Origin of the sequence: Pseudomonas sp. B21-021 (assembly GCF_024749205.1) — a bacterium.
In the GTDB taxonomy this organism is placed as follows: Bacteria; Pseudomonadota; Gammaproteobacteria; order Pseudomonadales; family Pseudomonadaceae; genus Aquipseudomonas; species Aquipseudomonas paraglycinae.
The window spans coordinates 2,645,893-2,703,563 of record NZ_CP087192.1; the positions used below are offsets into that span (position 1 = coordinate 2,645,893).

A 57,671-nucleotide genomic window follows, 5' to 3' on the forward strand; every position below is an offset into this window, starting at 1 on the left:
TCGTTGAGGTCGGCCCAGAAGGAACTGTCGATCAGCTCTCCGCCAAGGCGATCATGGGCGGCCGCCACTGAACCTTCACCACCCTCCAGACGCAAGCGCAATTGCCGGCCATCGTGACACGCGGCGCTGATCGGCAACGGCTGCTGGCCCCATTCGGCCAGACGCAGCAGGGCTTGTTCGCCGGTCATTTCCAGACTGAGGCTCAGGCACGCGCGCGATTTGGGCAGCACCTTGAGCGAAACTTCCGTGGTGACCCCCAGCGAGCCGTAACTGCCGGTCATCAGGCGCGACAGGTCGTAGCCGGCGACGTTTTTCATGACTTCGCCGCCGAAGCGCAGATGCTTGCCATGCCCCGTGATGATCCGTGTGCCCAGCACGAAATCGCGCACCGATCCCGACCACGGTCGACGCGGCCCGGACAGGCCCGTGGCGATCATGCCGCCGACCGTGGCGTCGTCGGCGAAGGCGGGCGGTTCGCACGCCAGCATCTGTTGCGAGCCGTCCAGCACAGCCAGCAGTTCTGCCAGCGGGGTACCGCAGCGTGCGGTGATCACCAGTTCGGTCGGGTCGTAGCTGACGATGCCGCGATGGGCGCGGGTGTCGAGAATCTCGCCACCGATGATGCGTCCGAGAAACGCCTTGCTGTTCGCCCCCTGGATACGCAGCGGCGTAGCAGTTTCCAGTGCCCGGTTGACCTGTTCGAGCAGCGCGGCGCTGTCATCGAAATCCTTGGTATCACCCATCAGAACCGCTCCAGTTCGGGGAAGGGCAATTGCCCGTGGTGCACGTGCAGGGCACCGAATTCGGCGCAGCGATGCAGGGTCGGAATGTTTTTGCCGGGATTGAGCAGGCCGCCGGGGTCGAAGGCTGCTTTTACGGCGTGGAACAGGGTCAGCTCATCACGGTTGAACTGCGCGCACATCTGGTTGATTTTTTCCCGGCCCACGCCGTGTTCACCGGTGATGCTGCCGCCAACCTTCACGCACAATTCGAGGATCTTGCCGCCCAGCGCTTCGGCACGTTCCAGTTCGCCGGGCTGATTGGCGTCGAACAGAATCAGTGGATGCATGTTGCCGTCGCCGGCATGGAAGACGTTGGCAACCCGCAAGCCATATTCGGCTGAAAGCTGCGCAATCGCGTGCAGTACGCCGGGTAGCTTGCGGCGTGGAATGGTGCCGTCCATGCAGTAATAGTCCGGCGACAACCGGCCCACGGCGGGGAAGGCATTCTTGCGTCCGGCCCAGAATCGCACGCGCTCGGCCTCGTCCCGGGCCTGGCGCAACTCGGTGGCGCCGGCGTGTTCGAGCACTTGCCGGACCCGCGCGCAGTCATCGTGGACATCAGCCTCAACGCCATCGAGTTCGCAAAGCAGAATGGCTTCGGCATCCACCGGATAACCGGCGTGGATGAAGTCTTCGGCGGCGCGGATCGCCAGGTTGTCCATCATCTCCAGGCCACCGGGAATGATGCCGGCGGCGATGATGTCGGCCACGGCGCGGCCGGCCTTTTCCACGGAGTTGAATGCTGCCAGCAGCACTTTGGCAGTCTGGGGTTTGGGCAAGAGTTTGACCGTGACTTCGGTGATGACGCCGAGCAGCCCCTCGGAGCCGGTGAACAGTGCCAACAGGTCGAAGCCGGGAGAGTCCAGTGCCTCCGAACCCAGCGTAAGGCGTTCACCATCGACGGTGAGGATCTCGATCTTGAGCAGGTTGTGCACGGTCAGGCCGTACTTGAGGCAATGCACGCCGCCGGCGTTTTCCGCCACATTGCCGCCGATGGAGCAGGCGATTTGCGAGGAAGGATCAGGCGCGTAATACAGCCCGAAAGGCGCAGCGGCCTGGGAAATCGCCAGGTTGCGCACCCCGGGTTGAACCCGCGCGGTGCGGGCTTCAGGGTCGATGTGCAGGATGTTGTTGAAACGCGCCATTACCAGCAACACGCCTTTTTCCAGCGGCAGGGCACCGCCGGACAAACCGGTCCCGGCGCCTCTGGCCACCACCGGAACCCGCCGCTCATGGCAGATCCGTAACACGCCCTGAACTTCATCGATGTGCCGTGGCAGTACCACCAGCAAGGGCGTGGTGCGATAGGCGGAGAGGCCATCGCACTCATACGGCTTGAGTTCTTCAAGCTGATGCAGGACTTCAAGATCCGGCCACTGGCGCTGCAGGGCTTGCAACAGTGCAGCTTTGTCGACGTCGGGCAAAACGCCGTCGACCTGTTCGTCGTAAAGAATGTTCATGATCGGTGGACGACCCTCCGTTGTCGTTATTCGAGGCCGGTGCCGTTTTCCATCATTGGGCCGCTGACACCGAGAAGTAAAGCGTAGCGGCCGGAGGTCCGTTGTCCCGCGTGCTCCTGTAATATGCGGCCACCTCACCCCAACGAGCATGGAAAATGGATTCTCACTCGATTCTGGCCTTTACCCTGGTTGCCGCGATTGCCATCGCAAGCCCGGGGCCTGCGACCCTGATGGCGATCAACAACAGCCTGGCCCACGGTCAGCGTAGCGCGATCTGGTCATCTCTCGGCAATGCCAGCGGTCTGTTCTGTCTGTCTGTCGGCTGCGGCGATGCTCGGCCTGGGGGCGTTGCTGGCCAGTTCCGAAATGCTGTTCAACGCGGTGAAAATCATCGGTGCCGGTTATCTGTTCTACCTCGGGATCCGGCAGATGTTCAGAAAGGATTCGATGCTCCCCGAGAGCGTGGAAGATGAGTCGAAGAAAGTCCGGCCCACTCGCAGCAAACTGTACAAGTCAGCGTTCCTGACGGCCGTGACCAATCCCAAGGCGACAATGTTCTTCACTGCACTGTTTCCGCAGTTCATCGATCAGGGCGCGACATTGCTGCCGCAGTTTCTGATCCTCACCTCGATTTTTATGGCGTTGTCGGTGACATCCCTGACGCTCTACGCCGCGCTCGCCTCCCGCGCCAAGGGCGTGCTGACCCGGCCTGCACTGTCCCGATGGGTCAGTCGCGTAGTGGGGACTACGTTTATTGGTTTCGGGGCTGCGATTCTGACGATGCGTCGGCAGGCCGCGTAAGTAAAAGCCGTCCGACTGAAATCAGTCATCCATTCAAGGAAGCATTGCGTGACACTCAGGGTTTTAGTGGTCGGCGGTTATGGGAGTTTCGGCAGCATTGTCAGCCGGCATTTGATCGGCATTTGATTGAGATGCCTGACATCGAGCTGCCGAAAATGGTTCTGGATGGATGTTGCCGGTTTTCTGGGGATGTTCGTGATCGTGCTGCTGATGGTGACGAAGATGACGCCGGGGCAGTGGGTCGACCTGTTGGTGTAGCGAACGCAACGCCCGATACACCCGCACCGGACGTCGCGTCGTATCAGGCGAAGCTCAATCCAGATCGCTTGCTTGATGTCGCTCTGGAACCTGGCTCGCTTCATCGCCCCACGTCCGGTTGACGCGCTGGCCACGAATCACCGCAGGCCGTTCGGCAATCTCTTGCGCCCAGCGCTGCACGTGGACGTATTCATGGGCAGAAAGAAACTCGGCGGCGGAGTACACGTTGTTGCGCACCAATTGCCCGTACCAAGGCCAGACCGCGATGTCGGCGATGGTGTATTCGTTGCCGGCAAGGTAGGGGCTTTCGCTCAGGCGGCGATCGAGCACATCCAGCTGCCGCTTGGTTTCCATGGTGAAGCGGTTGATCGGGTATTCGAGCTTTTCCGGCGCATACGCATAGAAATGCCCGAAGCCACCGCCCAGATACGGCGCCGAGCCCATCTGCCAGAACAGCCAGTTCAGGGTTTCGGTGCGTCCCGCCAGGTCGGTGGGCAGGAAGGCGCCAAATTTTTCCGCCAGATAGAGCAGGATCGAGCCGGATTCGAAGACGCGAATGGCCGGTTCTACACTGCGATCCAGCAGCGCCGGAATTTTCGAATTGGGGTTGATCTCGACAAAGCCGCTGGAGAACTGGTCGCCCTCGTTGATGCGGATCAGCCAGGCGTCGTACTCGGCGTCGGTGCGCCCAAGCGCCAGCAACTCCTCAAGCAGGATGGTCACTTTCACGCCGTTGGGCGTGGCTAGTGAGTACAGCTGCAACGGGTGTTTGCCGGTCGGCAGCGTCTTGTCGTGCGTCGGCCCGGCAATCGGGCGATTGATGCTGGCGAACTGGCCGCCGGACGGAGCGATGTGTTTCCAGACCTTGGGTGGAGCGTAGGGCGCCTTGCTCATGAAACGGACCTCATCGGTTGCGAGGAATATCATGTGGCCACATCGTCGCCGGCCACTCCCTCTATATAGAAGAATACTGTTCGTCAGCGGCAGAGCGTGGGCGCGAACCTGTGCGCAATTGCGCCGGACTCACGCCGAGGCGCTGTTTGAAGACTGTGGTCATATGCGCCTGCGAGTTGAAACCGCAGGCGAGGGCGATCTGCGAAAGACTGTCCGTTGTATCGCGCATTGACGCTCGGGCTTTGGCCAATCGTCTGTCGATCAGGTAACTGTGGGGGCTTTTGCCGGTTGCCTGCTTGAAGGCACGCATGAAGTAACCCTCGGACAACTCCAGCAATTGCGCCATCGCCGGGACGGCGAGCGGATTGCCGAGACCGGCGTCGATGAATTCATCCAGCAGGCGCATGCGGCTGCTGGTGATCGAGCCTGGAGGCGACACCGCTTCATGACCTTCGACCCGTTCCGCCAGACCGAGCGCCCAGCTTTCCCAGTCATCCTCCAGAGAGGCATGCAGCAACGCACTGCGCATTCGCGACGCGAGGTGAATGGCCTGCGGGTCGATGCGATTGTTGAACGCCCGGTCACCCGCCAGTGCTGTGCCGTCGGTGCGTATCACTCGCAGGTACTCGCCGCCCATGGGCGACTCGGACAGCACGTCACATCCAGCCGGAACAAACGCCAGGCCATTGGGCATCGCATCGAAGGGGCGTATCCGGTCAGTACCAATGGCGTGCACGCCGTGCTGGCTGTCGAAGGCAAAGCCGATCGCTGACTGGGTCGCCACGTACCGCGCCGAGTAGGCTGCGCCCGGCAGCAGCTCGATCGCCCACGGACCGGCCTCGATACGACGTATCGGTTCAGCGACGGTTATGGGGTGGCGCCGGTTTCGATGGTTCATGAGCACCATAGTAGAGAAGAGGTCGGATAAAAGTCAGGTCGGTTTTTTGAAAGCCGACGTGGTGCGTCCGTGCCTAGACTGGGCCAAAGTCCAGGGAGCCATCTAAATGCACACATTCACTCGCGACGACATCGAAAACGCTGCCCGCCAGGTTTACCAGGTGATGCCGCCTACCGCCCAATACCGTTGGCCGTTGCTGGCCGAGCGGTTGGGCTGCACCGTTTGGGTCAAGCATGAAAATCACACACCGACCGGCGCCTTCAAGGTGCGTGGTGGTATCACCTTCATGCACTGGCTGCGTCGTGAGCATCCGGCTGTCAAAGGCATCGTCTCCGCGACGCGCGGCAATCACGGTCAGAGTCTGGCGCTGGCAGCGCGGGCGGTGGGCCTGAAAGCGTTGATCGTAGTACCGCAGGGCAACTCGGTGGAAAAGAACAATGCCATGCGCGGCTTTGGTGGTGAGGTGGTCGAGTACGGGCGTGATTTTGACGAGGCCCGTGAAGAGGCGGCGCGCCTGGCGCAGGAGCATGACCTTTTTCTGGTGCCGCCGTTTCACGTTGAACTGGTCAAGGGCGTGGCGACCTATGCGCTGGAGCTGTTCGTTACGGCGCCGGATCTGGATACGGTTTACGTGCCCATCGGCTGCGGATCGGGGATCTGTGGTGTCATCGCTGCTCGCGACGCGCTAGGACTGAATACTGAAGTGGTGGGGGTGGTGTCGACGGAGGCCGCAGCTGCCAAGCTGTCGTTCGAAGCGAATGTGATCTGCGAAACGGCGTCGGCGAATACCTTTGCCGATGGCCTGGCTGTGCGCAAGCCGATTGCGCAGGCGTTCGACATCTATAAGGAAGGGGCGGCGAGGATCATCTCGGTCAGCGAAGGCGAGATTGCCGAAGCCATGCGTGTGTATTACACCGATACCCATAACCTTGCAGAGGGTGCAGGCGCCTCAGCGTTGGCTGCGTTGATGCAGGAGCGTGGGAGGATGGAGGGGAAGAAGGTCGGGGTGATTCTGTCCGGGGGGAATATCGACCGGTCGGTGTATGCGATGGTGATTGGTTGATTACGGATGTGTAGGCGGGGTCGGCATTCAGTGGTAGCGATACGTTCGCGTCTATATAGAAGCGGCCTTTTTCCCTCTCTTGATAGAAAACGCAAATTAAGGGTTGACGGCAGATTTTGAGTCTCTATAATTCGCCCCACTTCCGGCGCAGTAGAAACGGAAAACTCCTTGAGATTCAATGAGTTAAGTAGGTTTCGAGAGCGGGTCGCTTCAGTTCATCGAAGCCTGGAAGGAGTTGGAAATGCCGGTTTGTTGGGTGCTTTCAACGGTTCGATCTTCTCGGTCGAAAGCGGAGAAAAAGAGGTGTTGACAGCAGCGTGTAACGCTGTAGAATTCGCCTCCCGCTAACGAGAGATCGGAAGCGCAAGTGGTTGAAGTTGTTGAAGAAATCTTCGAAAACTTCTGAAAATAATCACTTGACAGCAAATGAGGCTGCTGTAGAATGCGCGCCTCGGTTGAGGCGAAAGATCTTAACCAACCGCTCTTTAACAACTGAATCAAGCAATTCGTGTGGGTGCTTGTGGAGTCAGACTGATAGTCAACAAGATTATCAGCATCACAAGTTACTCCGCGAGAAATCAAAGATGTAACCAACGATTGCTGAGCCAAGTTTAGGGTTTCTTAAAAACCCAAAGATGTTTGAACTGAAGAGTTTGATCATGGCTCAGATTGAACGCTGGCGGCAGGCCTAACACATGCAAGTCGAGCGGATGAAGGGAGCTTGCTCCTGGATTCAGCGGCGGACGGGTGAGTAATGCCTAGGAATCTGCCTGGTAGTGGGGGACAACGTTTCGAAAGGAACGCTAATACCGCATACGTCCTACGGGAGAAAGCAGGGGACCTTCGGGCCTTGCGCTATCAGATGAGCCTAGGTCGGATTAGCTAGTTGGTGAGGTAATGGCTCACCAAGGCGACGATCCGTAACTGGTCTGAGAGGATGATCAGTCACACTGGAACTGAGACACGGTCCAGACTCCTACGGGAGGCAGCAGTGGGGAATATTGGACAATGGGCGAAAGCCTGATCCAGCCATGCCGCGTGTGTGAAGAAGGTCTTCGGATTGTAAAGCACTTTAAGTTGGGAGGAAGGGCAGTAAATTAATACTTTGCTGTTTTGACGTTACCGACAGAATAAGCACCGGCTAACTCTGTGCCAGCAGCCGCGGTAATACAGAGGGTGCAAGCGTTAATCGGAATTACTGGGCGTAAAGCGCGCGTAGGTGGTTCGTTAAGTTGGATGTGAAATCCCCGGGCTCAACCTGGGAACTGCATCCAAAACTGGCGAGCTAGAGTATGGTAGAGGGTGGTGGAATTTCCTGTGTAGCGGTGAAATGCGTAGATATAGGAAGGAACACCAGTGGCGAAGGCGACCACCTGGACTGATACTGACACTGAGGTGCGAAAGCGTGGGGAGCAAACAGGATTAGATACCCTGGTAGTCCACGCCGTAAACGATGTCAACTAGCCGTTGGGAGCCTTGAGCTCTTAGTGGCGCAGCTAACGCATTAAGTTGACCGCCTGGGGAGTACGGCCGCAAGGTTAAAACTCAAATGAATTGACGGGGGCCCGCACAAGCGGTGGAGCATGTGGTTTAATTCGAAGCAACGCGAAGAACCTTACCAGGCCTTGACATCCAATGAACTTTCCAGAGATGGATTGGTGCCTTCGGGAACATTGAGACAGGTGCTGCATGGCTGTCGTCAGCTCGTGTCGTGAGATGTTGGGTTAAGTCCCGTAACGAGCGCAACCCTTGTCCTTAGTTACCAGCACGTTATGGTGGGCACTCTAAGGAGACTGCCGGTGACAAACCGGAGGAAGGTGGGGATGACGTCAAGTCATCATGGCCCTTACGGCCTGGGCTACACACGTGCTACAATGGTCGGTACAAAGGGTTGCCAAGCCGCGAGGTGGAGCTAATCCCATAAAACCGATCGTAGTCCGGATCGCAGTCTGCAACTCGACTGCGTGAAGTCGGAATCGCTAGTAATCGCGAATCAGAATGTCGCGGTGAATACGTTCCCGGGCCTTGTACACACCGCCCGTCACACCATGGGAGTGGGTTGCACCAGAAGTAGCTAGTCTAACCTTCGGGGGGACGGTTACCACGGTGTGATTCATGACTGGGGTGAAGTCGTAACAAGGTAGCCGTAGGGGAACCTGCGGCTGGATCACCTCCTTAATCGACGACATCAGCTGCTCCATAAGTTCCCACACGAATTGCTTGATTCATTGAAGAAGACGAAAGAAGCAGCCCGAAATTGGGTCTGTAGCTCAGTTGGTTAGAGCGCACCCCTGATAAGGGTGAGGTCGGCAGTTCGAATCTGCCCAGACCCACCAATTTTGTGTGGGAAACGCCTGTAGAAATACGGGGCCATAGCTCAGCTGGGAGAGCGCCTGCCTTGCACGCAGGAGGTCAGCGGTTCGATCCCGCTTGGCTCCACCACTACTGCTTCTGAAGTAAGAGCTTAGAAATGAGCATTCCATCGTTGTGATGGTGAATGTTGATTTCTAGTCTTTGACTAGTTCGTTCTTTAAAAATTTGGGTATGTGATAGAAAGATAGACTGAGATCCACTTTCACTGGTGGTGATCAGGCTAAGGTAAAATTTGTGAGTTCTCTTAGTTGAGAAATTCGAATTTTCGGCGAATGTCGTCTTCACAGTATAACCAGATTGCTTGGGGTTATATGGTCAAGTGAAGAAGCGCATACGGTGGATGCCTTGGCAGTCAGAGGCGATGAAAGACGTGGTAGCCTGCGAAAAGCTTCGGGGAGTCGGCAAACAGACTTTGATCCGGAGATGTCTGAATGGGGGAACCCAGCCATCACAAGATGGTTATCTTGTACTGAATACATAGGTGCAAGAGGCGAACCAGGGGAACTGAAACATCTAAGTACCCTGAGGAAAAGAAATCAACCGAGATTCCCTTAGTAGTGGCGAGCGAACGGGGACTAGCCCTTAAGTGGCTTTGAGATTAGCGGAACGCTCTGGAAAGTGCGGCCATAGTGGGTGATAGCCCTGTACGCGAAAATCTCTTAGTCATGAAATCGAGTAGGACGGAGCACGAGAAACTTTGTCTGAATATGGGGGGACCATCCTCCAAGGCTAAATACTACTGACTGACCGATAGTGAACTAGTACCGTGAGGGAAAGGCGAAAAGAACCCCGGAGAGGGGAGTGAAATAGATCCTGAAACCGTATGCGTACAAGCAGTGGGAGCAGACTTTGTTCTGTGACTGCGTACCTTTTGTATAATGGGTCAGCGACTTATTTTCAGTGGCGAGCTTAACCGAATAGGGGAGGCGTAGCGAAAGCGAGTCTTAATAGGGCGTCTAGTCGCTGGGAATAGACCCGAAACCGGGCGATCTATCCATGGGCAGGTTGAAGGTTAGGTAACACTGACTGGAGGACCGAACCGACTACCGTTGAAAAGTTAGCGGATGACCTGTGGATCGGAGTGAAAGGCTAATCAAGCTCGGAGATAGCTGGTTCTCCTCGAAAGCTATTTAGGTAGCGCCTCATGTATCACTGTAGGGGGTAGAGCACTGTTTCGGCTAGGGGGTCATCCCGACTTACCAAACCGATGCAAACTCCGAATACCTACAAGTGCCGAGCATGGGAGACACACGGCGGGTGCTAACGTCCGTCGTGAAAAGGGAAACAACCCAGACCGTCAGCTAAGGTCCCAAAGTTATGGTTAAGTGGGAAACGATGTGGGAAGGCTTAGACAGCTAGGAGGTTGGCTTAGAAGCAGCCACCCTTTAAAGAAAGCGTAATAGCTCACTAGTCGAGTCGGCCTGCGCGGAAGATGTAACGGGGCTCAAACCATACACCGAAGCTACGGGTATCACGTAAGTGATGCGGTAGAGGAGCGTTCTGTAAGCCTGTGAAGGTGAGTTGAGAAGCTTGCTGGAGGTATCAGAAGTGCGAATGCTGACATGAGTAACGACAATGGGTGTGAAAAACACCCACGCCGAAAGACCAAGGTTTCCTGCGCAACGTTAATCGACGCAGGGTTAGTCGGTCCCTAAGGCGAGGCTGAAAAGCGTAGTCGATGGAAAACAGGTTAATATTCCTGTACTTCTGGTTATTGCGATGGAGGGACGGAGAAGGCTAGGCCAGCTTGGCGTTGGTTGTCCAAGTTTAAGGTGGTAGGCTGGAATCTTAGGTAAATCCGGGATTCCAAGGCCGAGAGCTGATGACGAGTTGCCTTTAGGCGACGAAGTGGTTGATGCCATGCTTCCAAGAAAAGCTTCTAAGCTTCAGATAACCAGGAACCGTACCCCAAACCGACACAGGTGGTTGGGTAGAGAATACCAAGGCGCTTGAGAGAACTCGGGTGAAGGAACTAGGCAAAATGGCACCGTAACTTCGGGAGAAGGTGCGCCGGTGAGGGTGAAGCACTTGCTGCGTAAGCCCACGCCGGTCGAAGATACCAGGCCGCTGCGACTGTTTATTAAAAACACAGCACTCTGCAAACACGAAAGTGGACGTATAGGGTGTGACGCCTGCCCGGTGCCGGAAGGTTAATTGATGGGGTTAGCTAACGCGAAGCTCTTGATCGAAGCCCCGGTAAACGGCGGCCGTAACTATAACGGTCCTAAGGTAGCGAAATTCCTTGTCGGGTAAGTTCCGACCTGCACGAATGGCGTAACGATGGCGGCGCTGTCTCCACCCGAGACTCAGTGAAATTGAAATCGCTGTGAAGATGCAGTGTATCCGCGGCTAGACGGAAAGACCCCGTGAACCTTTACTATAGCTTTGCACTGGACTTTGAATTTGCTTGTGTAGGATAGGTGGGAGGCTTTGAAGCGTGGACGCCAGTTCGCGTGGAGCCATCCTTGAAATACCACCCTGGCAACTTTGAGGTTCTAACTCAGGTCCGTTATCCGGATCGAGGACAGTGTATGGTGGGTAGTTTGACTGGGGCGGTCTCCTCCTAAAGAGTAACGGAGGAGTACGAAGGTGCGCTCAGACCGGTCGGAAATCGGTCGTAGAGTATAAAGGCAAAAGCGCGCTTGACTGCGAGACAGACACGTCGAGCAGGTACGAAAGTAGGTCTTAGTGATCCGGTGGTTCTGTATGGAAGGGCCATCGCTCAACGGATAAAAGGTACTCCGGGGATAACAGGCTGATACCGCCCAAGAGTTCATATCGACGGCGGTGTTTGGCACCTCGATGTCGGCTCATCACATCCTGGGGCTGAAGCCGGTCCCAAGGGTATGGCTGTTCGCCATTTAAAGTGGTACGCGAGCTGGGTTTAGAACGTCGTGAGACAGTTCGGTCCCTATCTGCCGTGGACGTTTGAGATTTGAGAGGGGCTGCTCCTAGTACGAGAGGACCGGAGTGGACGAACCTCTGGTGTTCCGGTTGTCACGCCAGTGGCATTGCCGGGTAGCTATGTTCGGGAAAGATAACCGCTGAAAGCATCTAAGCGGGAAACTTGCCTCAAGATGAGATCTCACTGGAACCTTGAGTTCCCTGAAGGGCCGTCGAAGACTACGACGTTGATAGGTTGGGTGTGTAAGCGCTGTGAGGCGTTGAGCTAACCAATACTAATTGCCCGTGAGGCTTGACCATATAACACCCAAGCAATCTGTAGACTCGAAAGAGACCAGATTGCGGTGTGTGAAGACGAAAATGAACCGAAAGTTCGAGTTCACAAAACACCGAAAGCTGTCACATACCCAATTTGCTGAAGCGAGGCCATCTGGTCACGACTCAGTACCAGAATTTCTTGACGACCATAGAGCGTTGGAACCACCTGATCCCATCCCGAACTCAGAAGTGAAACGATGCATCGCCGATGGTAGTGTGGGGTTTCCCCATGTGAGAGTAGGTCATCGTCAAGATTAAATTCCGAAACCCCAATTGCGAAAGCAGTTGGGGTTTTGTTTTGCCCGAAGGAAAGTTTTTGCTCGCGTCAGCGAGCCCGTTGATGTTTACCATGAGCCTCCGTTCGGCAGGAGGCAGGCCATGCAACTCAAGTTCAGTCACGTCGATGTACTCGTCAACAACCTCGAAGAGGCCTGTGCGTATTACGCGAAGATTTTAAAGGCGAGAATCTCCAGGACGCTGGTGTGGGAGCGGGGCGGCCTGCATGTGCGTTATGCGATTGCGTTGATCGGGCAGGAGCGTTTCATGCTGGTTCAGCCATTGGCCGGGAATCTGCGGGAGCTCCTGGATAGCGCAGGCGAGGGCATGATCTACCGTCACTGCTATTCGACCCCCGACATCGAAAAAGCCTACGACGAACTGGTCGCCGAAGGCGTGCAGCCAGAAGATGAAAACGGTAAACCGCTGGCCCGCGAACACCTGCAATCGCCGTCAGGGGCGCGCATCATCTGGCTGCCCAAACGCTTTGGCCACTTCTCGATCGAAATCCTCGAAGAAAAAACGCTGGAGGCGTTTATCGAGGAGGCGTTTGCCTGACGTTTTTCCTCTTGTGATACGCCACGACTACCCCGTATAAGAGCGACTTTCACTTCCGATATAAGAAAAGGGTGCACGCATGAGCAATGCCTGGAACGAGGGATATTTCACGGACGAAGGCTACACCTACGGGTATAGCCGGGAAATCAATCCGGTTTTCCAGCGTTATTGTCTGCTGTTGCGCGGTTTCGCCACGCTGGAGAGCACCGACGGTTACCACTGTGAACTGGGCTTTGGTCAGGGCGTTTCGATCAACATCCATGCCGCAGGCAATCCGGGTTCTTATGTCGGCACCGACTTTCACCCGGGTCAGGCGTCCCATGCCATCGCACTGGCTAAAGACTGGGGCAGCGATGCGCGACTGTATGACGACAGCTTCGAGCAGTTGTTGGCCCGCCATGACTTACCTCAGTTCGACAGCATCAGCCTGCATGGCATCTGGACCTGGGTCAGCCGCGACAACCACAAGTTGATCGTCGAGTTCGTCCGTCGTCATCTCAAGCCTGGTGGTCTGCTCTACGTCAGCTACAACTGCTTCCCGGGCTGGTCGCCTCAGGCACCGTTGCGCCAGCTGTTTAGCCTGCACGACCGTTTCGCCAGTCAGGCCTCTGCGCGTCCTGATCAGCGTATTGACGCCGCGTTGCAATTTTCCGAAGCGCTGCTGGCTGCAAATCCTAAATATGCCAACTCCGCACCGGGTCTGGACGCCAAGCTCCAGAGCATCAAGGGTCAGGACCGCCAGTACGTCGCCCATGAGTATTTCAACCGCGACTGGAACTGCATGTATTTCACCGACGTGGTTGATGCCCTGGCACCCGCCAAGCTCGATTACGCCACGACAGCCGTGCCGCTGGACTCCGTCGACCCCCTCAACCTGAGCGCGGAAGGCATGGACTTTTTGGAAGGTATCGACCATCCCGTCATGCGCGAGCAGGCGCGTGACTACTTTGTGAACCAGAGTTTCCGTCGGGACCTCTATGTGCGTGGCGCCAACAGGCTGTCGGCCTCCGAGCACCGCGAGCGCATGCTCAGCACGCGCTTCGTCCTGTTGCAGGCGGCTGAAAGCGTGCCGGCCAATGTCACCGGTCCGGCAGGCGCAGCCACGTTGCAGGCAGAGATCTATGGCCCGGTGCTTGCGGGATTGGCGGATGACGCCTATGTGTCGAAGACCTTGCGGCACTTGCTGGATCTCGTGCCCTCGTTGACCTATGGCGATGTGGAGCAAGCCCTCAACGTGCTGATCGGCATGGGCGTCGTGGCGCCCTGTCAGAGCGAGGCGGCCGAAAAGCTCGTGCAGGCCCGCTGCAATACCCTCAACCTGCAGCTGTGCAAGCGTTCGTTGTATGGCAACAAGATTCAGACCCTGGCGAGTCCGGTGACCGGTGGTGGCGTGACGGTCAGCCGCTTCCAGCAGTTGTTCCTGATATCGATCAAGCAAGGCAAAAAGCACCCGGCTGAATGGGCGCAACTGGCATGGGGCATCATCGGCGGCCAGGGCGAAGGTCTCCTCAAGGATGGCAAGGCCTTGACCACCGCGGAAGAAAACCTTGCCGAACTGACCGTGCAGGCCCAAGCGTTTGCCGAGAGTACGCTGGTGATTCTCAAGGCTTTGAAAATCGTCTAGTCGAGACGAGGGACGGCGCAGCGGTCGTGGCGCAAATAATCCTGAAACGCTTGGCGCAAGAGCCTATCGCTCACCGGACCAGTCCATTCGGCCGAGTGAGTGTGAGCATCGGCATTGCGGCCGCCACAGGGTCGCAACTGGACACGGTACAAGGCCTGATCGCTGCGGCAGATCAGGCGCTGTATCAAGCCAAAGGGGCGGTCCGGAACGGGCTTGCAAAAAGTGTTGGCAACGAAAGCTACTCTGCGTACACCGGGTAATTCACATAGCCTTCGGCATCACCGCCATACACCGTAGCCGGGTTCAGCGAATTCAGCGGCCAGTCATTGGCGATGCGCGCGGGCAGGTCCGGATTGGCCATGAACGGACGACCGAAAGCCACGAGATCCGCCAGTCCTGATTCCAGCAAGCGTGCACCGCTTTCGGCGTTGTAGCGACCCGCGTAAATGATCGCGCCGCCGAAGGTGTCGCGCACCGCTCGACGGAAGGTTTGCGGCATCACTGGCGCGTCGTCCCAGTCGGCTTCTGCAATAGACAGGTAAGCAATGCCGACGTCTTGCAGCACCTTGATCGCTTCGATGTAAGTGGTGTGCGGATCTTCCTCGACCATGCCCAGGTAAGTCCGCGCTTCATCGGTGGTGGTGAACAGCGGCGCGAAGCGCACACCGACTTTTTCCTTGCCGATGCACTTGGCGACCCCGGCGACTACTTCGCGCAGAAAACGCAGGCGATTGTGCAACGAACCGCCGTACTGATCGGTGCGCAGGTTGCTGTGGGCGGAGATGAACTGGTTTACCAGATAACCATTGGCGCAGTGCAGTTCGATACCGTCAAAACCGGCGTCCATGGCATTGCGCGCCGCCTGGATGTATAGCTGAACCAGTTCCTGGACTTCATCGGTGGTCAGCGCTCGAGGCGCGGACGGCGGAACCAGAGCGCCCACACCGGGCGCGGTTTCGATGAACACACTGACCCGGTCGGTGGCGATGGCGGAGGCCGACACCGGTGCGTCACCATTGGGTTGCAGGGCAGTATGGGATACGCGACCGACATGCCATAGCTGCGCGAAAATCACGCCGTCACTGGCGTGGACAGCCTCGGTGACCTTGCGCCACCCGACGATTTGTTCGGGTGTATGAATGCCTGGAGTCCAGGCGTATCCCTGCCCACGAGGCTCGATCTGGGTGCCTTCAGTCACCAGCAAACCGGCACCGGCACGTTGCTGGTAATACTCGGCCATCAATTCATTGGCGACATTGCCCGGTTGGGTGCTGCGCTGGCGGGTGAGGGGTGGCAGGACTATGCGGTTTTTGAGGATGTGGCGGCCCAGGGTGACGGGTGTAAAGAAACTGCTGTGGTTCATGGAAATACCTTGTTCATGGTCTTATTAGACCAGTCGACTATTAAAATGGCGAAAAAAGAACACCGTGCAACGCACACACGGTGTCCGAATCAGTTGTTCGAGGATGTAGCGGAAAGCTCTAGCCCAGCAGCTTCAGCAGTTTTTCGGCGACAGCTGCCGAACTGGCAGGATTCTGGCCGGTCACCAGTTTTCCATCAGTCACTACATGAACCTGCCAGTCGGCAACTTTGGAATAGCGACCGCCAAGACGCTGAAACTCGTCTTCGATCAGGAAAGGTACGACATCCGTCAAACCGACGGCCGCCTCTTCGGAATTGGTGAAACCGGTCACTTCGCGATGCTGGATCAGCGGTTTACCGTCTGCGTCGACGACATGACGCAGCACCCCCGGCGCATGGCAGACGAAGCCATGGGGCTTGTTGCTGCGTGCGAAGGCTTCGATCAGGGCAATCGAATGCTTGTCTTCGGCCAGGTCCCAGAGCGGGCCATGGCCACCTGGATAAAACACGGCATCGAAATCTTCGGCGCGGACGTCGGCCAGGCGGCCGGTGCTCGCGAGTGCCTGTTGGGCCGCAGGGTCCTGGCGGAAGCGATCGGTTTCAGCCGTCTGAGCGTCGGGCTCGTCGCTCTTCGGATCAAGCGGCGGCTGGCCGCCAGCGGGCGAAACCAGTGTGACGTCGGCACCGGCGTCCTTGAAGGCGTAGTAGGGGGCGGCGAACTCTTCGAGCCAGAAGCCGGTTTTCTTGCCGGTGTTGCCGAGTTGATCGTGGGAAGTCAAAACCATCAAGATTTTCATAGAGCACCCTGGGTTGGTCTGGCGGCGTTCATGAGCAAGGGATTCGCACAGGATCGACACCGGGAAAAGGTTTGTCGGGGCGCAGCATAGTTTCCAATTAGACCAGTCGTCTAGTAATTTTTTTCTTCGAAGGTTTTTCATGGACAGGTGTGGCAAACTCGCGTTCCTTTGAGATAAACGACTGGTCTATTGCCTGGTAATTCGTGCCCCATGAAACCGACCTACGACGACACCCGCCAACATTTGCTCGACACCGGCCACCGGATGATGGCCGAGAAAGGCTTCACCAGTGTCGGCCTGAACGAGATCCTGCAGACCGCCGGCGTGCCCAAGGGCTCGTTCTATCACTACTTCAAATCCAAGGAACTGTACGGCCAGGCCTTGCTCGAGGATTACTTCGTCGACTATCTGGCCGACATGGAGCGACGCCTGACGCTGCCCGGCCTGAGCGCCCATGAACGGCTGATGGATTATTGGCAAGGCTGGCAGGATCGCTGCACCCTGGAAGGCCATGGCGACGAATGCCTGGTGGTGAAACTCAGTGCCGAGGTGGCTGACCTTTCCGAAACCATGCGCCTGACCTTGCGTGATGGTGCAGAGCGAGTGGTGGCGCGCATCAGCGAGTGCATCGAACAGGGCCAGGTCGAAAAAAGCCTGCCACAGGGCGATGCCCGAGAACTGGCCGAAACCCTGTATCAGCTGTGGCTGGGGGCCAGTTTGCTGAACAAACTGCAACGCACAGGACAGTCGTTGAGTACGTCAATGGCGACCACGAAACGCCTGTTGAGCGTGTGAGAAAGCAATAGACGCAAGAGGTTGAGAGTCAGCTGCACAAACGAATGGGAATGCCTATCAATTGCGCGGCGGGTGGTATACCATCCTCCGCGTTTTGCTGGCAGTTACCCCCTTCGTTCTGGCCTATCTGTAAGGTTCTCCCCTCATGCGTCGAACTCTGCTGTCCATCTGTGTGTTGCAAACGTTGTCTCCCTTTGCGTGGGCCGAGCCATCCGATTCAACGGTGTCAGCGCTGGAGCTGGAGGCAACCGATGTGGTCGGTACCGCGGATTACGAAAGAGCGGACGGTCCAGTACACGGATATCGCGCGACCCGTTCGGCCAGTGCCACGCGGACCGACACCTCGATCCATGAAACCCCGCAGTCGATCAGTGTCGTCACCAAAGACGCGGTCGAAGACCTCGGTGCTACCCGGCTGCAGGACGCGCTGGATTACGCGGGCGGCGTAGGGCGAGCCAACAATTTCGGCGGCCAGGGACTGACCACGTTCACCGTGCGCGGATTTACCACCGGCGAGTTCTACCGTAATGGTTTCCCGATCAACCGCGGTTATCCGAATATGCCTGATGCCAACACCATCGAGCGTCTGGAAGTCCTGCGCGGGCCGGCGACCATGCTCTACGGCCGTGGTGATCCGGGCGGTACTTTCAATGTCGTATCCAAACAACCGTTGCCCGAGCGCACGGTCACACTCGGCAGCCAGCTGAATGACCAAGGCATGCGCCGCGGTACCCTGGATGCTTCCGGTCCGCTCGATGAAGAGGGGCGTCTGGCCTATCGCCTGAACGTGGTGGGCGAGGGCGGCGATACCTTCCGCGATCACGTCGAAACCGAACGCTACGGCGTGACCCCCGTGCTGACCTGGCAAGCCAGCGATGACACCCGAGTGATCTTCGAGGGTGACTTCATGCGCAACAATCATCCGCTGGACCGGGGCGCGACGCGTTATCCCCGGCAGATCGGCACTGCCTCCCGTGACACCTTCTTCGGTGAACCGGACGCTGGCAAATTGCACAACGACAACAACATGGCGCAATTGCGCTTCGAGCATGTGCTCAATGAGGACTGGACGCTCGGCGGTGGCTTCCAGTGGCTCGACGGTACCTTGCAGGGCAATGCCATTGAAGCCAACGGCATTGCCGCCGACGGCCGGACCCTGGGACGAAATTTCAACTACCGCAAGCTGGAGTGGACGGACAAGGACACTCAGCTCAACCTGACCGGTCACTTCTCCACCGGCGGCCTGCAACACACATTGCTGACCGGTATCGAATACGAAGATTACGACTACCAGTCGATCATCCAGCGCTCCAGCGGCGCGGTGAGTGCCTATCCGATCGATATCTTCAATCCGGTCTATGGGCAGCCCCGTCCGGCACTGACGCGCACCCCGACCCACGACAAGGAAAATCTCAAGACCTACGCCGCGTTCGTACAGGACCAGGTAGCGCTTACCGATCGGTTGAAAGTGCTGGCCGGCGCACGTTTCGAACGCTTTGAACACGACTACGAAACCTACGTGCCCGGCGGCAAGAGCTGGCAGGCCAGTGACAATGCCGTCACGCCCCGCGTCGGTGTGACCTACGACCTGACTGACACCCTCGCGATTTACGCGGACACCGCGCGTTCCTTCAAGCCCAATACCGGCGCAAGCCGACAGGGCGGCGGCTTTGAACCGGAGAAAGGCAAGTCCTGGGAGATGGGCGTCAAATGGGAAGCGCTGGATCATCAGTTGAGCGTTGACGCGGCGATCTATCAGATTGAAAAGCGCAATGTCCTGACCACTGATCCGGTGGACTCGACTTTCAGCGTGGCTGCCGGGGAAGTGCGCAGCCGGGGATTTGACCTCAATGTCGCCGGTAACCTGACTCCCGAGTGGCGTGTCATCGGGGGTTACGCCTACGTCGATGCCGAGGTGACCAAGGACAACGTGATCCGCTCCGGCACGCGACTGATGAACATCCCGAAAAACAGCTTCAGCCTGCTCAACGTCTATGAGTTCCAGGACGGTGCCCTCAGTGGTCTGGGTCTGGGGACAGGCGTCAAATATGTCGATGAGCGCGCCGGTCAAACGGCGAACACGGCGTTCTCGATGGGGAGCTACACCGTTGTCGACCTGCTCAGCTACTACAAGGTCAATGACAAGTTACGTCTCAATCTCGACCTGAAGAACCTGTTTGACCGGGACTACGACGAGGGCGCATTCGGTAACGTCTACGCCTATCCAGGGGCACCGAGAACGGTGCAGGTCGGCATTTCCTACACGTTGTAATCCGATCGGGTCTGAAATCCATCATCGGGGGCAGCGGCCCCCGATGACTGTGAGGCTCAGCCGCTCACACATCCTTGCGGAGTCTTTCCGGCGAAACTGTCCACCAGGCTCGCCACTACCAACTCGCCCATGCGGGTGCGGGTCTGCAGGGTCGCGCTGGCGCGATGCGGTTGCAGCACCACTTGTTCCTGGGCAAACAAGGCTTCAGGCACGTTAGGCTCGTCGACGAAAACATCCAGTGCCGCACCCGCGATCTCGCCAGCCGTCAGGGCCGCCACCAGATCGGTTTCGTTGACCAGTTTTCCTCGGGCAACGTTGATCAGGTAGCCGCCCTTGCCCAGAGCCTGCAGCACGGAGGCATCGATGATGGCCTCGGCCTTGTCGGCGGCTGCCGCGAGAATCAGGGCATCACTGTCGCGGGCCAGTTGCTTGAGGTCGGCAATGAAGGTGTGGCTGACATCGCTCATCGGTTGCAGATCGGTGTAGCTGATCGGACAGCCAAACGCGGCTGCCCGGGTGGCGACCGCTCGGCCGACCCGGCCCATGCCCACGATGCCGATACGCATGCCGGACACTTGCCGCGCCAAAGGCAGCGGTGCCAATGGGGTCGGGCTTTGTGGCCACTGGCCCGAGCGAACGTAACGGTCACTGGTACACAGCCCACGACACACGGCGATCAGCAAACCGATGGCCAGGTCGGCCACGTCTTCGGTCAGTGCGCCGATGGTCGCGGTCACGCGGATTCCGCGATCCCTGGCGTAGGCCAGGTCGACCGCATCGGTGCCGACACCGTTGACCGCCACCACTTCCAGTTTGGGTAATTGCGCCATCAACGCCTGGCTGATACCCGTGTGCCCACCCGTGATGACGCCGCGAATGTTTTCTCCGTGTTCCTGCAAATACGCCGCTTTGTCGGCCTGCTCGAAATAACGCCTGATCGTGAACAGTTCGCCGAGACGGGCATTGATTTGCGGAATCAGGATCGGGCTCAGCTGCAAGACTTCTGGCTTCATGTAAACCTCACTTACGCAATAAAAAAGCCGGCTCAACCGCGGCCGGCAAACGGCATGGCAGTGGCCATGACGGTCATGTTCAGGACGTTGGCCGACAGGGGCAGACCGGCGATGTAGCGCACGGCGTCGGCGACATGCTTGACGTCGACCATCGGCTCCACGGCGATGCTGCCGTTGGCCTGGCGCACCCCTTTGGTCATGCGCACCGACATTTCGGTCAAGGCATTGCCGATGTCAATCTGGCTGCAGGCGATATTGAATTCCCGACCATCCAGCGCCAGTGATTTGGTCAATCCCAGTACCGCGTGTTTGCTGGCGGTGTACGCGCTGCTGAAAGGACGTGGGGTGTGGGCCGAAATCGAACCGTTATTGATGATGCGGCCACCCTGTGGCTGTTGCCGGCGCATGAGCCCGAACGCGCCACGGGCACAGAGGAAAACCCCGTTGAGGTTGGTGTCGATCACGTTTCGCCACTGCTCGAACGTCAGTTCGTCCAGCGGCACGGCAGGGGCATTTACCCCGGCGTTGTTGAAGACCACGTCCAGGCGTCCGTAGACTTCGGCAATGGTTGCAAACAGCTGGTCGACACTGGTGGGGTCGCGTACATCGGTAGGCACCGCCAGGGCTTCGCGTCCTTCGCCGGCCGCCAGATCGACCAAGGCCTGCAGGGGTTCGGGCCGGCGCCCGGCCAGCACCAGGGTGTAACCGTCGGCCAGCAGGCCCAGGGCTACCGAACGGCCGATCCCGCTGCCGGCGCCGGTCACCAGGGCCACTTTCAAGGATTGAGTGTCAGACATTTTGTTGTTCTCCTTTTTTCCAATCACTTAAGGACAGACTCAAGGCCGGGGGCCGACGCGCATTTCGAGTTGGCCGATGCCGTCAATCCCGGCGCTGATGACGTCGCCGGGTTGCAAGACGTCAACGCCGGCGGGGCTGCCGGTCATGATCAGGTCGCCGGCCTTGAGTGTTACGGATTGCGAGATGCGGCTGATGACTTCACTCACCGACCAGATCTGGCTGTCGAGACGATCGCGCTGGCGTTCTTCACCGTTCACGCTCAACCATAATTCCCCTTCGAGCCGACCGGCCCGAGTGACCGGCACAATGGCGGTCATCGGTGCGGCGCCGTCAAACACCTTGGCACCTTCCCATGGCAAACCGTCGCGCTTGGCCAGGCGCTGTACGTCACGACGGGTCAGATCCAGCCCGGCGGCGTAGCCCCAGACATAGGCCAGCGCCTGGCTCTCGGGAATATGCGAGCCGCCTTCGCCGATGGCCACGACCAGTTCGATTTCATGGGCGAACTCTTCGGTCAGTGACGGGAAGATCACTTCGCCGGCAGCGTCGACGACACTGCTGGCCGGTTTCATGAAGAACACCGGTGGCTGACGCGGTTGGCCCAGCGTGTCCGGCCACGGGTAGTTGCGGCCGACGCAAAACACGCGTCCGACGGGAAAGCGTTGCTCGCTGCCGACAACCGGCAAGGTCACTGGCAGATCCGGGGTAAAGACGTACTCGGTCATGTTCATCCTGGTGCAAGTCCTGTGTGAAAGGTCAGCGTACGGCGGCAATCGTTGGCGAAGTTGGACGAAAGCCGCCTCCTGTTGGAGAAAACGGTGATTCTTGCTTCAGCGTGTTTTCAACTCGATGCGGTACAGGCGGCCGAGCAGCAATGAATAGGAGAGGGTGCCGATCAGCGCCACGGCGCCGATGAACCAGAACGCATAGGCGAACGAGCCGGTGGCGTGGACGATAGCGCCAATCACGATCGGGGTGACGATCCCGCCAATGTTGGCAGCCAGGCTGGTAATCCCGCCGGTGAGTCCGATCAGTTCCTTGGGCGCGACCTCCGACACCGCCGCCCACGAAGACGACGCGATGCCCTGCGCGAAGAAGGCAATGGTCAGCACGGCGATGCAGATGACGTTCGAGTCGGTGAAGTTCACCAGCACGATCGACATGCCCAGCATCGATCCGACCACCAGCGGCAGTTTCCGGGCGAAGGACATTGAGTAGCCACGACGGATCAGCAGGTCGGACACGATGCCGGCGAGCAGGATGCCGACCGTTGCGCCCACGAAGGGCATCACGGCAAAGATCCCGGCCTTGATTGTGGTCAGATGGCGTTCTTCGATCAGGTAGGTGGGGAACCAGGTGAGGAAGAAGTACAGCGCCGATGTACTGGCGAACTTGCCGATACAAATGGCCCAGACCTGGCGATAGCTGAACAGCTCGGCGATCTGCCGCCAGTTGAAACGAGTGCGTTCCTGGCTGCTCTTGACCAGTCCGCCACCGGCCTCAATGTATTTCAACTCTTCTTTGCTGACCTTCTTGCAATTCAGCGGATCGCGATACAGATACAGCCACAGCACACCGAAGACGATGCCGAGCGCGCCGGTGCTGTAGAAGACATGGCGCCAGTCAAAGGTTGTGGCCAGCCACAGCAGGGCACCGGTAAACAGTGCCGTTCCCAGGTACTGCCCGCAGACGTAAATGCTGCTGGCCAGTCCCCGTTCCCGCGCCGGAAACCATACGGTTACCGCACGGCTGTTGGCCGGAAACGCCGGCGCTTCCATCGCCCCGACGGCCAGGCGCAGGCCGAACAGCGAAGCGAAACCCGTGGCGAAGCCTTGAAACACCGTGACGGTCGACCAACTGATCAGTGAAACACCGTAGGTAAAACGCGAACCGAAACGGTCGGCGATAAACCCGGCCGGCACCAGCGCCAGTGCGTACGTCCAGGCAAAGGCAGAGAAAATCAGCCCCATTTCGATCTTGTCCAGACCCAGGTCCTTGGCCATGAACGGGGCGGCGATCGAGATGTTCACCCGGTCGATGTAATTGATGATCGTCGCAATCAGCAGCAGCGAGAGCATGAACCAGCGTCGCCGCGTCGGCAGTCGCCGGGAAGAGGCGGCGTCTCTGTCGCCGGCAATCAGTGGCGGGGCGGTGGTCGGGGAGGTGTGCGAATTCGACATGAGTGGACCTCGTTATTGTTAGAAGTGTCGAGTTGTTTGCGGACAGCCGACGCCGTTGCCCGCTGTCCGGGGGCAAGGCAATCGAAATTGAAACGAATGGCACAAACGGCCAGGGTCAGACGTTCAGGTACGTCTCCCGGCTGGCATCGTCGGTAAAGGCTGGGGAGGGGCGGCGGGGAGCAATAGCGGATTCATGACGTGCGCACCTTCTGTTGTTTTTGAAAGAGGTTGGGCGTGGGAAATACAGTGGTCGTACAACCTCTTGAAATCAATCAAGGTGTTAGATCATTTTTTCCGGAGAAGGCAGCGCCAGATAAACCTGTCCAAAAAAAACCACACAGTGGATTTTTAAGGTGCTCTCTGATTTGATTTCTATCTATCTGTTTTTAAATGGAAAAAACGATGACTGTCCGGTCTGTTTTTTTGGACAGGCATCATTGGTAATGGAAGTGCAGAAAATCCACTGAGCTTGATGTCATCGTATGACTGCTTGAAGGGCTGGCGCCGAACCTTCAAGATGAGCAATGCCGATTGCTCGGCAACGCCAGGAAAACCTGCCCAAGTACCTGTCGAGGATGTTCAACAAATGACATCACAATGCCGTGTGCCCACCTACGTCATGCAGCAACGCAGCGAGATGATGGACTTCTATATTCGTGACAAAAAAGGTCGCCGCGCCGAGACCAGCCCGCATCGACACGAATACTTCCAGATCCAGATCAATCTCGGTGGCGACACGGTGCAGCACATTGGCAACGCGGTTCGTCCATTTCCGCGTAACGCACTGGCATTCATCCTGCCGCACCGTGTGCACGTGATCCCGCATCCGGCGGACAGCAATTTCATGGTGATCAACTTTTCCCAGACCTTTCTGTTGCCGCATTTGCAGTGCGACCCGATGGATCTGGAGGAGGTATCGATTCTCCTGGCGCCCGAACTGTCGCCTTTCCGCTTTCAGGAACATCTGGATTTCATTCTGGGGAATGAGGATTTCAACGAGGTCTGTGGCCTGATCGAACAGATGCGCAGCCTGGACGAGAATCGTCAGTTCGGTACACGCGAAGTGCTCAAGGGATTGCTGCTGCAACTGGTGGGCAAGGTGTGCGTCCTGTATGCCGAACCGCTCAAACGCTTGGCGGAAGAAAACGCAGCACAGGCCAGTCGACGGGATGCACTGAGCCGGATGTTCGAGTACCTGCGCAAGAATATTGCCGACCCCGATCTCAATCTGATCAAGGTGGCGGCGGCGACCTACCTGTCACCGACTTACCTCACGCACTGGCTGCGCAAGGAAATCGGCAAGACCTTCACCGAGCTGGTGCTGGAACGCAGAATGCACGCGGCGCGCAATTACCTGCTCAATGGAGCCCGGCCAGTGGGTGAGGTGGCGAGGCTGTGTGGTTTTGCGGATGAAGCTTATTTCTCCCGGCGCTTTCGCCAGATCCACGGCCAGCCACCTGGGCAGTTCCGCCGTCGGCAACTGGACCCCGACACCCCGCAGTCACCTGTAGATGCCTGATCGACTAATGCGACGAAACATAAACCGAGGCCGACGTCGGCGCAGGCAACGCATACGTTGCCTTCATCCACTCGATCTCCGCCTGCGGCGTTCGGCCGAAGAACCGTTTGAACTCGCGGCTGAATTGCGAAGCGCTTTCATAGCCGACACTGAACGCCGCCGCTGACGCGGTCATGGCGTGGCGCAACATCAACAGTCGCGCCTGATGCAGGCGTGTCGACTTCAGGTATTGCATGGGCGAGGCGTCCGTCACGCTGCGAAAGTGCAGGTGAAAACTGGGCACGCTCATGCTCGCTTCGCGGGCCAGTTGCTCGACGTCCAGGCGCTCCTGATAGCTGCTGTGGATCTTGCGGATCGCCCGCGTCACCTTGCCAAAGTGTCCCTGTCGATTGAGTGCGGCGCGCATCGAGCCGCCTTGTTCGCCGGTCAGGATGCGGTAATAGATTTCCCGCAACAGTGACGGCCCCAATATCTGCGCTTCGCCCGCATTGCTCATGGCTTCGAGAAAACGTAGCGTCGATGTGTGCAGGCGGTCGTCCATCGGCGAGGCAAACATGCCCTTGGGTGGCGCATCACTCGGGCCGTGAACCTCATCCACCTGCTGCATCAACTCGCTGGCCACCTGGAAATCGAGCTGCATATAGATCGCGAGCATTGGCTCGTCTTCAGAGGCGTCGGTCTCCATGGTGAAGGGGATCGGAACCGACACCACCAGGTAATGCTGGGCGTCATAGACGTAGACGTCATCGCCCAGATACCCGCGTTTGCGGCCCTGACAGAGAATCACGATGCCGGGGTCGTACAGCACCGGCGTGCGGGTCAGTGGCCGGTTCGAGCGCAGAAAGCGCACGCCCTCCAGCGCGCTGAGGTTGTAGCCCTCCACCGGTGCCAGCGTCTCCATGAGCTGCACCATGCGCGAAGTGCTTGCGTCGGCCTGTTTCATTGCGTTCTCTCTGTGGGCCGTTCAATGGTCGGTGGAACGGGTCAGCGTTTCCCATTGGTCGATCTCGCTGGCGGCACGTTTCAGCTTGTCGCGCACCAGACTCAATGCATCGCTGCCCAGCAACAGATGCGCTGGCGGAGCAGGGCTGGCGATGATTTGCAACATCGCCTGCGCCGCTTTGCGCGGATCACCGAGCTGCTTGCCGCTCTTGTCTTCGCGCGCCTTGCGCACCGGATCGAAGCTGGCGTCATAGTCGGCGATGCTGCGCGGCGTGCGCTGCATCGAGCGACCGGCCCAGTCGGTCCGAAATGAACCCGGTGCGACGGCGGTCACGAAGATATTGAACGGCGCCAGTTCCTTGCTCAGGGTATCGGAGATGCCTTCGAGCGCAAACTTGCTGCCGCAGTAGTACGCGATACCCGGCATCGTGATCGTGCCGCCCATCGACGTGATATTGAGAATATGACCCGCCCGCCGCTGGCGAAAGAACGGCACAAACGCCTTGGTCACCGCGACCGCGCCGAACACATTCACGTCGAACTGGCGGCGCATGTCCTCCAGCGGCGATTCTTCGAAAATGCCTTCGTGCCCGTAACCGGCGTTGTTGACCAGCACATCGACCGGGCCGTGTGTCGCTTCGACGGTTGCCACGACGCTATCGATCCGGTCGAAGTCCGTGACATCCAGCAGCACGCCATGCGCGTTGTCGATGGACAACGCCTGAAAGGCTTGCAGGTCGGCTTCGCTACGCACGGTGCCGATGACGCGGTGTCCGGCGGCCAGTGCTTCCTTGGCCAGCGCGTGGCCGAAGCCGCTGCTGACGCCGGTGATGAAGAGGGTTTTGGTGTGGTGCATGACGTACTCCGCAAATCAGGTGTGCCGTCATGGTAGCCAGCGAGAAATCGTTCACCTATGCCGGTTTGTCTTCGAGCCTTGCCTAATCCTCTCAGCGGCGATCAGCCCCGCAGTTGTTATCGCGGGGCTGATCAAAGGACTCACGCCTGATCCATCGCCTCGGCCACGCCCTGATCCTCACCCAGAAACCCGCCACTCTGATGCTGCCACAGCCGCGCATAGGTGCCGTTTTTCGCCAGCAGTTCGGTGTGGGTGCCTTGCTCGATGATCCGTCCCTCATCCATGACGATCAGTCGATCCATCGCCGCAATCGTCGACAGTCGATGGGCGATGGCGATCACGGTCTTGCCCTGCATCATTTCATCAAGGCTTTCCTGAATGGCGACTTCGACTTCGGAATCCAGGGCGCTGGTAGCTTCGTCCAGTAGAAGGATCGGAGCGTTCTTGAGCATCACCCGGGCGATGGCGATACGTTGGCGCTGGCCACCGGAAAGCTTGATGCCGCGTTCGCCTACCAGCGTGTCGTAGCCGGTGTGGCCCTGACGGTCGCTGAGCTGGTTGATGAAACCGTCGGCCTGGGCGTTGGCGGCAGCGCGCTGGATTTGCGCGTCGGTCGCGTCCGGTCGACCGTAGGCGATGTTGTCGCGAATCGACCGGTGCAGCAGGGACGTGTCCTGAGTAACCATGCCGATCGCACTGCGCAGGCTGTCCTGTGTCACCTGCGCGATGTTTTGCCCGTCGATGCGAATCTCGCCACGGTCCACATCATAGAAGCGCAGCAGCAGGTTGATCAGCGTGGATTTACCGGCACCGGAACGGCCCACCAGACCGATTTTCTCCCCCGGCTGGATGCTCAGGCTCAAGCCGTCGAGCACCTGACGTTCGCCGTTGTAGTTGAAGCTCACGTTGTCGAATTCCACGGCGCCGCCGGAAGGCACCAGCACGCCGGCGTCCGGCGCATCCTGCACCTTGGGGCCACGGGTCAGGGTGTCCATGCCGTCCTGCACGGTGCCGATGTTTTCGAACAGCGACGTCATCTGCCACATGATCCAGTGCGACATGCCATTGATGCGCAACGCCATGGCCGTAATCGCTGCCACGGCCCCGGTGCCGACTTCGCCCTGATGCCACAGCCACAAGGCGTAGCCGCCGGCGCCCATGATCAGCCCGACCACCAGCGCCTGATTGACGATCTCGAACTGGCTGACCAGACGCATCTGGCGGAAACCGGTCTGCTTGAAATCCTCCATCGCCGCCCGCGCAAAGTGCGCTTCACGTTTGGAGTGGGAGAACAGTTTCACGGTGGTGATGTTGGTGTAGGCATCCGAAACCCGGCCCGTCATCGATGACCGGGCATGGGCCTGTTCCTGCCCGACCTGGCCCAGGCGTGGCACGAAATACAGCATCGCCAGCCCGAACAGCGCGACCCAGGCAATGAACGGCAGCATGAGTTTCAGGGCGAAACCGCCGGCCAGGGCGATGATCGCAATGAAATAGACGCCAATGCCCGGTGCGATCTCGATGACGGTGAACAGCACTTCGCGCACGGCCAGTGCGGTCTGCATCACCTTGGTCGTGACCCGGCCGGAAAACTCATCGGAAAAGAATGAAAGGCTCTGCCGCAGCATCAGCCGGTGGAAATCCCAGCGCAGGCGCAGCGGCAGATTGATCGCCAACACCTGGTGCTGAACCATCGTGCGCAGCGCCACCAGTCCGACGCTGGTCAGCAACACGATGCCGATGCCCCACAGCACGCGGCTCTCCTGGCCGTTCACATCGCCGCCGGCCTGCCAGGCCGAAAGCAGGTCAACGACCTGACCCAGAAAGGAAAACAACCAGGCTTCGTAGATCGACACACCGGCACTAAGCAGCGCCAGCGCGAGGATATAACCGCGAGCGCCACGGGTGCAGGCCCACAGGAATCGCGCCAGACCGACCGGCGGTGGCGGCGCTTCGTCGGGCGGGAAGGGGTCGAGCCGTTGTTCAAACAGGCGAAGCATTGTGGGTCTCCGAATTCATCAGTTGCGGGGATTCTGCCACTTATCGATCACATTGAGGGGCTGCAGGTTCAGCGCATGATTTTTTGAGGGAAAACCCTCATTGTTGTAACGCTGACGCCTTACTAGCATGAACTCCGACATTGACCCACTCGATGGAGAGCACCATGGCTACCACGCAGACTGACGACAAGCGCCCGACCCCCGATCCGGCCGAGGACAACGCATTTTTCCCCTCGCCGTACTCCCTCAGCCAGTTCACTTCGCCCAAATCCGATCTCAGTGATGCCGAGTACCCGAACCGTTACAAGGGCGGACGCTGGAAGGTTCTGATGATCGGTGCGGACGAGCGCTATCTGTTGACCGACAACGGCACGATGTTCTCCACGGGCAATCACCCGGTTGAAACGCTGCTGCCGATGTATCACCTCGACAAGGCCGGTTTTGGCTTCGACGTCGCGACGCTGTCGGGCAATCCGGTCAAGTTCGAATTCTGGGCCATGCCCTCGGAAGACGCCGAAGTGAAAGGCTTCTACGAGCAATACCGCGATCAGTTCAAGCGCCCACTCAAGTTGTCGCAGGTGATCGAAGAAGCGCTGGGCGAGGACTCCGACTACATCGGCGTGTTCATCCCCGGCGGCCACGGTGCGCTGATCGGCCTGCCGGAAAGCGAGGACGTGAAGAAGGTCCTGCAATGGGCCGTCGCCAAGGACAAATTCGTCATCACCCTGTGCCACGGCCCGGCGGCGCTGCTGGCGGCCGGCCTCGGTGAGACAAAGGAATCGTGCATCTTCAACGGTTACCGGATCTGCGCGTTTCCCGATGCCCTGGACGCGACAACCCCCGACATCGGTTACATGCCCGGCCACCTGACCTGGAAGTTCGGTGAGCAGTTGCAGGCGCTCGGTGTGGAAATCACCAACCAGGGCATTTCCGGGGCGACGCTTCAGGATCGCAAACTGTTGACCGGTGACAGTCCGCTGGCGGGCAACGCGCTGGGCAAACTGGCGGCGGCCGCGCTCCTGAAAGAGGTCACCCCGGGGTGAGCCCCGCACCTGCCGATGCACTCTTGCGCGCCGCCCTCGACATTGAGGCGGCGCCCACGCTGGTGGCGATCCAGAAGGCCGTGCGCAGTTTCGCCGGGGCCCATGGTTACGATCGGTTCGTCCTGTTCTCCGCCACCTCGGCGTCGGAGGACGTGGTCGAGCGCATTTACTGGGTGGAAGGCGACTGGTTCGGCGACGGCATCGCTGTCGACGCCCAGACCTACGTTCAGCGCTGCCCGGTGACTCGCCACCTGCTGGACACTCGCGAATCGTTCTTCTGGAGCAAGGTGCAGGAGGAGAGCGGCGAACTGTATCGGGTGGTTCGCTTGCCAAGCGGCTCGGGCGTGCATGGCTTGCAGATTCCAGTCTTCGGCCCGCAGGGTCTTGAAGGCGCCATGAGTCTGGGTGGCGAACAGATCGATGCCTCGGCACGGGTTCGTCTGGCACTGGGCATGCTCGCCACGGTGGCGTTTCATTCCGCACGACGCTTGCTCGAAGCACCGCTGGACGAGACGGCCGGGAAACTCTCGACCCGCGAGCGCGAAGTGCTGGCGTGGGTCGCTGCCGGTCGCCGGCAGGCCGACATCGCTGCCACCCTCGGTCTGTCCGGGCGCACGGTGGAAAATCACCTGCGTTCGGCCCGTCGGCATCTGGGCGTGGCAACCACCGCCCAGGCCATCAAGATTGCCATTCGCAAGGGTGAAATAAAGGGGTGAGGTTCTCACTCTGCCGGTCCCGTGCTTGAACGGCGGTGCAAAACTCCTATGATGCAAAGGGCCTGCGCCGGCTGTCTGTAACCGGCGCCGCCCCCTACGTTTTTTAGAGAGATCGATCCTCGTGGAGTCTTTTCCGGACGCATTGCACGAATCCCTCACGACCCAATTCATTTTCGGTCCTTTCTGTGTCGTTCCAGGCAAACGGCTGCTGACCCGCAACGGGGTGGCGGTCGAGATCGGCGGGCGGGCGCTGGACCTGTTGATCGCCTTGCTTGAGCAACCGGGACGGGTGCTGTCCAAGTACGACCTGATCGACAAGGTGTGGCCCGACAGCGTGGTGGCCGAAGGCAGCCTGCGCTTTCATATGACTGGCCTGCGGCGGATTCTCGGGGATGGCGAGGAACAGACGCGTTACATCGCGACCCAGGTGGGCGTGGGTTATGCCTTCGTCGCACCGCTGGAAAGAAAGCAGACCGCTGTTCAACCGGCGCCCATCGTGACCCGAGCCATCGAGGGCGTGTGCAGTTTGCCGCCCCGGGCAAAACTGATCGGCCGAGAAACCGATCTGCAACTGGTCATCGACCACATGCAGCAACCGAGGTTGTTCACCATCGTCGGCCCCGGCGGTGTCGGCAAGACCAGCCTGGCCATCGAAGTGGCGCACCGCATCGCCGCCCAAGGCTACGAGCGCGTCTGCTTCGTCGATCTGGCGCAAGTGGAAGACTGCGCGCTGGTGCCGTCGGCACTGGCCCGATCACTGGACATCCCGGTGCAGGCGGAAGACCCGATGTTTGTCCTGCTCGCGCATTTGCGTGAACAGCGGCTGATGCTGGTGATCGACAACTGCGAACACCTGATCGACGCGGTATCGACCCTCCTGGAGCAGATCAGCGATACCGCGCCGGATGTCGGGGTTCTGGCGACCAGTCGCGAACCGCTGCGGGTACGTGGCGAATACGTGCACTGGCTCAATCCGCTGGAATTTCCCCGTGAGCCGCAACACCTTTCCGTTGAGGAACTGCTGGCATTCCCGGCCATCAAGCTGTTTGTCGAACGCGCGTCTTTGAGCAATGCCGCGCTCTCGCTGGAAGCGGACGGAGGGCAAATGATTGCGGACATTTGCCAGCGGCTGGAGGGCATGGCGCTGCCGATCGAACTGGCGGCGATGCGGGTCGCCAGCCACGGACTGAAGGCCACCCACGCGCTGCTCGGCGAGCGTTTCTCGCTGGGCTGGTCGGGGCGCAGGACGGCGGTGCCGCGCCATCAGACCCTGCGCGCCATGCTCGACTGGAGCTATGACCTGCTGTCGCCGCAAGAGCGCCTGGCGCTGGAGCGGTTTTCGGTCTTCGTCGGGCCGTTTTCCCAGGAAGCGGCCGCTCAGGTGGTTGCCGAATCGCAACACGAAAGCGCCACGGCGGCCGCGATCCTCGATGATCTGGTGTGCAAGGGACTGGTCACGGTCGATCACAGCGACTCGACGGATTCGTATCGCTTGCTGGAGATGACCCGTGCCTACGCCCGGGAAAAACTGGCGGCGCGGGGAGAGGCCGAGGTCAATGCCCTGGCGTTCCGGCACGCGGCGTTTTACATGGACCTGCTCGGGCATCTGGGGACTTCGCCCGACGAGATTTTCCGTCACTCGGCGCGTCTCGCCAGCCAGTTGGGCAATGTTCGCGGTGCGCTGGAATGGAGCTTCGGCCCCCACGGTGATCCGGGTCTGGCGTTGCCGCTGGCGGCCGCGAGCGCGCCGTTGTTCCTGCATTTTTCCTTGCTGGTCGAGTGCCGCACCTGGTGCTCCCGGGCGGTGGAGCTGCTGGAACTGGGGTACTACGGCACGCCCACCGAAATGGAACTGCAAGCCGCGCTCGGTCTGGTCCTGATGTTCACCCGAGGCAACAGTGAAGCCGCTGAAAAGGCCTTGCTCCGGGCGCAGGACATTGCCGTCGCGCTGAACGACTACGGCTCTCAGCTGAGGTTGCTGGGCCGCTTGCAGATCTTCTACGAACGCATCGGTGATTTCCCTTCGTCGCTGGCCTGGGCGGAGCAGGCAGCGGTGGTCGGCAATATCCTCAACGAGCCCGCCGCCATCGCGATTGCCGCATCGCTGACCGGGATTTCCCATCATCTGCTCGGCAATCAGCGTCTGGCCCGCCAGGAACTGGAAAGCTCTTTGCGCAACAGCTTACCGTCCCATCCCAGCAACACGATTTACTACGGCTTCGATCACCGCAATCGCACGGGGCTGGCGCTGGCGCGTTCACTCTGGCTGCAGGGCTATCCCGATCAGGCTCGGCGTTGGGCCGAGCAGATAGAGGCCGAAGCCTCGGCGCTGCAGCATCCGGTCACCTACTGCATCGCCATGGTCTGGATCTTGTGCATCTATATCTGGACCGGTGATCTGGCGAAGGCCACCGCGAGCCTCGAGCGGTTCAGCGCCATCGCTGAAACCAACGCACTCGGCCCCTACATTGCCGCCTGCCACGGGTTGCGCGCGGCGATCGCCATCCGCGCCGAGGAGCCGGGGGATGCAGTTGCCATGCTGGAGGAAAGTCTGGCGCGGTTGCGGGGCATGCGTTACGAACTGCTCACGAGCTCATTCGAAATCGCACTGGCCGAGGGCCTGATGCTGGTGGGCCAACACCCAAAGGCACTGACCCTGGTCGAGGGCACCATCGATCACTGCCGCCAAAGCGGTGACGCCTTTGCACTGCCGGAACTGCTGCGAATCAAGGCCGGTATTCTCAAGGTCATCCAGGCCGATGATGTTCAGGCCATGCTGGCGGTTCTTGAGGATTCCATTGCGCTGAGCCGAGAGCAGGGCGCCTGGGCGTGGGAGTTGCGGTCATCGATGGATCTGGCCCGGTTCTGGCTTGAACAGGGTCAACCGGATCAGGCCCGGACGTTGCTCGGTGCCTGCCGCGAGCGGGCTTCGGAAGGCTTCGACAGCCTTGATCTGCGTCGGCTGGAAAGCTTCTGGCAGAGCCTGCCGGTCACGCCGGCGTAATCAGGGCGGCCATTTTCACCAGGTCCGCCAGCGAGCGGGCCTTCATCTTGCGCATCACCTTGCCGCGATGGGCCTTGACGGTGATTTCGCTGATGTTGAGGTCGGCGGCAATCAGTTTGTTCAGCCGCCCGCTGACCACCGATGCCATGATCTCCTGCTCGCGCGGCGTCAGGGTCTTGTACGCCTCGAGCAGTGAGCGCAGGTTCTTTTCTCCCTCCAGCGCCACACGACTGCTTTGCAGCGCATCGGCCATGGCGGCGAGGATCACCTCGTCATTGAACGGTTTGGTCAGAAACTCCACCGCGCCGGCCTTCAAGGCCCGCACCGTGCGCGGAATATCGCCGTAGCCGGTGATGAAGATGATCGGCATGTTGTGGCGTTCGTCGGCAAGGGCGGTCTGCAGATCCAGGCCGCTCAGGTCCGGCAGGTTGATGTCCAGCACCAGACAACTGGGCACCAGCGTTCGGGGCGCGTCGAGAAAATCCTGCGCGGACTCGAACAGCCGTGGCTGCCATCCGGCGAAGCGGATCATCAGCTCCAGCGACTCGCGCACGGAAATGTCGTCATCGACAACGAATACGACGGGCGTGACATCACTCATCGGTAATGCTCCACGGGAAGGGGCGATTGCGTTGTTCGCGTTCAACATGTCGATTCCTTGTTCTGTTCGGCTTCACACTCAGTCGAGGGGCAGGGCGGCGCTCAGGGCCTTGAGCAATTGGGCTTCGCTGAACGGTTTGAACAGGCACTCAACGGCGCCACTGTTCAGCAGCTTCGCCTGTTCGCTGGCGTCGCCGTGCGCGGTGATGAAAATCACCGGAATGCGATAGTCACGGCGCAGCAGTTCGCGTTGCAGATCCGGGCCCGACATGCCCGGCATGGCCACGTCGAGAATCAGGCAATGGGTCAGGTCCAGATAGGGCGATGCCAGAAACGCCTGCGCCGAGGCAAACGCCTGGACGGCAAAACCGAATTCCTTGATCAGGTCAGGCAGTGATTCACGAACCGATTCGTCGTCATCGACCACCGATACGAGCAAATGCGTACCCATCAATCATTCTCCACGGTGCGATCGGCGAGGTCGCGGTTATCGGTTTGCGGCAAGTCCGTCGAATTCGGGATAGCAAAGGTAAACGTCGTACCCGGGCCGTCGTTGGCGCTGGCCCACAGCTTCCCGTCGTGGCGCTCGATGATCGAGCGACTGATGGACAGACCGACGCCCATGCCCGAGCTTTTGGTGGTGTAGAACGCATTGAAAATGCGCTCGATGTCCTGCGGATCGACGCCGTTGCCGCTGTCTTTCACCGCCAGGTAAACGCTCTCGTCCGACCCAAGGCCGGTGCTGACGATCAATTGCCGGGGCCGACCGTGGATCGCGCTCATGGCCTCGGCGGCATTCATGATCAGGTTGAGGATCACCTGCTGAAGCTGAACCCGGTCGCCCCTGACCAGCGGCAGCGCTTCGGCAAATTGCGGGTGCAGCACCACGCCGTTGCGTTGCAGCTCGCCCAGCAGCATGGCGATGACTTCCCGTGCCGCGTCATTCAGATTGACGTCTTCAATCGTGATGCTTTTCTTCGAGAACAGCGCCCGCAGTCGGTTGATCACATCGGCCGCGCGATTGCCGTCGCGAATGGTGCGGCGCGCGGTTTCTCTGGCGCCATCGACATTCGGTGGGTCCGCACCGAGCATTCGCAGGCAGGTGCTGGCGTTGGTGATGATGCCGGCCAGCGGTTGATTGACCTCGTGGGCTATCGACGCCGTGACGGCGCCGAGGCTGGCGACTCTGGCCAGGTGCGTCAGCTCCGAGCGCGCCTTGCTCAAGACCTCTTCGGCGAGCCGGCGCTGGGTGATGTCCTGCAGGGCGGCGATGTATTCGAAACCGTCCGGCGCATGGGGGATCGAGTGCGCCACCAGCCGCACGTATTTCACCGTGCCGTCGGGCATCAGCAGCCGATGTTCGTGTTCGAAGTCGCGCCCCTTGCGACGTTGACGCTTGACCATTTCCCGATGGCTGGAGATGTCGTCCGGGTGCACGCGGCGATAGATCGCCTCGAAGCCGGGCGGGGTGTCCGGGTCCAGTTCAAGGATGCGGTAGACCTCGTCCGACCAGGTGATCTCGTCGGTACTCACCCGCCAGGAAAACGTGCCGGTGGCGCTCAGGCGCTGGGCCTTGGCCAGAAAGACTTCCGCCCGCTTGCGGTCTTCGATGTCGGTATTCTCGCCGTACCAGCGCACGAGTCGCCCGGTGTCATCACGCTGGGGCACGGCGCGGATCAGAAACCAGCGGTAAATACCGTCGAAGCGTTTCAGTCGGGCCTCGTACTCACCGGCGCTGCCCGATTGCAGAATCCCTTGCCAATAGACTGCCAGGCCCGGTGCGTCGTCCGGGTGGATGGACGCCGTCCAGCCATGGCCGCAGGCCTGTTCGAGGGACATGCCGGTGTAGTCGCACCAGCGTCGATTGACGAAGCCGACGCTGCCTTCCGGCGAAGCACTCCAGACAAAACCGGGCACGGCATCGATGATCCCGCGCAGACGTTCTTCCGACGCACTGACTTCGGCGAGGGCACTGGCGATCAGGACCTTGTCCCGCCGGCGTTCATCGATATCGACCTGCAGCACGCACCAGCGTGTGATGGTGCCTTCGCTGTCTCTGATCGGCAGGCCGCGCACATGAAACCAGCGATAGACACCGTCGGCGCGACGGATGCGATGCTCTATTTCATAGGGGGTGCCGGTGCCGACCGAATGCATCCACGCGGCGATGACCGAGGGCAGGTCGTCCGGGTGCACGGTCTCGCTGGCCTGCCAGTTTTTCAGCTCGTGGAGCGGGGCGCCGATGTAATCCAGGATGGGCCGGTTGACCTGTTCCAGCTCACCGGAAGGCGTCATGAAGGCGACCATGGCCGGGATGCTGTCGATGATGGCTTCGACCCCGGGCATGGGCATGATTGCGTCACTGGCGCAGTCCGGACCGTCCTCGATGACGCGCTCCTGCTCGTTCGTCATACCGATTCTCATTGTGTGCAGTCACCGTTGAACAAAGATGCGCCTTCTGCCGGCACTCGCCCATCATACTTTGGTGTCGCCTGTAGCGAATATCGGCTGCCGTCGCACACTGCGACGGGCATCACAGTGGCGCTTTTGTAAGCCACTGTATCTACGGCCCTTCGAGCCATACAAGCATGCAAATGAGCCTGTTCGCGAAACTGCGCGGATACACCACCCGTCCACTCTTGGCCCTGGTTTCAACGTCCTTCGACGTTGAGTGAAAGCAACGTGACGTCCGCGCTCCTGCCACCCGAAAGGAAGCAGGACCGGTCGTCCCGATGACAGGGCAGAACATTATGAAAGCAGTGGTAATCGAGGCCTTTGGCGGGCCTGAAGTCTTGACGATGCAAGACATACAACTGGCAGAACCGGGGCCCGGGCAAGTCCTGGTCCAGGTCATGGCGGCGGGCATCAATTTCATGGACACCGGTGTCCGGCGTGGGCTCGGGGCTGTCTGGGAGTTGCCGCTGACGCCGGGTGCCGAAGGTGCCGGCATCGTCCTGGCCATCGGCCCGCAGGTGACGGAGTTCGGAGTCGGTGACCGCGTGGCCTGGCATTACGTGCCGGGCAGCTACGCCGAACAGGTGATCGCCCCGGTCAGCCAGTTGGTGCCGTTGCCCGACGATATCGACTTCACCACCGCCGCCAGCCTGATGATGCAAGGCCTGACTGCCAGCAATCTGGTGGACAAGGTGCATGCGATCCAGCCGGGTGACGTGGCATTTGTGCACGCGGCGGCGGGTGGCGTGGGGCTGATGCTGACTCAGATGATCAAGCTACTGGGCGGTAAGGTCATTGGCCGGGTGTCTCACGCCGACAAGGTGGAGGCAGTACTCGCGGCCGGGGCTGACTATGTGGTGATCGGGCGGGCGCACAACATTGCCGGACAGGTCATGCGCCTGACGGAGGGGCAGCGGGTAAATGCGGTGTACGACGGCACCGGCGCGGAAGGTTTCGCCGACTCGCTGGAAATGCTGGATTACTTCGGCACCCTGGCCTTGTACGGGCCGTTCATGAACCCGATCCCGCCGATCGATATCTTCAGCGTGCCGCGCAGCATCAAGCTGACGTATCCCTCGGTCATGCACTACGCGCGCAACCGCGAAGTGCTGCTGGAAAAGTCCCGGCAACTGTTCGCGTGGGTCAGCACCGGCAAACTGAAAACTGTCATTGGCAAACGTTATTCACTGGACGACGCGCAACAGGCCCATCGCGATATCGAGTCGCGCAACACGACGGGCAAGCTGATCATCGTCCCTTGACGCCACGCCAGATCAGCAGGGCCGCCAAGAGCTGACTACCGGCGAAAAAGGTGAACAGCTCTTGTGCGGTCCATCGGGCATCCAGCAGAAACCCGGCGACCACCGGCGAAATGATCGCCCCCAGACGCCCCATCGCCAGTACCACGCCGACGCCGGTTGTACGAACCGAGGTGCAGAACGCCTGTGGGGCCAGAACATACAGGGCGGCGACCGCACCGTTGAGCATCAGGCCAAGCGTGACCGCCACGAGCGCGGCCAGACCGGGTACGTGCGAGGCCGGCACCATCAGAGGCAGCAGGGCGGCATTGAGCAGCAGAAACCCCGACAACAATCGTCGGCAGCCGAAACGATTGGCTGCCAGTCCCAGCAGCAGGGCGCCGAGCATGCCGCCAAACGCCAATAACATTCCGACTTGGGCGCCTTGCCGATCGGTAAAACCGTTGTGGACCAGCAGAGTCGGGGTCCAGCTCATCACGAAGTAAAAGCAGAACATCAGCAGAAAAAGTGCCAGTGCCAGCGATGTGGTCTGTTGCCATTGACCGGGCGCAAACGGTCGGCTGGCGTTGTCAGGTGACGCCGGAGCGACAGGCGCGCGCTGTTCAAGTGCCAGAAATGACGGTGATTCTCGCAGCCAAAAGACACCGACCAATGCCGCCGCCAGCGTGATGCAACCCCCGGCCAGAAAGACATACCGCCAGCCCATCAAATCATTGAGTACATGCGCCAGCACACCGCCCAGACTGGCGCCCATGGCGAAGGCGAGGGATTGCAGTGCGATCGCCAGATTGCGTCGCTGCGGGCTGGCGTATTCGAACGTCAGCACGTTCGCCCCCACCAGCACCGCCCCGGTGCCGATGCCGGTCAGCAGACGCAGGAACATCAGCACGTGATGATCCGGACTCCAGAACGACAGCAACATACCCAGGCCACTGAGCAGCAGGCCGGCGAGCAGTAACGGCCTGCGCCCGAAGCGGTCGGCCCTGGGCGCGGCCAGCAGCGAACCGAGCGCCATCCCGACCAGGCTTGCGCTCAACAACAGGCCCAGTTGCGCGCCGCTCAACGCCCACTCGGCCGAAACCCGGCTGGCGGTGAAGGCCATGGCCATCACGTCCAGCCCGTCGATCACGTTGAACAGCATGCACAGTCCGATCACCCACCACTGCGACGTGGTTGATGGCGTGCCGCTCAGGCGTTCGAGCGCTGTTTCCCCACGCATCCGCAATCCTTGATCCGATCTGTCATTCAAATGAGCCGTTTCCCCGCCGCATTCTGCCCGTTAACCGCTGCTGAATTCGAGCGCGATTTTACGCACCGGGCCAGCGCGTCATACCAAGGTATCGACCGACACCATCGTGTAATCGCCCCGGTGCCAGCCCAGTGGTCTGATCCGATTGGCGATGCCTTTCGAATAATGACTACAAGGAGATCCATCATGGTTGCGCTTTCGTCCGGTCTAACCTGGCGCCATTGCCTGGCGTCATCCATCAGGGGCGGTGTGCTCGGCCTTGCCGTACTCGCTGGCAGCAGCGGCGTCTGGGCCGCGGATCCGTCGCAAGCCATTCGCCCGTACACCATCCATGTGGACGAAGCGAAGTTGAGCGATCTGCGCAAACGCATCGCCGACACCCGCTGGCCGGACAAGGAAACGGTCGGCGACGTGTCCCAGGGAGTGCAACTGGCGCAGGTCCAGGCGTTGGTGAAGTATTGGGGCGACGGCTATGACTGGCGCAAGGCCGAAGCCAGGCTCAACGCCTTGCCGGAGTTCGTGACCACCATCGACGGCGTCGACATCCAGTTCATCCATGTGCGTTCGCGCAATCCCAATGCGATGCCGCTGATCCTTACCCACGGCTGGCCGGGTTCGCAGTTCGAATTTCTCAAGACCATCGGCCCGCTGACCGACCCCGTGGCGTACGGCGGCAAGGTCGAGGACTCGTTCGACGTGGTGATCCCGTCGATTCCTGGCCATGGTTTTTCCGGTAAACCGACCGAGCTCGGCTGGGGCCCTGACCGGGTGGCGAAGGCCTGGGATGTATTGATGAAGCGTCTGGGCTACAGCCATTACGTGTCCCAGGGTGGCGATCACGGTTCGGTGATTTCCGATGCGCTGGGTCGCCTGGCGCCGCCCGGTTTGCTGGGCATCCACCTGAACATGCCGGCCACCGTGCCGCCGGAACTGGTCAAGCCGATCAACAGCGGCGACCCGGCCCCGGCCGGGCTGACCGCGCCGGAGGTGACGGCCTTCAATTCGCTCAGCCAGTTCTTCGGTCGTAACGCCGCCTACGGCGCAATGATGGTGACCCGGCCCCAGACCATCGGTTATCTGCTGGCCGATTCGCCCGCCGGCACGGCAGCGTGGATGTACGAAAAATTCGCCGCGTGGACCGACAGCGACGGTCAGCCCGAGAAAGTCCTGAGCCGCGATGAAATGCTCGACGACATCAGCCTGTACTGGCTGACCGACAGCGGGGCGTCGTCCTCCCGTTTCTACTGGGAGAACAACAACAATAACTTCAGCGCCGCCGCGCAGAAGACTGCCGACATCAAGGTGCCGGTGGCGATTACCGTGTTCCCCCACGAAATCTACCGGGCGCCGAAAGTCTGGTCGCAACGCGCCTATCCGTCGCTGGCCTACTTCAGCGAAGTCAGCAAGGGCGGTCACTTCGCGGCATGGGAGCAACCGCAACTGTTCAGCGAAGAACTGCGCGAAGCCTTCCGGCCACTGCGTGCTGATGCGCAGAAAACCGCTGCTCAGGCAGCGCGCTAACCCTTCAATCCGCAGGCCCTTTAACCACCAACCCGGAACCGCCACCCGGCGGTTCACGAGGGAGACCCGGCATGACTGACTCTAACGCTGTAACCCCATCCCGGCGCGTGCTCGCCGGTTCGATCCTGGCGCTTGCGCTGGGCATCGCCTCGGCATACGCCAGCGCCGGCGAAGTGCCCGCCGGCAAGATTGACGCCATTACCGTCGGCACCAACGTTTCCTTCGGCGCGCTGAAACACGTCAAGGCCGGATTGCTGGACGTGTCCTACGCCGAAGTCGGTCCGACCGACGGCCCGGTGGTCATCCTGCTGCACGGCTGGCCCTACGACATTCACAGCTACACCGACGTGGCGCCGGCGCTGGCGCAGAAGGGCTATCGGGTGCTGATTCCTTACGCGCGCGGTTATGGCGACACGCGTTTCCTGTCTGCCAAAACCGTGCGCAACGGTCAGCCGGCGGCGCTGGCGAAGGATCTGATCGACTTCATGGACGCCCTGAAGATCAAGCAGGCCGTGCTCGGCGGCTACGACTGGGGCGCCCGCACCGCCGACATCGTCGCCGCGCTCTGGCCCGAGCGGGTGAAAGCGCTGGTGGCGGTGAGCGGTTACCTGATCGGCAGCCAGGACGCCGGCAAGACGCCGCTGCCGCCGGCTGCAGAGTTGCAGTGGTGGTATCAGTTCTACTTTGCGACCGAGCGCGGTCGCCTGGGTTACGAAAAGAACACCCATGACTTCGCCAAATTGATCTGGCAACTGGCCTCGCCGAAGTGGAGCTTCGACGACGCGACCTACGACCGCAGCGCCGCCGCGTTGCAGAACCCGGATCACGTCACCGTGTCGATCTTCAACTACCGCTGGCGCCTGGGCCTGATCAAAGGGGAAACGCAATACGATCCGCTGGAGAAAAAACTGGCGGCATTCCCCTCCATCGGCGTGCCGACCATCACCCTCGAAGGCGACGCCAACGGTGCGCCGCACCCACCGGCCGAGGCCTACGCGAAACGCTTCACCGGCAAGTACGAATACCGGCTGATCAGCGGCGGTATCGGCCACAACCTGCCGCAGGAAGCGCCGCAGGCGTTCGCTCAGGCGGTGATCGATGCCGATCATCTCTGACTGCTGGCCTGAGGGGATCCGACGATGAAACTCAACCATTGGGCCGTGTTGCCAGCGGCCATTGCATTTGCGGCACTGGCGGCCACCGGTGTCGCGTTGGGCGAGGCCGATGACGGCGACGCCTCGCCGATCTACGGCGTGAAACTGCCGAAAAACTATCGCCAGTGGGCGCTGATTGCCCCGGCCCAGGAAGCCGCGCCGCTGGATGAACTGCGTGCGGTGCTGGGCAATGACCGGGCGATCAAGGCTTACCAGAGCAAGACGCTGCCGTTTCCCGACGGCACGGTGCTGGTGAAGCTGGCGTGGAAACACGTGCAGTCGCCGGAGTTCGAGCCAGCCTCGATTCCGGGGGCGGCCACCACTGTTCAGGTGATGGTCAAGGACTCGCGCAAATACGCTTCGACCGGTGGCTGGGGATTCGGCCGATTCATCAACGGCAAACCCGCTGATGAAGCCCAGCACCAGACCTGCTTTGCCTGCCATCAGGCGCGGGTGCAGAACCACGATTTTGTCTTCACCCGATACGCCCCCTGAATCCGTCATACGAGGAACATCCACATGAAAAAAACACTGACAGCATTGAGCATTGCCGTTGGCCTGTGCCTGGGCGCCAATGCCTTCGCCCAGACCGCCAAGCCCACGGTCGTGCTGGTGCACGGCGCGTTTGCCGACGCATCGAGCTGGAACGGCGTGGCGAAGATTCTCGAGAAGGATGGCTACACGGTGATCGCCGCGGCCAATCCGTTGCGCGGCGTCAAGAGCGATGGCGCAGCGGTATCGGCATTGCTGAGCAGCATCCAGTCGCCGGTGGTGCTGGTCGGTCACTCCTATGGCGGCAACGTCATCAGTGATGCGGCCAACGATCATGCCAATGTCAAAGCGCTGGTGTACGTCAGCGCGTTTGCCCCCGAAGCCGGTGAAACCGTCGCCGGGCTGGCCGGCAAGTTTCCCGGCAGCACCCTCGGGCCAACGCTGGCGCCACCCGTTGCGCTGGCTGACGGCGGCAAGGACTTGTACATCCAGCAGAGCAAGTTCCACGACCAGTTCGCCGCCGACGTCCCGGCTGCACAAGCGGCCCTGATGGCCGCGACCCAACGCCCGGTCACCGAAGCGGCGCTGAACGAGCAGGCCGGCACGCCGGCCTGGAAGCACATTCCGTCGTGGTACATCTACGGCGACAAGGACAAGAACATCCCGCCCCAGGCGATGGCGTTCATGGCCAAGCGTGCGGATGCCAAGGCGGTTGAGGTGGTCAAGGGTGGCTCTCACGTAGTGATGGTGTCGAACCCGGCACCGGTGGCCCGGCTGATTGAAAAAGCTGCGGCGGCCAACTGAAACCCTGCGACGTGCCGAGGCGCGTCGCAGGGCTGTCACCTCCCGCTCAGGCAACGGACACCTGCGGCGAAGTTGCCGGTGCCAATCTGAGCAGGGGGGTGATGCCGAGCATCAACAGCAGTACCGCGAACAGCAAGGTGTACGCCGGGCCGTAGTGTCCGGCGTATTCGCGCAGGGCACCGAACAACAGCGGCCCGAGCGCGGCGATCAGGTAACCGATGAACAACATGAACACAGTCCACAATCCGGCCTGTTCGCTGGTGCTGGCGTGATCCAACGGCAAGGTCATGGCCACGGTAAAACCCATGCCCAGGCCGATGGCCGCGAGCACCACATACAGCATCGGCCAGTACGCCGGCAGGAACGCCATGCCGCCCACCCCCAGCAGGGCCAGCAACGCCGACAACCCGAGCAAACCGCGCCGGTCGTGGGCCTTGCCCGGTATCAGCCCCGCACCCACGCTGGCCACGGCGAACACCGCCGTAAAAATGCCCAGCAGGACGCCCGGGGAAACACTCGATGTGGCCGCTTCCACCGACGCTGGCGCCATCCAGGCGAAGAGGGCGTAGACCACGAATTGACCGGCACCGAAATTCAACGCGATCAACCACGCCTGCGAATTGCCCCAGGGCAGGCGTTTGCTCGGGTTCGACGGCGATTTCACCGTTGGCACCGGTGTCGCAAAACGCCGCGCCATCCACACCCAACTGGCGATGGCGGTGAGGCACAGCACGCTCCAGAACCCGGCGCTGACCCGCCAGTCCTGCGCCAGCTCGGCAATCGGCGCGCTGAACACCGCCGCGAGAGTCGCGCCCAGACTCAGGCCGCCGGCATAAATGCCCATGAACAGCGCCGGCCGCTGCGCAAAGTGGGTCTTGATCCACGCGCCGGTCATCGCGCCGGCTACGGCAATGCCGATGCTGGCGAAGAACGTACTGCCGAGCAGGAAAAATGCATTCGGCGAGATTGCCCGCAGCAAGGTGGACGCGCCCAGCAACGTCAGTGCGACCACCACACTGCGATCGATCCCGAAGCGTCTGGCCAGGCTCGGAACCACCAGCGCGAACACGCCCATGCAGATGTCGGGAATTGAAGTCAGCAGCGCGGCCTGGGTATAGCTCAACTGGAAGTGCTGCTGGATCAACAGCAGAATCGGCCCCACCGAAATGATCGGCGGCCGCAAGGCGATGGACAGGATCAGCAGGCCGATCACCGCCGTGACGCTCTGCTGGTGGCCGGAGAGATTGCGGGTGATTGCCATGGGAGAAGCCTCATTGATGAACAATGAGCGCAAGGCTAACAATGGGCCGGTAATGGCAAATGCCAGGGTTTGTCGCCCAAGTGACAATCGCCGCTTTAACACGATCAAGGTCTGTTTTCAGGAGACGCCAGCCGATGAAACGAGAGGTGCGCAAGGTCATCGCCCAGCGTGAGTCCGCGCCGCGCAGCGAACGTTATCCCGACTATCAGGACGTGCCGCGCGTAATGACCGTGCTGGTGCGCGATCAGGCCACCGGCGAATACAACGAGCCGCACGTGCATCGGCACGGGCAATTGCTGTATGCCTCGAACGGGGTGATGCGGGTGGCCACCGAGCGCGGATTGTGGATCCTGCCGCCGAAGCGGGCCCTGTGGATTCCGCCCGGGATGATCCACGACCAGTTGATGCTGAGCGCGGTCAAGATGCGCTCGATCTACATCGAGCCGCAGGTCTGCGCAGGGCTGGGCAATCACTGCAAAGTACTGGAGATCCCCGGACTGCTGCGCGAGTTGATTCTGGCCCTGGCCGAGCAGCCGATCGAATACCCACAGGAAGGCCGTAACGCACACATCGTGGCGTTGATACTCAGTGAGTTGCAGGGAGCCCGGACGTTGCCGATCGAAGTGCCGTGGCCGGTGGACCGGCGACTGGTCACGGTGTGCGAGGCGATTCTGCAGGATCCGGGACAAGACCATTCGATCGGTTACTGGGCTGACCGGGTCGGTGCCAGTTCGCGCACGCTGATACGCCTGTTCGTCAATGAAACCGGCCTGAATTTCCGCCACTGGCTGCAGCAGGTGCGGCTGGCGACTGCCATCGACCGGCTCGACAAGGGACAGTCCGTCGGGGTGATTGCCCGGGATCTGGGCTACGCCAGCCAGAGTGCCTTCAGTGCCATGTTCAGACGGGTGATGGGTGAATCGCCCCGTGAATTTCTCGTTCGCGATTAGGGCGTTTTGGCGATTCCGATACCTTCGTATTCTGTCGTCGAAGGGAGGCGGGTGGTATCAATGACGCTGCTGTTGCAGGTGCATTGAACACCCACCCGCGTTCCGCGAGGAACCTTCGAAGAGTGAGAAATCCTGATGCTTTTATACCTATCGACCTGGTCCGAAATAGCGCAATTCCTCGAACGCAGCCGCACCATCGTCATCCCGATCGGTTCCAACGAACAGCACGGGCCGACCGGCCTGCTGGGCACCGACTGGATGTGCCCGGAAATCATCGCCCATGAAGCGCAGAAAGCCGCGGACATCCTGATTGCCCCGACCTTCAACATCGGCATGGCGCAGCATCACCTCGGGTTTCCCGGCACCATCTCGCTCAGGCCTTCGACCTTCATCGCCGCCATCGCCGACTGGACTCGTTCGCTGGCCGCCCACGGCTTTGAAAAGATCTTTTTCCTCAATGGCCACGGCGGCAACATCGCCTCAATCGAAGCAGCGTTTTCGGAGCTGTACGCCGAAGCGAGTTTCGCCCGGCGCAAGGCCGGGTTCGCCCTGAAGCTGTGCAACTGGTGGGATCTGGAAGGGGTGAACGAGCTGGCGCGTGACCAATTCCCGACCGGCCACGGCATTCATGCCACGCCTTCGGAAATCGCCGTGACCCAATGGGCGTATCCCGATTCCATCAAGTCGGCCGATTATTCGCCGCAGATCGCCAACTGGGGGCCGATCCGTGAAGCGGCGGATTTCCGCGCCCGTCATCCGGACGGCCGCATGGGCTCGGACCCGGCCCAGGCTTCGCCGGAAAAGGGTCGGCAACTGGTGGAAATGGCCGCTCGCGGTCTGGTGCAGGAGGTGCAAGCCTTCAGCCGCGAATCGTTACCCGACTGAAGCGTCGCCCTGATCAACGCCCGGATTTTCCGGGCGTTGCTGTTTCAACACCTTGGGAATATCGCCATGTGGACTATTCGTCACAGCTACATCGATGGCGCGTTCGTGCCCGTTCAGGGCCGCGAAACGATCAACTGCATCAACCCGGCGACGGAGTCCGTCATCGGTACGGTCACCTTGGCCAATCGCGACGATGCCAGGCAAGCCATCGCCGCCGCAAAGCGTGCGCAAGTCACGATGGGCCGCACCTCGAAAGCCGAACGCATCGAGATGCTCAAACGCCTTCAGGCAGCGGTGCTGGAGAGCACCGAAGACATCCGCGACACCGCCATCGAGGAATACGGCGCACCGTTGGCCCGTGCGCAATGGGTCAGCCAGTACGCGTCGCAGTCCTTTGCCAATGCGGCGCAGGTGCTGGAGAACTACGAACTGGTCCGGCCTGTGGGCCGGGCAAGAGTCGTGATGGAACCGGTCGGGGTATCGGCGTTGTTCGCACCCTGGAACAGCACCGCCGGTACGGTGTGCAGCAAACTGGCGGCGGCGATTGCCGGCGGTTGCGCATCGGTCATCAAACCGAGTGAACTCAGCCCGTTGCAGACCCAGGTGCTCGCGCTCGCCTTGCACCGTGCGGAACTGCCCAACGGGGTGATCAATATTGTCCTGGGCCGTGGGACCGATGTGGGCGACGAGATCAGCACCAGCCCGCACGTCGCGAAGGTCTCGTTTACCGGTTCCACCGCCACCGGAAAACTGATCGCCCGCGCCGGCATCGAGACGATGAAGCGGGTGAGTCTGTCGCTCACCGGCAAGTCGGCATCCATCGTGCTCGACGACGCGGATCTCGAAACGGCCATCCCCATGGCACTGAATGCCGCCTTCATGAACAACGGCCAGGCCTGCGTCGCCGGCACGCGGCTGTTGGTGCCGCGCGCGTTCTTGCAGCAGGTGATCGAACGGGTGAAAACCCTGGTTGACGCGACCGTGGTCGGCGATCCCCAGGACCCGACTACCGCCATCGGCCCGTTGGTCAACCAGGCGCAGTTTGATCGCGTGCAGGGCTTTATCCGGCGTGGCCTGGAGCAGGGCGCACGATTGATCGTCGGCGGGGAGGGCAGGCCTCACGGCCTGAGCCAAGGCTATTTCGTGAAGCCCACGGTGTTTGCCCATGTCAGCAACGACATGGACATCGCCCGGGAGGAGATTTTCGGCCCGGTGCTGTCGATCATGGCCTATGACGACGAGGAAGACGCCATCCGCCTGGCCAATGCCAGCGTCTACGGTTTGCAGGCGTATGTGTTCACCCGCGAGGTCGAACGTGGCCGATGCATCGCTGCGCGGCTGGAGGCCGGTTCGGTGCTGATCAACCGGATCGCACCGGAGTTGCTTGCGCCGTTTGGCGGGGTCAAGCAGTCGGGGATCGGCAGGGAATTCGGGGTGTCGGGGCTGGAAGCATTTCTTGAAGCGAAAAGCATCGTAGAGGACTGATAACGGCAGCAGGGCAAACAGGATCTTTCCTGGTTGCCCTGCCTACGTCAATGCGGATCAGCCCAGCGCTTCGATGGCCTGCGCAACGCCTGCACCGTACGCAGGATCGGCGCGGGTGCAGTTATCGATGTGGCGTTGTCGGGTCTGGGCGCTGGCGCCATGGATCGAGCGCGCGGTGTTGTCGAACAAGACCTGTTGCTGGGCGGGGGACATGGCGCGGAACAGTGCGCCCGGTTGCGAGAAGTAGTCGTCGTCCTCGCGGTGATTCCAGTGCCCGGCGCTGCCTTTCAGGGCCAGCGGTGGCTCGCTGAAATCCGGTTGCTCGGCCCACTGGCCATAGCTGTTGGGCTCGTAGCCGATTGTGCTGCCCGCGTTCGCATCGGTGCGCATCTGGCCGTCCCGGTGATAGCTGTTGACCGGGCAGCGCGGGGCGTTCACCGGGATCTGATGATGATTGACGCCGACGCGATAGCGCTGAGCATCTCCATAGGAGAACAGGCGCGCCTGGAGCATTTTGTCTGGTGAGAAGCTGATGCCGGGCACCACGTTGGCCGGGTTGAAGGCCGCCTGTTCGACGTCGGCAAAGTAGTTGTCGGGGTTGCGGTTGAGTTCGAGCACACCGACTTCTATCAGCGGGTAATCCGCGTGGGGCCAGACTTTGGTCAGGTCGAACGGGTTGATCGAATAAGTGTCGGCGTCCAGCTCTGGCATCACTTGCACGTAGAGCTTCCATTGCGGGAAGTGGCCTTCCTCGATGGCGCTGTACAGGTCGCGCTGGGCACTTTCGCGGTCATCGCCGATCAGGGTCGCGGCCTGTTGATCGGTCAGGTTTTCGATGCCTTGTTGAGTCTTCCAGGTGAACTTCACCCAGAAACGTTCGTTCGCCGGGCTGATGAAACTGAAGGTATGGCTGCCGAAACCATGCATGTGGCGGTAGGTGCGCGGCAGTCCACGATCGCTCATGACAATCGTGACCTGGTGCAGCGCCTCCGGCAGCAAGGTCCAGAAATCCCAATTGTTGCGGGCGCTGCGCATGTTGGTGCGCGGGTCGCGTTTGACCGCATGGTTGAGGTCGGGGAATTTCAACGGATCGCGCAGAAAGAACACTGGCGTGTTGTTACCCACCAGATCCCAGTTGCCTTGCTCGGTATAGAACTTGATGGCGAATCCGCGGATGTCACGCTCGGCGTCCGCCGCGCCACGCTCGCCGGCCACGGTCGAAAAACGGACGAACACATCGGTGGTCTTGCCCACGCTGGAAAACAGTCTGGCCTTGGTGAAACGGGTGATGTCGTGGGTGACCGTGAAGGTACCGAACGCGCCCGAACCCTTGGCGTGCATGCGTCGCTCGGGGATGACTTCCCGATCGAAGTGCGCCAGTTTTTCCAGCAACCAGACGTCCTGCAACAGCATCGGGCCTCTCGGGCCCGCCGTCTGTACGTTGTTGTTATCAACCACGGGCGCGCCCGCAGCAGTTGTCAGCTTGTTCATGCGCAACTCCTGGCTTTTGTCGGTTTCCCGCCATCACATCAAAAGCCCCGGGTGCGATCTATTGCACCATGGTGTCGCCGGATAGCACCAAGGTGTGGTTGGAATGGATTGCGTTTTGGTGTCGGCAAAAGACGGATCAGGCGAGGGTGATGCTGACCTTGATGTTGTTGCGCGTAGCCTTGGAGTAGGGGCAGTTCTGGTGCGCTGCGTCGATCAGCTGGAGCGCCACTTGCGGTTCGATATCCGGCAGTGACACCGCCAGTTGGGCCTGCAAGAAGAACCCTTGCTCCCCATGAGCCAGATCGACTTGCGCATCAACCATCGCTTGTGCAGGAAAACCGATCTTGCGCGCGTTGCAGGCATGGCGCAGCGAGCCGAGGAAGCAGGCCGACCAGCACACGGCGAACAATTGCTCGGGGTTGGTTCCGGTGCCCGGCGCGCCGGGTGGAGAAAGCTTGAGATCCAGTCGGCCATCGTGACTGCGTCCTGTGCCCTCGCGGCCTCCTGTGGTGCAGGTATGCGCGGAGTAGAGGGTTTTTTCGATATCGATCATGGGCATTCCCTGAAGAGCATTTCACAGCGAAAAGGGCGGTTCATGTTGCCCGTGTGGGTTCATGACATTCACGTGCAGAAGCACCCGCCAGCGCGTCGGCCGTGGCCACGGCGTCAGTGCCGCGATGGCCCAGGTTGTCGAGCAGGATCGTGCGGGCGATCTCGATCAGCCAGGCGCGAAACGGAAAGCTCGGGTCATGGGCGGCCTGTTCCTGATAGAGCGCCCTGAAGGCTTGCTGAACGAGGCCGCCGGTGTCTTCACGACGGATCCGCCCGGCCTGCACCTGACCTTCGTAGAAGGCGATGAGCAACGGTGTCACCGTCGCGAACAGCTGTTGCGCCTCACCCCGGCCATGCCGGACGGCGCCCGCGACCAAGGCATACAATTCGTCGTTGCCGAGCCGGTCTGACTCGCACAGGCAAGTGTGGCGATAACCTTCAGCCATGGTCGAATCCCTCGCAAAACCGTCGTTCGACTGAGCGCGGCTGCCGAAAAGATTTGCAGGTGGCCTGGCGTTCAGCGGTGAGATTCAAGCCTGCCTTCACAGCCGAATGACTGCCAGTTATGCGTTGTTAGCGCTTGTTAGCGCCCGGCTATCGAGGTAGGTCGCGTGGTGACTTTTTCGCTGGCCACTCAAGACGCTGCAGCGGTTTTCGATGCCCGTGGCCTGCAGGAAACGGCGGTACGGTGTACGAGCATTTTTGACATCCCTGTCCCTTTGCCATCGTCACAACCATGTAGGAAACGTCCGATATTTATTTAGCAAATTTCCTACATTTTGTTTGCCTCCCTAACAAAAAACGTGGTTATTATCCGCCGGCGCTTCGGGTCACAAACCCGGCGCCAGAAGATTGCCGTGTGTCTACAGACCCGGCAGTCGCAGCCGATCGGGACCACCCTGGCGCTGTCATCCCCGCGCAGGTTGTTCCTCGTCGTTGACCCTCAAATGGAAGTAGAGGTTTCAATTGGTCACGCGGTTTGCAATCGTCGATGCAGTGAACGGGGCGATGTCTGTCGCCAACGATTCAGCCCACTTTCCCGCTGCCTGCGCCGACCGCGCGGCGGTGTTCTTCTCCAGCCTGTCTCCCCCCGACTTTTTACGTGTGCCCGCGTTCAACGCGAGTCTGCACGCGCGCGCCGCGCCATCCTCCTGAATTCGAATGACCGTACCGGCACCTGATGCCGGGGCCTGACTGGCAGGGCGCGTGCTGTCGCTGCCTGATCACAAAAATAATGTAGTCATGGACGGTAGCCTCCGATGCTCGACAACACTTCCTTGCGTGGGACGAATCCCGCGCAGCCCGATGTTTCCTCTTTGAAACCGTTCGATGCAGATCTGTGCGTACACGGTCTGTTTGAAGCGCAGGTGCTGCGCAACCCCGAGGCGATTGCCGCGCGCTGGCAGCAGGAGACGCTCAGTTACCGTGAACTGAACACCCGCGCCAATCGGCTGGCCCATCATTTGCGCCACCTCGGGGTCGGGCCGGACGTGCGAGTTGGGCTGTGTCTGGAGCGTTCGCTGGATATGTTGGTCGGCGTGCTCGCGGTGCTTAAGGCTGGCGGCGCCTATGTGCCGCTGGACCCGGCGTATCCGCAGGTGCGGCTGGCGCACATGCTGGCTGACAGTGCACCGCCGGTGGTGCTGACTCACGGCCAGGCGCGCGATGTTTTGCGGGCGGCGCTCGAACAGTCGGCGACTGCACCGACTGTGCTGGATCTGGCCGACGCCAGTGATTGGGCTTCGCTCCCGGCAGACAACCTCGATCCTCAGGCGATCGGCCTGACACCCCGGCATCTGGCTTACGTGATCTACACCTCCGGCTCCACCGGCACCCCGAAAGGCGTGATGGTCGAGCATCGCGGACTGGTCGCCGTGAGCGCCGACTGGGCGCAGCTCTATGGATTGGGCGAGTCGATCAACCACCTGCAGATGGCTGGTTTTTCCTTCGACGTGTTCAGCGCCGACCTGATCCGGGCGCTGGGTTTTGGCGGCACGATGGTGCTCTGTCCACGGGACACCCTGATGGACCCGCTGGCTCTGTATCGGCTGATGCGCGAGGCGCAGATTGGCTTTGCCGACTTCGTGCCGGCGCTGCTCAATCCGCTGTTGGCGTGGGTCGAAGAGAGCGGCCATGACCTGTCGTTCCTGCGCACCGTGGTCTGCGGCTCCGACATCTGGACCGCCCACAGCGCGCGGCAATTGCGCAGGCTTTGCGGTGAGCAGGTGCAGATCGTCCAGGCCTATGGCGTGACCGAAGCGAGCATCGACAGCACCTGTTTCGAGTTCACCGACAGCAGCCAGATCGACGCGGTGCTGCCCATCGGCCGGGCACTGCCCAATACCCGGATTTACCTGCTCGATGCTGACCGCAAACCGGTTGCCGAGGGTGTTGCGGGAGAGTTGTACATCGGCGGCGTCGGCGTGGCGCGCGGTTATCTGAACCTGCCACAACTCACCAGCGAGCGTTTCATCGACAACCCGTTCGTGGCGGGCGAACGCCTTTACCGCACCGGGGATATGGCGCGGTATCGGGTCGACGGCCAACTGGAATTCCTCGGCCGCAACGACTCCCAGACCAAGTTGCGCGGCCTGCGTCTGGAACTGGGGGAAATCGAAACCCGGCTGGCGGACATTGCGGGCGTGCGGGAAAACGTGGTGTTGCTGCGCCAAGACAGTCCCGGTGAGCCGCGTCTGGTCGCCTACTACTGCGAAAAACCAGACACCACTTTGAGCCCGCGCTCACTGCGCGAACAGCTGCAAATCAGCCTGCCGGACTACATGGTGCCGACCGCCTTCGTGCGTCTCGATGCACTGCCGCTGACCGCCAACGGCAAGGTCGACCGTCCCGGTCTGCCGGCACCGGACGCCGAGGCGTTCGATCAGCAGGAATACCAGGCACCCCAAGGCTCGCTGGAAACCGCAATCGCCGCGATCTGGGCCGACGTGCTCGGCGTCGAGCGGGTCGGGCGTCAGGATCAGTTCTTCGCCCTCGGTGGTCACTCGCTGCTGGTGATGCGCGTGCTGGCGCAAGTTCGCCATACGCTGGGGCTGGAAGTCGCGCCTTCGACGCTGTTTGCCGCGCCGGTTCTGGCGGAGTTCGCCGAACGGCTGCAAGCCAGTCAGGCTGCGGCTCGCCCGGCCATCACGGCCCTTGAACGCTCGGGCGCGCAAACGTTGTCGTCTGCTCAGCAGCGCCTGTGGTTTCTGGCGCAAATGGAGGGTGGCAACGCGGCGTATCACATGCCGCTGAACCTGCGTTTGCGCGGTTCGCTGGACGTGCCGGCACTCGAACGCAGCTTCAATCAACTGGTGGCGCGCCACGCTGCGCTGCGCACGACGTTCATCGCCGTTGAAGGGGAAGGGCGTCAACTGGTTTCGCCGCTGGCGCACAGCGTCCGGCTGACGGTGACTGAAGTGCAGGGGCACGATGCGCAGGCGCGTCTGAGCCGCTTGATCGACGAGGAGGGCGCCCGGCCGTTCGACCTGAGCCGGGGCCCGCTGATGCGGGTCAGCCTGCTGCGGCTGGCGGCGGATGACCATGTGTTGCTGCTGACCCAGCATCACATCATCTCCGACGGCTGGTCGATGGGCGTGCTCACCCGCGAGCTGGGTCAGCTGTACGCGGCGGCTTTGCTGGATCGCGACGATCCGCTGCCGCCCTTGCCGGTTCAGTACGTGGATTACGCCGTGTGGCAAAAGCAGTGGCTGACCGGCGACGTGCTGGAGCAGCAGAGCCGTTACTGGCGCGAAACCCTGACGGGCGCGCCGGTATTGCTGGAATTGCCGACCGATCACAAGCGTCCGCCCGTGCAGGATTACCTCGGCGGTTTTGTCCCGCTGGTGTTTGACGCCACCCTGACCGCACGCCTGAAAGCATTGGGCATGCAGCAAGGCACCACGCTGTTCATGAATCTGCTGGCCGGTTTTTCGCTGCTGCTGTCGCGCCTGTCGGGGCAGAGCGATGTGGTGATCGGCGTGCCATCGGCCAACCGCCCGCAGCAGGAGCTGGAAGGGCTGATCGGTTTCTTCGTCAACACCCTGGCGCTGCGCATGACTCAGTCGGGTACGCCGTCGGTGGCGCAATGGCTGCAACAGGCGCGGCAAGTGGCGCTGGACGCTCAGGAACATCAGGACCTGCCGTTCGAGCAAGTGGTGGAATTGCTCAACCCGCCGCGCAGTCTGGCCCACAGTCCGCTGTTCCAGGTGCTGTTTGCCTGGGAACAGGATCAGGATTCCGATCTGCTGCTGACCGGGCTGGATGTCACGCCGGTCGAGAGCAGTCATCACGTCGCCAAGTTCGATCTGCAACTGGCGCTCCATGAGCGAGACGGGCAGATCGTCGGAGGTCTGGAATATGCCTCGGGCCTGTTCGAGCGCAGCACCGTCGAGCAGTTCGGCGAGTACCTGCGTCGGGTGCTGACGCAGATGGTCGAGGACAGCCAACAGTCGCTGGCGAGGATCAAGCTGCTCAGCGCCGAGCAACACCAGCAGATCGTTCATGACTGGAACCGCACCGCGCGCGATACCGCGTCGTTGCCCGGTTGCGTGGCGCGCTTCGAATCCCATGCCCGGCAAACGCCTGATGCCGTGGCGCTGCTCGCTGACCGTGAGCAACTGAGTTACGGCGAACTGAACCGTGCCGCCAACCGCCTCGCGCATTACCTGATCGAACAAGGCGTCGGCCCCGAGCATCGCGTCGGCCTGTGCCTGGAACGCTCGCCGCAAATGGTCATCGGCCTGCTGGCGACCCTCAAGGCTGGCGCGGCGTACGTGCCGTTCGACCCTGCTTATCCGAGCGAACGTCTGGCGTTCATGTTCAGCGATGCCGCGCCGACCTTGCTGTTGACGCAATCAAGCCTGATGGCCGGGCTGCCGGCCAACGAGGCGAAAATCTGCTGCCTGGACACCGACGCAGCGCAATGGGCGCAACACCCGACTGATGATCCGCACGTCACGGTGAGCCCGGAAAACCTCGGCTACGTGCTCTACACCTCCGGCTCCACCGGACGCCCGAAAGGCGTGGCCCACAGCCGCCGCGCGCTGGACAACCTGATTGCTTGGCAGCTCGATCAAGCCACTGCACCACAGCGCGTGCTGCAATTCGCCTCGCTGAACTTCGACGTCTCGTTCCAGGAAATCTGCAGCACGCTCTGCCAGGGCGGCAGCCTGTTGCTGATGACCGAGGACAGCCGCAAGGACCTCGCCGCGCTGCGCCCGACGCTGGTGGCCGAAGGCGTGCAGCGGGCGTTCCTGCCGTTCGCCGTGTTGCAGCAACTCGCCGGCCTGACCGAGGCCGATGCACCGATGCCGGTCGGTGGGTGCGAGATCATCACCGCCGGTGAAGCCCTGCAAATCAATGACGAGCTGCGCGGTTTTGTCCGTGGGCTCGGTGGTGTGCAACTGCACAACCAGTACGGGCCGACCGAAACCCATGTGGTCAGCCAGTTCAGCCTTGACTGCAACGAGGCCGAATTTTGGCCGGACGCGCCGCCCATCGGTCGTCCCATCGCCAATGCGCGGCTCTACGTGCTGGACGAGCATCTGAATCCGGTCCCGGTTGGCGTGGCGGGCGAGTTGTACATCGCCGGCGCCTGCCTGGCTCGTGGCTATCTGAACCGCCCGGACCTGACCGCCGAACGCTTCCTGCCGGACCCGTTCAGTGCCGAACCGGGCGCGCGGATGTACCGCAGCGGCGACCTCGCGAAATTCCAGTCCGACGGCAACGTGCAGTACCTGGGGCGCATCGACCAACAGGTGAAACTGCGCGGCTTCCGCATCGAACTCGGTGAGATCGACAGCTTGTTGCATCAACAACCCGGCGTACAGGAAGCCGCTGTGTTGCTGCGTGAAGACGTGGCCGGAGACAAGCGTCTGGTGGCCTACGTGGTCGGCACCGCGACCAGTGAATTCCTGCGTGCCGAACTGCAACGCCAGTTGCCCGAACACATGATCCCGAGCGCCTGGGTCCGGCTCTCGCAATTGCCGCTGACCCGCAACGGCAAGCTCGACCGCCAAGCGCTGCCGGCACCAGAACGCAGTGCCGGAGCGACTTACGAGGCGCCGCGAAACAACATTGAACGGCAAATGGCCGAGATCTGGGCCGAAGTACTCAAGTGCGAGCGGGTCGGCATCCACGACAACTTCTTCGACCTTGGCGGCCACTCGCTGCTGGCGACGCGGATGATCTACGCGATCAACCAGCGAATGGGCGCGCAACTGTCCCTGAGCAGCCTGTTCCAGACCCCGGTGTTGCTGGATCTGGCGGCGCAGGTCTCGCGTGAAGAGCAGAGCGTTGAACCGGCGTTCATCCAGATCGAGCCGGATCGCGCTAATCGACATGAACCGTTCCCTCTGACCGATATCCAGCAAGCCTACTGGTTCGGTCGCGAGGCCACGGTCAGCCTCGGTGGCGTCAGTGCTCACGGCTACGAAGAGCTGCGTATTCCCGGGTTCGACGCCGAGCGTTTCGAACAAGCCTTGAACCGCATGATCCAGCGCCACGACATGCTGCGTGTGGTGTTCCTCAGCGACGGCACGCAACAGGTGCTGGCGCAGGTGCCGACCTATCGCATGCCCCGCAGCGATCTGCGCGGTATGCCTGCCGACGTGGCGCAGCGCACGCTGGAAGCGACCCGTGAACGTCAGTCGCATCAGGTGCTGGACGCCAGTCGCTGGCCGCTGTTCGAGTTCAGCCTGTCGCTGCTCGATGACGGCATCACTCATCTGCACATCAGCCTCGACGCGCTGATCGTCGACGCCGCGAGCACGCAGATTCTCGCTCGCGAACTCATGGCCTTCTACGTCGACCCTACGTTTGAGCTGGCCGAACCGGGCCTGACCTTTCGCGACTATGTGCTAGCCGAACAACAGCTGCGTATCGGTCGCCGCTACGAACAGGCGCTGGGCTACTGGCGCGAACGTGTGACCACTCTTGCCCCGGCACCGGATCTGCCGCTGGTGCGCCAACCCGAAAGCATCGCCAACCCGCACTTCACCCGCCGCGACCGCGACATGTCTGCCGCGCAGTGGACGCAACTCAAAGCCGTCGCCAAACAGTTTGCGGTGACGCCGTCGGTGATGTTGCTGACTGCGTTCAGCGAAGTGCTGGCGCTGTGGAGCCGCACGCCGCGTTTCACCCTGAGCCTGCCGCTGTTCAACCGTATGCCGCTGCACACCGATGTCGACGAAATCATCGGCGACTTCACCTCATTGGTACTGCTGGAAGTCGGCATCGACGGAACACAAACCTTTACCGACAAGGCCCGCGCGGTGCAGGCGCAACTGTGGCGCGACATCGACCATTCGGTGGTCAGCGGCGTGCGGGTGCTGCGCGAATTGTCCCAGGCCCGGGGCGTGCAGCAGACGGCGATGCCGATCGTGTTCAACAGCACACTGTCGGAAGCGGCACCGGAGCTGGCCGAATTCAATCTGGCCGACGCGTTGAACGCCCGGCACATGCACAGCATCACCCAGACCCCGCAAGTGTGGCTCGACCACACCTTGCTGGAGCTGGAAGGGCGCCTGCTGTTCAACTGGGACAGCATCGACGAACTGTTCCCGCAAGGCATGATCGAGCAGATGTTCGTCGCCTATAACACCCTGCTCGACAGCCTCTGCGAACCGGCAGCCTGGGGCGCGAACACCCCACAGCTGTTGCCGCAGGCACATTTGCCGGCGCCGGTCGACATTCAGCAAACCCTGCCGCTGATGCACGAACTGTTCGAACGTCAGGCCCTCGCCACACCGGATGCACTGGCGGTGATCGGCACACGACAGCTGACGTACGCCCAGCTTCGCTTTGAGGCCCGGCAACTCGGCGCCCGACTGCAAGCGCAGGGCGTGGTGCCGAACCGCTTGGTGGCGGTAGTGATGGAGCGCGGCTGGGAACAAGTGGTCGCAACCCTGGCGATTCTGTATGCCGGCGGCGCTTACCTGCCGATCGAACCGACTCAGCCGGCGGAAAGGCTGCGGCATATTCTGGAACGGGCCGAGGCGAGTCTGGCCCT

Annotated in this window: 39 protein-coding genes, 2 tRNA genes, 3 rRNA genes and 3 pseudogenes (2 of these 47 only partly in view); 26 read left to right on the forward strand and 21 right to left on the reverse strand. The window is 60.8% G+C overall.

What is annotated here, in order from left to right; genetic code table 11:
- On the reverse strand, window positions 1-743 hold the 5' portion of the coding sequence (glcE, locus tag LOY31_RS11760) for a glycolate oxidase subunit GlcE (protein WP_221533121.1). The gene continues 322 nt to the left of window position 1, outside the view; only the first 743 of its 1,065 coding nucleotides appear in the window; its start codon is at window positions 741-743; the stop codon falls past the left edge of the window.
- Complete coding sequence (gene glcD, locus LOY31_RS11765) at window positions 743-2,242, reverse strand: glycolate oxidase subunit GlcD (protein WP_258713307.1); 1,500 nt, start codon at window positions 2,240-2,242, stop codon at window positions 743-745. Before glcD ends, glcE begins: the two co-directional genes overlap by 1 nt.
- Window positions 2,243-2,397: 155 nt before the next feature.
- Here glcD and LOY31_RS11770 point away from each other — a divergent pair.
- Window positions 2,398-3,043: pseudogene (locus tag LOY31_RS11770) on the forward strand (LysE family translocator).
- A gap of 150 nt (window positions 3,044-3,193) precedes the next feature.
- Window positions 3,194-3,301: pseudogene (locus tag LOY31_RS11775) on the forward strand (DUF2269 domain-containing protein); the annotation flags it as partial.
- A 54-nt stretch (window positions 3,302-3,355) separates the two neighbouring features.
- Here the strand turns inward: LOY31_RS11775 and yghU are convergent.
- On the reverse strand, window positions 3,356-4,195 hold the full coding sequence (gene yghU / locus LOY31_RS11780) for a glutathione-dependent disulfide-bond oxidoreductase (RefSeq protein WP_258713594.1): 840 nt from the start codon (window positions 4,193-4,195) through the stop codon (window positions 3,356-3,358).
- A 61-nt stretch (window positions 4,196-4,256) separates the two neighbouring features.
- The gene (locus LOY31_RS11785; protein WP_085608930.1) at window positions 4,257-5,102 is read right to left on the reverse strand and encodes an AraC family transcriptional regulator; all 846 of its coding nucleotides are present in this window, start codon (window positions 5,100-5,102) and stop codon (window positions 4,257-4,259) included.
- Between the two features lie 97 nt (window positions 5,103-5,199).
- Between LOY31_RS11785 and LOY31_RS11790 the strand changes: the two genes are divergently transcribed.
- The 9 genes and pseudogenes from LOY31_RS11790 to LOY31_RS11830 all read left to right on the forward strand — a co-directional run.
- Window positions 5,200-6,156 (forward strand): threonine dehydratase, encoded by a 957-nt coding sequence (locus tag LOY31_RS11790; protein WP_258713308.1) that lies wholly within the window; start codon window positions 5,200-5,202, stop codon window positions 6,154-6,156.
- Window positions 6,157-6,797: 641 nt separating this feature from the next.
- Window positions 6,798-8,334: ribosomal RNA gene (locus tag LOY31_RS11795) — 16S ribosomal RNA — on the forward strand.
- Window positions 8,335-8,415: 81 nt separating this feature from the next.
- A tRNA-Ile gene (locus tag LOY31_RS11800) sits at window positions 8,416-8,492 on the forward strand.
- 30 nt (window positions 8,493-8,522) lie between these two features.
- Window positions 8,523-8,598: transfer RNA gene (locus LOY31_RS11805), tRNA-Ala, on the forward strand.
- Between the two features lie 244 nt (window positions 8,599-8,842).
- A 23S ribosomal RNA gene (locus LOY31_RS11810) occupies window positions 8,843-11,733 on the forward strand.
- Between the two features lie 156 nt (window positions 11,734-11,889).
- Window positions 11,890-12,005 (forward strand): 5S ribosomal RNA (gene rrf / locus LOY31_RS11815).
- The 16S, 23S and 5S rRNA genes sit together here with 2 tRNA genes alongside, the layout of an rRNA operon.
- Before the next feature lie 124 nt (window positions 12,006-12,129).
- Complete coding sequence (locus LOY31_RS11820; protein WP_085605079.1) at window positions 12,130-12,585, forward strand: VOC family protein; 456 nt, start codon at window positions 12,130-12,132, stop codon at window positions 12,583-12,585.
- Window positions 12,586-12,664: 79 nt separating this feature from the next.
- Entirely contained in the window at window positions 12,665-14,209 is a 1,545-nt protein-coding gene (locus LOY31_RS11825; protein ID WP_085605076.1) for a class I SAM-dependent methyltransferase, read from the forward strand.
- Window positions 14,210-14,220: 11 nt separating this feature from the next.
- Window positions 14,221-14,469: pseudogene (locus tag LOY31_RS11830) on the forward strand (GGDEF domain-containing protein); the annotation flags it as partial.
- Here LOY31_RS11830 and LOY31_RS11835 read toward each other — a convergent pair.
- Together LOY31_RS11835 and LOY31_RS11840 are read right to left on the reverse strand one after the other, a co-directional pair.
- Window positions 14,448-15,572 (reverse strand): alkene reductase, encoded by a 1,125-nt coding sequence (locus LOY31_RS11835; protein ID WP_085605073.1) that lies wholly within the window; start codon window positions 15,570-15,572, stop codon window positions 14,448-14,450. The pseudogene LOY31_RS11830 and the gene LOY31_RS11835 sit on opposite strands and share 22 nt — an antisense overlap.
- Window positions 15,573-15,690: 118 nt before the next feature.
- Window positions 15,691-16,368: a type 1 glutamine amidotransferase domain-containing protein gene (locus LOY31_RS11840; protein WP_221533526.1), complete on the reverse strand. Its 678-nt coding sequence runs from the start codon at window positions 16,366-16,368 to the stop codon at window positions 15,691-15,693.
- A gap of 210 nt (window positions 16,369-16,578) precedes the next feature.
- On the opposite strand from LOY31_RS11840, the gene LOY31_RS11845 reads away from it, so the two are divergent.
- The gene (locus LOY31_RS11845) at window positions 16,579-17,163 is read left to right on the forward strand and encodes a TetR/AcrR family transcriptional regulator (protein WP_085605067.1); all 585 of its coding nucleotides are present in this window, start codon (window positions 16,579-16,581) and stop codon (window positions 17,161-17,163) included.
- 145 nt (window positions 17,164-17,308) lie between these two features.
- Window positions 17,309-19,435: a TonB-dependent siderophore receptor gene (locus tag LOY31_RS11850; protein ID WP_258713309.1), complete on the forward strand. Its 2,127-nt coding sequence runs from the start codon at window positions 17,309-17,311 to the stop codon at window positions 19,433-19,435.
- Window positions 19,436-19,491: 56 nt separating this feature from the next.
- Here LOY31_RS11850 and LOY31_RS11855 read toward each other — a convergent pair whose 3' ends face one another.
- From LOY31_RS11855 to LOY31_RS11870, 4 genes are all read right to left on the reverse strand, one after another.
- A complete protein-coding gene (locus tag LOY31_RS11855) occupies window positions 19,492-20,448 on the reverse strand; it encodes a 2-hydroxyacid dehydrogenase (RefSeq protein ID WP_258713310.1) in 957 nt (318 codons plus the stop codon).
- A 32-nt stretch (window positions 20,449-20,480) separates the two neighbouring features.
- On the reverse strand, window positions 20,481-21,245 hold the full coding sequence (locus LOY31_RS11860; protein ID WP_085605058.1) for an SDR family oxidoreductase: 765 nt from the start codon (window positions 21,243-21,245) through the stop codon (window positions 20,481-20,483).
- 39 nt (window positions 21,246-21,284) lie between these two features.
- The gene (locus tag LOY31_RS11865) at window positions 21,285-21,977 is read right to left on the reverse strand and encodes a fumarylacetoacetate hydrolase family protein (RefSeq protein ID WP_085605055.1); all 693 of its coding nucleotides are present in this window, start codon (window positions 21,975-21,977) and stop codon (window positions 21,285-21,287) included.
- Window positions 21,978-22,076: 99 nt separating this feature from the next.
- Complete coding sequence (locus tag LOY31_RS11870; protein WP_258713311.1) at window positions 22,077-23,426, reverse strand: MFS transporter; 1,350 nt, start codon at window positions 23,424-23,426, stop codon at window positions 22,077-22,079.
- Between the two features lie 586 nt (window positions 23,427-24,012).
- On the opposite strand from LOY31_RS11870, the gene LOY31_RS11875 reads away from it, so the two are divergent.
- A complete protein-coding gene (locus LOY31_RS11875) occupies window positions 24,013-24,945 on the forward strand; it encodes an AraC family transcriptional regulator (protein ID WP_127797741.1) in 933 nt (310 codons plus the stop codon).
- A 4-nt stretch (window positions 24,946-24,949) separates the two neighbouring features.
- On the opposite strand, the gene LOY31_RS11880 is transcribed toward LOY31_RS11875, so the two are convergent.
- The 3 genes from LOY31_RS11880 to LOY31_RS11890 form a co-directional block, all read right to left on the reverse strand.
- Entirely contained in the window at window positions 24,950-25,888 is a 939-nt protein-coding gene (locus LOY31_RS11880; protein WP_221533522.1) for an AraC family transcriptional regulator, read from the reverse strand.
- A 21-nt stretch (window positions 25,889-25,909) separates the two neighbouring features.
- Window positions 25,910-26,743 (reverse strand): oxidoreductase, encoded by an 834-nt coding sequence (locus LOY31_RS11885; RefSeq protein WP_258713312.1) that lies wholly within the window; start codon window positions 26,741-26,743, stop codon window positions 25,910-25,912.
- Between the two features lie 140 nt (window positions 26,744-26,883).
- Entirely contained in the window at window positions 26,884-28,743 is a 1,860-nt protein-coding gene (locus LOY31_RS11890) for an ABC transporter ATP-binding protein (protein WP_007958527.1), read from the reverse strand.
- Between the two features lie 164 nt (window positions 28,744-28,907).
- On the opposite strand from LOY31_RS11890, the gene hchA reads away from it, so the two are divergent.
- The 3 genes from hchA (at window position 28,908) to LOY31_RS11905 (ending at window position 33,506) form a co-directional block, all read left to right on the forward strand.
- The gene (gene hchA, locus LOY31_RS11895; protein ID WP_258713313.1) at window positions 28,908-29,786 is read left to right on the forward strand and encodes a glyoxalase III HchA; all 879 of its coding nucleotides are present in this window, start codon (window positions 28,908-28,910) and stop codon (window positions 29,784-29,786) included.
- Window positions 29,783-30,502, forward strand: coding sequence for a PA1136 family autoinducer-binding transcriptional regulator (locus LOY31_RS11900; protein WP_258713314.1), 720 nt, complete (start codon window positions 29,783-29,785; stop codon window positions 30,500-30,502). The genes hchA and LOY31_RS11900 overlap by 4 nt, the downstream gene beginning before the upstream one ends.
- Window positions 30,503-30,623: 121 nt before the next feature.
- Window positions 30,624-33,506, forward strand: a complete 2,883-nt coding sequence (locus LOY31_RS11905) for a helix-turn-helix transcriptional regulator (RefSeq protein WP_258713315.1) — start codon at window positions 30,624-30,626, stop codon at window positions 33,504-33,506.
- Here the strand turns inward: LOY31_RS11905 and LOY31_RS11910 are convergent.
- The 3 genes from LOY31_RS11910 to LOY31_RS11920 form a co-directional block, all read right to left on the reverse strand.
- A complete protein-coding gene (locus LOY31_RS11910; protein WP_129973851.1) occupies window positions 33,493-34,107 on the reverse strand; it encodes a response regulator transcription factor in 615 nt (204 codons plus the stop codon). The genes LOY31_RS11905 and LOY31_RS11910 overlap by 14 nt on opposite strands.
- 78 nt (window positions 34,108-34,185) lie before the next feature.
- The gene (locus LOY31_RS11915) at window positions 34,186-34,557 is read right to left on the reverse strand and encodes a response regulator (protein ID WP_039771030.1); all 372 of its coding nucleotides are present in this window, start codon (window positions 34,555-34,557) and stop codon (window positions 34,186-34,188) included.
- Window positions 34,557-36,518 carry a PAS domain-containing protein gene (locus LOY31_RS11920; RefSeq protein ID WP_258713316.1) on the reverse strand — a complete coding sequence of 654 codons (1,962 nt, stop codon included), beginning with the start codon at window positions 36,516-36,518 and terminating at the stop codon, window positions 34,557-34,559. The genes LOY31_RS11915 and LOY31_RS11920 overlap by 1 nt, the downstream gene beginning before the upstream one ends.
- Window positions 36,519-36,904: 386 nt before the next feature.
- On the opposite strand from LOY31_RS11920, the gene LOY31_RS11925 reads away from it, so the two are divergent.
- Entirely contained in the window at window positions 36,905-37,822 is a 918-nt protein-coding gene (locus LOY31_RS11925; RefSeq protein ID WP_258713317.1) for a quinone oxidoreductase, read from the forward strand.
- Here LOY31_RS11925 and LOY31_RS11930 read toward each other — a convergent pair.
- A complete protein-coding gene (locus LOY31_RS11930) occupies window positions 37,809-39,038 on the reverse strand; it encodes an MFS transporter (RefSeq protein WP_258713318.1) in 1,230 nt (409 codons plus the stop codon). The two genes, LOY31_RS11925 and LOY31_RS11930, sit on opposite strands and share 14 nt — an antisense overlap.
- 216 nt (window positions 39,039-39,254) lie before the next feature.
- On the opposite strand from LOY31_RS11930, the gene LOY31_RS11935 reads away from it, so the two are divergent.
- The 4 genes from LOY31_RS11935 to LOY31_RS11950 all read left to right on the forward strand — a co-directional run bounded on the left by LOY31_RS11935 (window position 39,255) and on the right by LOY31_RS11950 (window position 43,039).
- On the forward strand, window positions 39,255-40,589 hold the full coding sequence (locus LOY31_RS11935) for an epoxide hydrolase family protein (protein ID WP_258713319.1): 1,335 nt from the start codon (window positions 39,255-39,257) through the stop codon (window positions 40,587-40,589).
- 71 nt (window positions 40,590-40,660) lie between these two features.
- Window positions 40,661-41,704 carry an alpha/beta fold hydrolase gene (locus LOY31_RS11940; protein WP_258713320.1) on the forward strand — a complete coding sequence of 348 codons (1,044 nt, stop codon included), beginning with the start codon at window positions 40,661-40,663 and terminating at the stop codon, window positions 41,702-41,704.
- A 24-nt stretch (window positions 41,705-41,728) separates the two neighbouring features.
- Window positions 41,729-42,238 (forward strand): cytochrome P460 family protein, encoded by a 510-nt coding sequence (locus tag LOY31_RS11945; RefSeq protein WP_258713321.1) that lies wholly within the window; start codon window positions 41,729-41,731, stop codon window positions 42,236-42,238.
- Between the two features lie 24 nt (window positions 42,239-42,262).
- Window positions 42,263-43,039: an alpha/beta fold hydrolase gene (locus LOY31_RS11950; protein WP_085688145.1), complete on the forward strand. Its 777-nt coding sequence runs from the start codon at window positions 42,263-42,265 to the stop codon at window positions 43,037-43,039.
- Window positions 43,040-43,085: 46 nt separating this feature from the next.
- Here the strand turns inward: LOY31_RS11950 and LOY31_RS11955 are convergent, their stop codons facing one another.
- The gene (locus tag LOY31_RS11955) at window positions 43,086-44,300 is read right to left on the reverse strand and encodes a CynX/NimT family MFS transporter (protein WP_258713322.1); all 1,215 of its coding nucleotides are present in this window, start codon (window positions 44,298-44,300) and stop codon (window positions 43,086-43,088) included.
- A 134-nt stretch (window positions 44,301-44,434) separates the two neighbouring features.
- On the opposite strand from LOY31_RS11955, the gene LOY31_RS11960 reads away from it, so the two are divergent.
- The 3 genes from LOY31_RS11960 to LOY31_RS11970 all read left to right on the forward strand — a co-directional run bounded on the left by LOY31_RS11960 (window position 44,435) and on the right by LOY31_RS11970 (window position 47,620).
- Complete coding sequence (locus LOY31_RS11960) at window positions 44,435-45,250, forward strand: helix-turn-helix transcriptional regulator (RefSeq protein ID WP_085605001.1); 816 nt, start codon at window positions 44,435-44,437, stop codon at window positions 45,248-45,250.
- A gap of 135 nt (window positions 45,251-45,385) precedes the next feature.
- Window positions 45,386-46,135, forward strand: coding sequence for a creatininase family protein (locus tag LOY31_RS11965; protein ID WP_258713323.1), 750 nt, complete (start codon window positions 45,386-45,388; stop codon window positions 46,133-46,135).
- A gap of 66 nt (window positions 46,136-46,201) precedes the next feature.
- Window positions 46,202-47,620 carry an aldehyde dehydrogenase family protein gene (locus tag LOY31_RS11970; protein WP_258713324.1) on the forward strand — a complete coding sequence of 473 codons (1,419 nt, stop codon included), beginning with the start codon at window positions 46,202-46,204 and terminating at the stop codon, window positions 47,618-47,620.
- Window positions 47,621-47,677: 57 nt separating this feature from the next.
- On the opposite strand, the gene LOY31_RS11975 is transcribed toward LOY31_RS11970, so the two are convergent.
- The 3 genes from LOY31_RS11975 to LOY31_RS11985 form a co-directional block, all read right to left on the reverse strand.
- Window positions 47,678-49,111 (reverse strand): catalase, encoded by a 1,434-nt coding sequence (locus LOY31_RS11975; protein WP_258713325.1) that lies wholly within the window; start codon window positions 49,109-49,111, stop codon window positions 47,678-47,680.
- Between the two features lie 136 nt (window positions 49,112-49,247).
- Window positions 49,248-49,664, reverse strand: a complete 417-nt coding sequence (locus LOY31_RS11980; protein ID WP_179695433.1) for an organic hydroperoxide resistance protein — start codon at window positions 49,662-49,664, stop codon at window positions 49,248-49,250.
- Window positions 49,665-49,704: 40 nt separating this feature from the next.
- Window positions 49,705-50,109, reverse strand: a complete 405-nt coding sequence (locus LOY31_RS11985) for a hypothetical protein (RefSeq protein ID WP_102686666.1) — start codon at window positions 50,107-50,109, stop codon at window positions 49,705-49,707.
- A gap of 813 nt (window positions 50,110-50,922) precedes the next feature.
- Here LOY31_RS11985 and LOY31_RS11990 point away from each other — a divergent pair.
- Window positions 50,923-57,671: the 5' portion of a non-ribosomal peptide synthetase gene (locus LOY31_RS11990; RefSeq protein WP_258713326.1), read on the forward strand. The gene runs 2,260 nt beyond the window's last position; only the first 6,749 of its 9,009 coding nucleotides appear in the window; it begins with the start codon at window positions 50,923-50,925; the stop codon falls past the right edge of the window.

Excerpts from the sequence above, each read along its gene's own strand:
- LOY31_RS11885 (WP_258713312.1), bottom strand. The coding sequence starts at position 26,743 with ATGCACCACACCAAAACCCTCTTCATCACCGGCGTCAGCAGCGGCTTC.
- LOY31_RS11835 (WP_085605073.1), bottom strand. The coding sequence starts at position 15,572 with ATGAACCACAGCAGTTTCTTTACACCCGTCACCCTGGGCCGCCACATC.
- LOY31_RS11920 (WP_258713316.1), bottom strand. The coding sequence starts at position 36,518 with ATGACGAACGAGCAGGAGCGCGTCATCGAGGACGGTCCGGACTGCGCC.
- LOY31_RS11880 (WP_221533522.1), bottom strand. The coding sequence starts at position 25,888 with ATGAAACAGGCCGACGCAAGCACTTCGCGCATGGTGCAGCTCATGGAG.
- LOY31_RS11975 (WP_258713325.1), bottom strand. The coding sequence starts at position 49,111 with ATGAACAAGCTGACAACTGCTGCGGGCGCGCCCGTGGTTGATAACAAC.
- LOY31_RS11820 (WP_085605079.1), top strand. The coding sequence starts at position 12,130 with ATGCAACTCAAGTTCAGTCACGTCGATGTACTCGTCAACAACCTCGAA.
- LOY31_RS11950 (WP_085688145.1), top strand. The coding sequence starts at position 42,263 with ATGAAAAAAACACTGACAGCATTGAGCATTGCCGTTGGCCTGTGCCTG.
- LOY31_RS11970 (WP_258713324.1), top strand. The coding sequence starts at position 46,202 with ATGTGGACTATTCGTCACAGCTACATCGATGGCGCGTTCGTGCCCGTT.
- LOY31_RS11935 (WP_258713319.1), top strand. The coding sequence starts at position 39,255 with ATGGTTGCGCTTTCGTCCGGTCTAACCTGGCGCCATTGCCTGGCGTCA.
- LOY31_RS11955 (WP_258713322.1), bottom strand. The coding sequence starts at position 44,300 with ATGGCAATCACCCGCAATCTCTCCGGCCACCAGCAGAGCGTCACGGCG.
- LOY31_RS11860 (WP_085605058.1), bottom strand. The coding sequence starts at position 21,245 with ATGTCTGACACTCAATCCTTGAAAGTGGCCCTGGTGACCGGCGCCGGC.
- LOY31_RS11850 (WP_258713309.1), top strand. The coding sequence starts at position 17,309 with ATGCGTCGAACTCTGCTGTCCATCTGTGTGTTGCAAACGTTGTCTCCC.
- LOY31_RS11930 (WP_258713318.1), bottom strand. The coding sequence starts at position 39,038 with ATGCGTGGGGAAACAGCGCTCGAACGCCTGAGCGGCACGCCATCAACC.
- LOY31_RS11925 (WP_258713317.1), top strand. The coding sequence starts at position 36,905 with ATGCAAGACATACAACTGGCAGAACCGGGGCCCGGGCAAGTCCTGGTC.
- LOY31_RS11980 (WP_179695433.1), bottom strand. The coding sequence starts at position 49,664 with ATGATCGATATCGAAAAAACCCTCTACTCCGCGCATACCTGCACCACA.
- glcD (WP_258713307.1), bottom strand. The coding sequence starts at position 2,242 with ATGAACATTCTTTACGACGAACAGGTCGACGGCGTTTTGCCCGACGTC.
- LOY31_RS11825 (WP_085605076.1), top strand. The coding sequence starts at position 12,665 with ATGAGCAATGCCTGGAACGAGGGATATTTCACGGACGAAGGCTACACC.
- LOY31_RS11945 (WP_258713321.1), top strand. The coding sequence starts at position 41,729 with ATGAAACTCAACCATTGGGCCGTGTTGCCAGCGGCCATTGCATTTGCG.
- LOY31_RS11870 (WP_258713311.1), bottom strand. The coding sequence starts at position 23,426 with ATGTCGAATTCGCACACCTCCCCGACCACCGCCCCGCCACTGATTGCC.
- LOY31_RS11915 (WP_039771030.1), bottom strand. The coding sequence starts at position 34,557 with ATGGGTACGCATTTGCTCGTATCGGTGGTCGATGACGACGAATCGGTT.
- LOY31_RS11890 (WP_007958527.1), bottom strand. The coding sequence starts at position 28,743 with ATGCTTCGCCTGTTTGAACAACGGCTCGACCCCTTCCCGCCCGACGAA.
- LOY31_RS11855 (WP_258713310.1), bottom strand. The coding sequence starts at position 20,448 with ATGAAGCCAGAAGTCTTGCAGCTGAGCCCGATCCTGATTCCGCAAATC.
- LOY31_RS11865 (WP_085605055.1), bottom strand. The coding sequence starts at position 21,977 with ATGAACATGACCGAGTACGTCTTTACCCCGGATCTGCCAGTGACCTTG.
- LOY31_RS11960 (WP_085605001.1), top strand. The coding sequence starts at position 44,435 with ATGAAACGAGAGGTGCGCAAGGTCATCGCCCAGCGTGAGTCCGCGCCG.
- LOY31_RS11875 (WP_127797741.1), top strand. The coding sequence starts at position 24,013 with ATGACATCACAATGCCGTGTGCCCACCTACGTCATGCAGCAACGCAGC.
- LOY31_RS11790 (WP_258713308.1), top strand. The coding sequence starts at position 5,200 with ATGCACACATTCACTCGCGACGACATCGAAAACGCTGCCCGCCAGGTT.
- hchA (WP_258713313.1), top strand. The coding sequence starts at position 28,908 with ATGGCTACCACGCAGACTGACGACAAGCGCCCGACCCCCGATCCGGCC.
- LOY31_RS11840 (WP_221533526.1), bottom strand. The coding sequence starts at position 16,368 with ATGAAAATCTTGATGGTTTTGACTTCCCACGATCAACTCGGCAACACC.
- LOY31_RS11940 (WP_258713320.1), top strand. The coding sequence starts at position 40,661 with ATGACTGACTCTAACGCTGTAACCCCATCCCGGCGCGTGCTCGCCGGT.
- LOY31_RS11985 (WP_102686666.1), bottom strand. The coding sequence starts at position 50,109 with ATGGCTGAAGGTTATCGCCACACTTGCCTGTGCGAGTCAGACCGGCTC.
- LOY31_RS11965 (WP_258713323.1), top strand. The coding sequence starts at position 45,386 with ATGCTTTTATACCTATCGACCTGGTCCGAAATAGCGCAATTCCTCGAA.
- LOY31_RS11845 (WP_085605067.1), top strand. The coding sequence starts at position 16,579 with ATGAAACCGACCTACGACGACACCCGCCAACATTTGCTCGACACCGGC.
- LOY31_RS11785 (WP_085608930.1), bottom strand. The coding sequence starts at position 5,102 with ATGGTGCTCATGAACCATCGAAACCGGCGCCACCCCATAACCGTCGCT.
- LOY31_RS11910 (WP_129973851.1), bottom strand. The coding sequence starts at position 34,107 with ATGAGTGATGTCACGCCCGTCGTATTCGTTGTCGATGACGACATTTCC.
- yghU (WP_258713594.1), bottom strand. The coding sequence starts at position 4,195 with ATGAGCAAGGCGCCCTACGCTCCACCCAAGGTCTGGAAACACATCGCT.